General features: G+C 37.8%; 52 protein-coding genes (1 of these 52 cut by a window edge). 37 read left to right on the top strand and 15 right to left on the bottom strand.

From position 1 onward, the window contains the following. The 4 genes in view from waaF to MSG34_RS21110 are tightly spaced (at most 30 nt apart) and all read right to left on the bottom strand, a layout consistent with a single transcriptional unit that may run on beyond the window. Positions 1–627: the 5' portion of a lipopolysaccharide heptosyltransferase II gene (waaF, locus tag MSG34_RS21095; RefSeq protein ID WP_248339270.1), read on the bottom strand. The gene continues 453 nt to the left of window position 1, outside the view; 627 of the gene's 1,080 nt are visible here — the first part of the coding sequence; it begins with the start codon at positions 625–627; its stop codon lies beyond the left edge, outside the window. Positions 628–657: 30 nt separating this feature from the next. Then, positions 658–1,380, bottom strand: a complete 723-nt coding sequence (locus MSG34_RS21100; protein WP_248339272.1) for a glycosyltransferase family 2 protein — start codon at positions 1,378–1,380, stop codon at positions 658–660. After that, entirely contained in the window at positions 1,377–2,954 is a 1,578-nt protein-coding gene (locus MSG34_RS21105; protein WP_248339273.1) for a capsular biosynthesis protein, read from the bottom strand. Before MSG34_RS21105 ends, MSG34_RS21100 begins: the two co-directional genes overlap by 4 nt. Positions 2,955–2,956: 2 nt before the next feature. Further along, positions 2,957–3,328, bottom strand: coding sequence for an HAD hydrolase family protein (locus MSG34_RS21110; protein ID WP_171367960.1), 372 nt, complete (start codon positions 3,326–3,328; stop codon positions 2,957–2,959). Positions 3,329–3,405: 77 nt separating this feature from the next. Between MSG34_RS21110 and MSG34_RS21115 the strand changes: the two genes are divergently transcribed. From MSG34_RS21115 to MSG34_RS21125, 3 genes are read left to right on the top strand one after another with little or no spacing between them, the layout of a single operon-like run. Then, on the top strand, positions 3,406–4,536 hold the full coding sequence (locus MSG34_RS21115) for a glycosyltransferase (RefSeq protein WP_248339274.1): 1,131 nt from the start codon (positions 3,406–3,408) through the stop codon (positions 4,534–4,536). Continuing rightward, the gene (locus tag MSG34_RS21120; RefSeq protein WP_248339276.1) at positions 4,529–5,536 is read left to right on the top strand and encodes a WavE lipopolysaccharide synthesis family protein; all 1,008 of its coding nucleotides are present in this window, start codon (positions 4,529–4,531) and stop codon (positions 5,534–5,536) included. Before MSG34_RS21115 ends, MSG34_RS21120 begins: the two co-directional genes overlap by 8 nt. Beyond that, on the top strand, positions 5,533–6,474 hold the full coding sequence (locus MSG34_RS21125) for a glycosyltransferase (RefSeq protein ID WP_248339277.1): 942 nt from the start codon (positions 5,533–5,535) through the stop codon (positions 6,472–6,474). Before MSG34_RS21120 ends, MSG34_RS21125 begins: the two co-directional genes overlap by 4 nt. Positions 6,475–6,484: 10 nt before the next feature. Here the strand turns inward: MSG34_RS21125 and MSG34_RS21130 are convergent, their stop codons facing one another. The 4 genes from MSG34_RS21130 to rfaD form a co-directional block, all read right to left on the bottom strand. Continuing rightward, positions 6,485–7,570, bottom strand: a complete 1,086-nt coding sequence (locus MSG34_RS21130; protein ID WP_248339278.1) for a glycosyltransferase family 4 protein — start codon at positions 7,568–7,570, stop codon at positions 6,485–6,487. 1 nt (position 7,571) lies between these two features. Next, positions 7,572–8,747, bottom strand: coding sequence for an O-antigen ligase family protein (locus MSG34_RS21135; RefSeq protein ID WP_248339279.1), 1,176 nt, complete (start codon positions 8,745–8,747; stop codon positions 7,572–7,574). A gap of 19 nt (positions 8,748–8,766) precedes the next feature. Continuing rightward, a complete protein-coding gene (gene lpxM, locus MSG34_RS21140) occupies positions 8,767–9,723 on the bottom strand; it encodes a lauroyl-Kdo(2)-lipid IV(A) myristoyltransferase (RefSeq protein ID WP_248339280.1) in 957 nt (318 codons plus the stop codon). A 140-nt stretch (positions 9,724–9,863) separates the two neighbouring features. Beyond that, complete coding sequence (gene rfaD / locus MSG34_RS21145) at positions 9,864–10,805, bottom strand: ADP-glyceromanno-heptose 6-epimerase (protein ID WP_248339281.1); 942 nt, start codon at positions 10,803–10,805, stop codon at positions 9,864–9,866. 152 nt (positions 10,806–10,957) lie between these two features. Between rfaD and MSG34_RS21150 the strand changes: the two genes are divergently transcribed. Then, positions 10,958–12,121, top strand: coding sequence for a nucleotide sugar dehydrogenase (locus MSG34_RS21150; protein ID WP_248339283.1), 1,164 nt, complete (start codon positions 10,958–10,960; stop codon positions 12,119–12,121). 109 nt (positions 12,122–12,230) lie between these two features. After that, the gene (locus MSG34_RS21155; protein WP_017061441.1) at positions 12,231–12,869 is read left to right on the top strand and encodes a TetR/AcrR family transcriptional regulator; all 639 of its coding nucleotides are present in this window, start codon (positions 12,231–12,233) and stop codon (positions 12,867–12,869) included. A 406-nt stretch (positions 12,870–13,275) separates the two neighbouring features. Here the strand turns inward: MSG34_RS21155 and MSG34_RS21160 are convergent, their stop codons facing one another. The 5 genes from MSG34_RS21160 to MSG34_RS21180 all read right to left on the bottom strand — a co-directional run bounded on the left by MSG34_RS21160 (position 13,276) and on the right by MSG34_RS21180 (position 17,940). Continuing rightward, positions 13,276–14,427 carry a peptidoglycan DD-metalloendopeptidase family protein gene (locus MSG34_RS21160; RefSeq protein ID WP_248339284.1) on the bottom strand — a complete coding sequence of 384 codons (1,152 nt, stop codon included), beginning with the start codon at positions 14,425–14,427 and terminating at the stop codon, positions 13,276–13,278. 241 nt (positions 14,428–14,668) lie between these two features. Further along, the gene (gene cysE, locus MSG34_RS21165; RefSeq protein ID WP_009847961.1) at positions 14,669–15,490 is read right to left on the bottom strand and encodes a serine O-acetyltransferase; all 822 of its coding nucleotides are present in this window, start codon (positions 15,488–15,490) and stop codon (positions 14,669–14,671) included. A gap of 181 nt (positions 15,491–15,671) precedes the next feature. After that, positions 15,672–16,736 (bottom strand): NAD(P)H-dependent glycerol-3-phosphate dehydrogenase, encoded by a 1,065-nt coding sequence (gene gpsA / locus MSG34_RS21170; RefSeq protein ID WP_248339285.1) that lies wholly within the window; start codon positions 16,734–16,736, stop codon positions 15,672–15,674. Positions 16,737–16,914: 178 nt separating this feature from the next. Beyond that, positions 16,915–17,382: a protein-export chaperone SecB gene (secB, locus tag MSG34_RS21175; RefSeq protein ID WP_009847959.1), complete on the bottom strand. Its 468-nt coding sequence runs from the start codon at positions 17,380–17,382 to the stop codon at positions 16,915–16,917. A 123-nt stretch (positions 17,383–17,505) separates the two neighbouring features. After that, positions 17,506–17,940 carry a rhodanese-like domain-containing protein gene (locus tag MSG34_RS21180; protein WP_248339287.1) on the bottom strand — a complete coding sequence of 145 codons (435 nt, stop codon included), beginning with the start codon at positions 17,938–17,940 and terminating at the stop codon, positions 17,506–17,508. Between the two features lie 308 nt (positions 17,941–18,248). On the opposite strand from MSG34_RS21180, the gene cysD reads away from it, so the two are divergent. The 21 genes from cysD to MSG34_RS21285 all read left to right on the top strand — a co-directional run bounded on the left by cysD (position 18,249) and on the right by MSG34_RS21285 (position 41,998). Further along, complete coding sequence (gene cysD, locus MSG34_RS21185) at positions 18,249–19,163, top strand: sulfate adenylyltransferase subunit CysD (RefSeq protein ID WP_050644518.1); 915 nt, start codon at positions 18,249–18,251, stop codon at positions 19,161–19,163. A 53-nt stretch (positions 19,164–19,216) separates the two neighbouring features. Then, positions 19,217–20,932, top strand: a complete 1,716-nt coding sequence (locus MSG34_RS21190; protein WP_248339288.1) for an SLC13 family permease — start codon at positions 19,217–19,219, stop codon at positions 20,930–20,932. Between the two features lie 19 nt (positions 20,933–20,951). Further along, positions 20,952–21,581 (top strand): adenylyl-sulfate kinase, encoded by a 630-nt coding sequence (gene cysC / locus MSG34_RS21195; protein ID WP_248339289.1) that lies wholly within the window; start codon positions 20,952–20,954, stop codon positions 21,579–21,581. Positions 21,582–21,584: 3 nt separating this feature from the next. Then, positions 21,585–22,547 (top strand): DHH family phosphoesterase, encoded by a 963-nt coding sequence (locus MSG34_RS21200; protein ID WP_248339290.1) that lies wholly within the window; start codon positions 21,585–21,587, stop codon positions 22,545–22,547. Between the two features lie 53 nt (positions 22,548–22,600). Continuing rightward, positions 22,601–24,013, top strand: a complete 1,413-nt coding sequence (gene cysN, locus MSG34_RS21205) for a sulfate adenylyltransferase subunit CysN (RefSeq protein ID WP_248339291.1) — start codon at positions 22,601–22,603, stop codon at positions 24,011–24,013. 205 nt (positions 24,014–24,218) lie between these two features. Then, positions 24,219–24,956, top strand: coding sequence for an ABC transporter permease (locus MSG34_RS21210; RefSeq protein ID WP_248339292.1), 738 nt, complete (start codon positions 24,219–24,221; stop codon positions 24,954–24,956). Further along, positions 24,953–25,588 carry an ABC transporter ATP-binding protein gene (locus tag MSG34_RS21215; protein WP_248339293.1) on the top strand — a complete coding sequence of 212 codons (636 nt, stop codon included), beginning with the start codon at positions 24,953–24,955 and terminating at the stop codon, positions 25,586–25,588. Before MSG34_RS21210 ends, MSG34_RS21215 begins: the two co-directional genes overlap by 4 nt. Before the next feature lie 2 nt (positions 25,589–25,590). Further along, positions 25,591–27,999, top strand: coding sequence for a glycosyltransferase family 2 protein (locus MSG34_RS21220; RefSeq protein ID WP_248339294.1), 2,409 nt, complete (start codon positions 25,591–25,593; stop codon positions 27,997–27,999). Next, positions 27,996–28,985 (top strand): glycosyltransferase, encoded by a 990-nt coding sequence (locus MSG34_RS21225; protein ID WP_248339296.1) that lies wholly within the window; start codon positions 27,996–27,998, stop codon positions 28,983–28,985. The genes MSG34_RS21220 and MSG34_RS21225 overlap by 4 nt, the downstream gene beginning before the upstream one ends. After that, positions 28,975–29,781, top strand: coding sequence for a glycosyltransferase (locus tag MSG34_RS21230; RefSeq protein WP_248339297.1), 807 nt, complete (start codon positions 28,975–28,977; stop codon positions 29,779–29,781). Before MSG34_RS21225 ends, MSG34_RS21230 begins: the two co-directional genes overlap by 11 nt. Positions 29,782–29,789: 8 nt before the next feature. Then, positions 29,790–30,737: a hypothetical protein gene (locus tag MSG34_RS21235; RefSeq protein ID WP_248339298.1), complete on the top strand. Its 948-nt coding sequence runs from the start codon at positions 29,790–29,792 to the stop codon at positions 30,735–30,737. Between the two features lie 17 nt (positions 30,738–30,754). Continuing rightward, the gene (locus MSG34_RS21240) at positions 30,755–31,726 is read left to right on the top strand and encodes a sulfotransferase family 2 domain-containing protein (RefSeq protein ID WP_248339299.1); all 972 of its coding nucleotides are present in this window, start codon (positions 30,755–30,757) and stop codon (positions 31,724–31,726) included. A 4-nt stretch (positions 31,727–31,730) separates the two neighbouring features. After that, positions 31,731–33,674, top strand: coding sequence for an acyltransferase family protein (locus MSG34_RS21245; protein ID WP_248339300.1), 1,944 nt, complete (start codon positions 31,731–31,733; stop codon positions 33,672–33,674). Between the two features lie 23 nt (positions 33,675–33,697). Continuing rightward, on the top strand, positions 33,698–34,849 hold the full coding sequence (locus MSG34_RS21250; RefSeq protein ID WP_248339302.1) for a hypothetical protein: 1,152 nt from the start codon (positions 33,698–33,700) through the stop codon (positions 34,847–34,849). Positions 34,850–34,876: 27 nt separating this feature from the next. After that, the gene (gmd, locus tag MSG34_RS21255; RefSeq protein ID WP_248339303.1) at positions 34,877–35,989 is read left to right on the top strand and encodes a GDP-mannose 4,6-dehydratase; all 1,113 of its coding nucleotides are present in this window, start codon (positions 34,877–34,879) and stop codon (positions 35,987–35,989) included. A gap of 5 nt (positions 35,990–35,994) precedes the next feature. Next, a complete protein-coding gene (locus MSG34_RS21260) occupies positions 35,995–36,966 on the top strand; it encodes a GDP-L-fucose synthase (protein WP_248339304.1) in 972 nt (323 codons plus the stop codon). Positions 36,967–37,041: 75 nt separating this feature from the next. Continuing rightward, entirely contained in the window at positions 37,042–37,503 is a 462-nt protein-coding gene (locus MSG34_RS21265) for a GDP-mannose mannosyl hydrolase (protein WP_248339305.1), read from the top strand. Between the two features lie 51 nt (positions 37,504–37,554). Beyond that, a complete protein-coding gene (locus MSG34_RS21270) occupies positions 37,555–38,964 on the top strand; it encodes a mannose-1-phosphate guanylyltransferase/mannose-6-phosphate isomerase (protein WP_248339306.1) in 1,410 nt (469 codons plus the stop codon). 2 nt (positions 38,965–38,966) lie between these two features. Further along, the gene (locus MSG34_RS21275; protein ID WP_248339307.1) at positions 38,967–40,394 is read left to right on the top strand and encodes a phosphomannomutase; all 1,428 of its coding nucleotides are present in this window, start codon (positions 38,967–38,969) and stop codon (positions 40,392–40,394) included. Positions 40,395–40,472: 78 nt separating this feature from the next. Continuing rightward, the gene (gene manA, locus MSG34_RS21280) at positions 40,473–41,657 is read left to right on the top strand and encodes a mannose-6-phosphate isomerase, class I (protein WP_248339308.1); all 1,185 of its coding nucleotides are present in this window, start codon (positions 40,473–40,475) and stop codon (positions 41,655–41,657) included. Positions 41,658–41,764: 107 nt separating this feature from the next. Then, positions 41,765–41,998: a hypothetical protein gene (locus MSG34_RS21285; protein ID WP_248339309.1), complete on the top strand. Its 234-nt coding sequence runs from the start codon at positions 41,765–41,767 to the stop codon at positions 41,996–41,998. A gap of 3 nt (positions 41,999–42,001) precedes the next feature. Here MSG34_RS21285 and MSG34_RS21290 read toward each other — a convergent pair whose 3' ends face one another. Then, positions 42,002–43,867, bottom strand: coding sequence for a nucleoside-diphosphate sugar epimerase/dehydratase (locus MSG34_RS21290; protein ID WP_248339310.1), 1,866 nt, complete (start codon positions 43,865–43,867; stop codon positions 42,002–42,004). Between the two features lie 167 nt (positions 43,868–44,034). On the opposite strand from MSG34_RS21290, the gene MSG34_RS21295 reads away from it, so the two are divergent. The 11 genes from MSG34_RS21295 (at position 44,035) to MSG34_RS21345 (ending at position 55,448) form a co-directional block, all read left to right on the top strand. Then, entirely contained in the window at positions 44,035–44,979 is a 945-nt protein-coding gene (locus MSG34_RS21295; protein ID WP_248339311.1) for an SDR family oxidoreductase, read from the top strand. A gap of 159 nt (positions 44,980–45,138) precedes the next feature. Further along, positions 45,139–45,684 (top strand): sugar transferase, encoded by a 546-nt coding sequence (locus tag MSG34_RS21300; protein ID WP_248339342.1) that lies wholly within the window; start codon positions 45,139–45,141, stop codon positions 45,682–45,684. Positions 45,685–45,901: 217 nt separating this feature from the next. Further along, entirely contained in the window at positions 45,902–46,993 is a 1,092-nt protein-coding gene (locus tag MSG34_RS21305) for a Wzz/FepE/Etk N-terminal domain-containing protein (protein WP_248339312.1), read from the top strand. Positions 46,994–47,031: 38 nt separating this feature from the next. Then, a complete protein-coding gene (locus tag MSG34_RS21310) occupies positions 47,032–48,537 on the top strand; it encodes an oligosaccharide flippase family protein (protein WP_248339314.1) in 1,506 nt (501 codons plus the stop codon). Beyond that, on the top strand, positions 48,537–49,451 hold the full coding sequence (locus MSG34_RS21315) for a glycosyltransferase family 2 protein (protein ID WP_248339317.1): 915 nt from the start codon (positions 48,537–48,539) through the stop codon (positions 49,449–49,451). The genes MSG34_RS21310 and MSG34_RS21315 overlap by 1 nt, the downstream gene beginning before the upstream one ends. A gap of 2 nt (positions 49,452–49,453) precedes the next feature. After that, on the top strand, positions 49,454–50,443 hold the full coding sequence (locus tag MSG34_RS21320; RefSeq protein WP_248339319.1) for a nitroreductase family protein: 990 nt from the start codon (positions 49,454–49,456) through the stop codon (positions 50,441–50,443). Next, the gene (locus MSG34_RS21325; protein ID WP_248339321.1) at positions 50,430–51,557 is read left to right on the top strand and encodes a polysaccharide pyruvyl transferase family protein; all 1,128 of its coding nucleotides are present in this window, start codon (positions 50,430–50,432) and stop codon (positions 51,555–51,557) included. Before MSG34_RS21320 ends, MSG34_RS21325 begins: the two co-directional genes overlap by 14 nt. 73 nt (positions 51,558–51,630) lie before the next feature. Further along, positions 51,631–52,806, top strand: a complete 1,176-nt coding sequence (locus tag MSG34_RS21330) for a hypothetical protein (RefSeq protein ID WP_248339324.1) — start codon at positions 51,631–51,633, stop codon at positions 52,804–52,806. Beyond that, the gene (locus tag MSG34_RS21335; protein ID WP_248339327.1) at positions 52,796–53,767 is read left to right on the top strand and encodes a glycosyltransferase; all 972 of its coding nucleotides are present in this window, start codon (positions 52,796–52,798) and stop codon (positions 53,765–53,767) included. Before MSG34_RS21330 ends, MSG34_RS21335 begins: the two co-directional genes overlap by 11 nt. Positions 53,768–53,831: 64 nt before the next feature. Next, on the top strand, positions 53,832–54,695 hold the full coding sequence (locus tag MSG34_RS21340) for a glycosyltransferase family 2 protein (protein ID WP_248339328.1): 864 nt from the start codon (positions 53,832–53,834) through the stop codon (positions 54,693–54,695). A 3-nt stretch (positions 54,696–54,698) separates the two neighbouring features. Next, positions 54,699–55,448, top strand: coding sequence for a glycosyltransferase family 2 protein (locus tag MSG34_RS21345; RefSeq protein ID WP_248339329.1), 750 nt, complete (start codon positions 54,699–54,701; stop codon positions 55,446–55,448). 4 nt (positions 55,449–55,452) lie between these two features. On the opposite strand, the gene wecA is transcribed toward MSG34_RS21345, so the two are convergent. Next, positions 55,453–56,517, bottom strand: a complete 1,065-nt coding sequence (gene wecA, locus MSG34_RS21350; protein WP_248339330.1) for a UDP-N-acetylglucosamine--undecaprenyl-phosphate N-acetylglucosaminephosphotransferase — start codon at positions 56,515–56,517, stop codon at positions 55,453–55,455. Positions 56,518–57,671: the final 1,154 nt, after the last annotated feature.

Genomic DNA, 57,671 nt, shown 5'->3' on the forward strand with positions numbered 1-57,671 from the left:
AGCGGATGCAACTTCTGCATAATGCGCTGTTGGCCATTGTTTTGCTGGACCAAACTCAGCTCCAGGGCATAGACCTACAGTTGTGCGTTTAGTTTTTAAGTTAAACTTTTCGACAGCCAGCTTCTGTGATTTTTTGTCTATATAGAGATTAGGTTTGGGTAGCTTTTCTAATCCGCCAAGTGCTTCCGAGCCCGTCATTTCTTCTTTTGGGTAGGCTAGTGCAGCATAGCGTTCAGTCATGAATTGGAAGGACTTTTTATTTGGTCTAATATCATTCAAAAGACCGAAGCGCATCTCTCCTTTCCACCCTGTTCTGACAGGAATTTTGGCAAACCATGGAATTAAGGCCGATTTTGCTGAGTTGGGTAGTACGTAGGCCTCGTCGTATTTCCCTTGCAAAGATTTCCCTAGGGAACGGCGCTCTTTGAATTTGAAATCGCCATGACCAAAAGGTAAAGCGAGAGCTTTGTTTATTTCGGGCATACGCTCAAGTATCGGCCGACACCATGCTGGAGCCATTACATCTATGATAGCATCAGTTTTTTGTTTTTTGAGAGTGCTATAAAGGCATTGAGACATGACCATGTCTCCAACCCAAGATGGGCCAATGACTAAAATTCGTTTCATCGATGTGCTACTTCTATTCTTTGATTGATACTATTTTTGTTCTAAAAACTTGTAGTATTCATCGGGAACACCACAAAAGATAACCTCGTTTCGGTCAATTAAGTGGTAATGGATATTCTTGTTTCTCTGAATCAAATAATTATAAAGAGGGGCTACATAGAGCTCTCCCTTATCCCATTCCTCTGAAGGTAAAGATAGATAGTGAAGGTAACTATCTCGATAGTTTTTTAGAGAAGAAAATTGGTATAACCCTGTGCAGCACAAGTCAGAAATACGTCTTTTTTCTGCAGTTTCGATGACCTTGGTAGTTTTACTGGAAACTGGACGAGCATAAGACCAATTATCCCCTTCACCTGAAAAAACCTCTAGATAGCCATCCCATTGATCCATCGAAGCCGGATAGTTAAAGCCGGGTCTAAAAGTATCAATATTAAAAATTGTGATAGGTTCACGATCATCACAGTGCTGACTACCTAAATATACTGTCTCTGCTTGACCTCTCGTTTCCTCGTTCAAAATTTTAATTTCATAAGACACTATACCCAGAGAGGTTGCCTGCTGAGCGACAAACTGAGGAGTGCCCTGAACGTCACGAACAATAAATAGGAAATTCTCGGAAGAGAAGTAGTCCTTAAAACTGTTGATTGCATGAGCGAATAATGTACAACCATGTGCTTCAAGCATGTATTTAGGCTGCTTAAAACCAGCTTTAAAGAAACGAGAACTCAGCCCCGCCATTGGAATTATGATCATTTCTTGTTCTCTAGCATTAGGTAATAGAGTCTGTAGGCGTTAGCCATCAGAGCATCTTGTCGTTCTGGATCATCACTATGTAATGGAAGCATAGATAAAAACAGTTGAATTTGCATTGCATACAATGCTGATTCTGACAAAGCGTAGTGTTTAGTTAATGCATCAATAAACATCTGTTGGATACTGGTTAAATGTTCGGTATCAGCAAGAGAAAAGTTTATTCGATAATCATGAGTATCAACTTGATAATAGCCAGCGATGATCCAATCGTATAATCCGATAACAGAATGACATATTTTTGCTATGTCATATTGGATGTGTCCGTAGATGCTTTGGATATTACTCGAGGTAATTCCTCTCGGGTCGATTACTTTGATTCGATCTTTTCGGAAGTCGTAAAGTATATTGCTAAAACAAAAATCGCCATGCATTAAGCTTGGTTGTTGGCCTTTGGGTATATCATCCAGAGTGGCTTCATAAAGTGCTTTTAAACTCAAAGAGGCTTTGCCGTTAAAACGCCACGGAAGTTCCCAATCGTAGCTTCTATTTTGACAAAACTCTTGCAGTCGTTGTTCTGTTTTACCAGAAAATAGACTGTCTAATGAGTCCGTTGCCGCGTCAAGGGGAGCTTTTTCCTTTTGACATGCTGATAGAAAAGAAAGCATCTGATCTAAGATCTGCTTCCAAGTCATCTCCGGGAGGTGAGCGAATACAAATAGTTCATTAAGAGCGATGTTGTATAAATATTCAAGACGATAAGCCGTTCGTTTATCGACTTTTTTTTCTCCCAGGTACTGTGGTGCAAAATGTTTTAGCGAGCCCGGAAGTGTCTTGAACCAGTTAGACTCAGCTGCAATCTTTTTATCTTTTGCGCTACTTTTTTCAATCCAATCAGCAGTAATCGTGAGTTCGTTAAACGCTCGCTGTGTTGTGTAGAGGGCTTTAGAACGGTAATAGGTATTGATATGACCGAAATCTAACCAATCATCACACTGGCAGGTTTGGATACCATTGATATCATGATAAAGGCTTAGTGCTTGTAAAAAGTTCCAATGTGTTTGGCTCAGGCAGCGAATCAAGGTCCTTGGTGAGGCAAAGTTGAAGTAACCACTAACGACTTGGCTATGTACACCAATGTTAACGCCTTCAGTATCAAGCCATTCAGGTTTTCCTTCATCAACGGTTGCCCAATTGTATGTGCTGTCCGTTTTTGATATTGACACAACATCTTGTGTACTCGGTGGAGTTATTAGAGTATCACCATATAGAATGCTTAGATCAGTATCAAAAGAATGCTCAATGAGAGCTAAAGCTGCCATCAAAGACTCACCCAATGATAGGTTGTCAGGAAGTGGCAATAGGGTGACGTTGTGTTCTTCTAACCACAAACGGTCAAATTCCTGTACCGGGTAAGATTTAGGTACAGATAAATAGATACTCTTTCCTTGCGGAACCTTTGCAACTTGATGTTGAAATAATCGTCGATTACCCAGAGGTAGAAAAGCGGGTGGAATCGAACCAAACTCGGCTCTTAGATCTTGACCAACATAGGCTGCAGACATAATTAAGAACAAGATTAGCGCTCCTCATCAAGCAGATTATAGATCTCATCTAATGACATTTTTCGAAACTCAGATGGACGAATTGCCTTGTCATCGATGTAGAACCCCTCGTGACCACACCATGGCTTCCCAACCAAGATTTCATCATAAGGTACATCATGTTTATCTAGCCATTCGGTAATTATAGGTAAAGTATGAATATTTATCTTACCTACATTACCCTCGTAAGTGCGCATATTTCTTGCTGTTGAAATCGTAATACTAAAGCCTTTAGCTCTATATTCCCGTAGGCGTGAGATAACCTCTAAATCTGGAGATACATTTCTATAATCAGAGGTGTCGGCAGTTGTTATGGTGCCGTCTAGGTCAACAATTAGTCTTTTCATCATAGGCAAAGTACATGTTAGAGGAGAAGATATGTTAGCATTTAGACGTATGTATTTATAGTAAATGAGACCTATAAATGAACACGAAGAAGATAGCGTTTGTGTTAAGTGGTAATTACCACACAAGTTTATACCTTGTAACCCGTGATGTAGTTAAGGAACTACGTCAAGATGGTTGGCAAGTTGATTATGTTTTTATTGAACGTCCTGAGGAAGACTTAAAGGACAACGATCAGTACGTTGACATCCATGGTCTTAGTAACCAAAGTCAACGCAGTTTGTCTGGTTTTAAGTTTAGGCTCCTAAAATACATTTTTGGGAGACATATCTATCAATTCTTGTGCAGCGGATACTTTAGTCGACAGCTGGATTCACATTTGCAAGATTATGATGCTGCAATAGTTCATGGCTCAATATTTATTAGCTTTAGCTCTATGTCTTTACCACATTATGGTGTTTTACATAGCTGTAAGTACGATAACTTCTTAGGAAGAAGGAAAGGACTATCGAAAGTTTTTCATCAGCTAGTTTACAGGTCTGTGTACAGTGACAAACGATTGTTAGCTGTATCTAACTCTGTAAAATCCGATATGTTAGACAAGATGAGAGCGACACCAATTAGCCTTGAAACTATTTATAATGGATTTGATTTTTCTGATTTAGCGAGGCGTGCTGAAATAGGTGTTACAGAGCGAGTACCTGATAAGTTTATCATGGCTGCGGGGCGTCCAGATCGAACAAAGCGTTTTGATGTATTAATTCGAGCTTATGCAAAAACGAAGAGAACTCATAAATTGGTGATCTTTGGTGAAGGGCGCAAACTTAAGGAGCTTAAGCAACTAGCGGAGCAGTTAGGTGTCGTTGACGATATCGTTTTTTGGGGGTTCTGTAAAAACTTGTTGCCTTATTATAAAAAGGCCAGTGCCTATATTTTAAGCTCTGATATTGAAGGTCTACCGACTGTCGTCATTGAAAGTTTGGCGTTAAACACCCCTGTAGTGGCAACGGATGTTGGTGGTGTTGGTGAGTTACTTTCTGGTCGATTATCTGAATGGATCGTTCCTAAAGGAGATGCTGACAGTCTTGCTAAAAAAATCGATTTAGTGCTGGAGCATCCTCCGAAAGTAGGGCCAGACGACATTCCATTTTTATCAAATCAAGTGGTTAGCAGACGCTACTCTAAACTGATCGAGAAACTTTGTGATTGACTTTAAAGATATAACTGTTGTGGTTCAGGGGCCCGTACAAAATTTTAATGATCGTCCGCAAGAACCTAATATTACGATTAAATGCTTAAATTCGGTCCGGGAGCACCTGCCTGGCGCGCAAATTATTCTGTCTACTTGGCCTGAACAAGACCTCACGGGGTTAGACTTTGATGAGCTTGTCATCTCCCCAGACCCAGGTAGTAACAGTCGTAACTATACATTAAAAGGTGAGCCTCAGAAGTATAACAATAACCGTCAAATTGTATCTTCTGTTGAAGGATTGAAAAGAGTCAAGACTAAGTATGCTCTAAAACTTCGTAGTGATAACTATCTAACCTCTAATCACTTTGTAGAGTTGCAGCAAAAGTACTTAAAGCGTTCTGATGTCGACGCATTTCTTGAAGAACGTGTTGTGGTTTGTGACGTTTTTTCTAGGAAGTATGCCAAAGGTTATCCAGTTGCTTACCACATAAGTGATTTCTTTTACTTTGGGTTAACCAAAGATGTTCTTTCTTTGTGGAACTTTCCGTTATTCAAAGACTTTGAACCTTCAAGAAGCCAGTCGATCAGTCCCGGTTATCCCAATTTTATCATAGATTGTACGCAGGCACTGTTTCTTGCTGCTCTCAAACAATTTGATTCATCCATTCGACTTGAGCATTTATTGGATCGTAGTCATAGAGCAATTGAGCGTTCCAATCAAATTATTGCAAATAACCTGGTTGTTGCGCCCGCTAGTGAATTGGGGCTCGGATTGTGTTTGAAGTTTTTAGGCACAGCAAGAGTGTCGAGAACCTCTGGAAAGGTTGCACACATTCAGTTCTTTGAGTGGGAATTGTTGTATAAGCGTTATTGCGATCGCGACTATAAAATTACTAAGTGCTATAGGAAAAAATTTAGGGTCTTCTTACTACGCTGCATACATGTATTCCCAACTAGGTTTGAAACAGCTAGCAAGTTAAAAAAGAGAAAGAAAAAATATAGTAAGGCTTCCCAATGAAAAAAATACTAGATGATGTAGTTGTCGCGCTGTTTACTTATAACCAAGATAAATATACAAAAGAGTCTATCCTGTCGATATTTAACCAAACAGTATGGCCTAAAAAGTTAATGATCTTTGATGATGGTTCAAGTGATTGCACCGAGGAAGTTATTAAGGAAGCTTTAAAAGGCAAGCCAATTGGGTTGGATGTAGAGGTAGAAATAAGCCTTAATAACTCTGGACTGGCAACTCAAATAAATAAACTTCGAGGGAAATTTAGTCAAACACTTATCATCACTCAGCATTGCGACGATATATCAGTTTCTACACGCATCGAAGAGCAATACAGGCTATGGAAGTCTGAACAAAAACCAACGCTGATTTTAAGTCAATTTGACTGTATTGATGAAGATTCCAATGTTGTATCGGGAAGAGATACTTCAGAAAAGTTTAACTTTGATGTGGACACACTGATTAAGCGAAAAATCATGCCATCAGGATGCTCAATGGCTATAGATAGCTCTTTATTCAATGATTTCCCTCCGATTGATGCAAGGGTCATTAATGAAGATAGGATTTTTTTGTTTAGAAGCCTTCTGAAAGGAAAGGCTATAAAGATAATGAGTTCTCTAATTTTATATCGCCATGAAGTGGGCAATAGCACACTTAAAATGGAGACAAAGAGCACTTTTATATCATCTTGGCGAACTATATTACTTAGGGAGTCTTATGACTTGCCTATGATTATAAAAGATTGTGGACATGCTGGCGCCCATGAATATATCCCTAAGCTTATCACTCGACAGAAGTATATTGGTTTACTACTCAATTTATTCAATGCTAAGTACGATACTAAAATGGAAGCTTGGCTTGCGTTCTTTTCTGCTAAGCTTCCGTATCGACTAGTCTCTGGCTATAGACATAAGGTTAGGGGGTATTTTAAGAGCATTAAGTGAGGTTAGAGGCCTAAAATAGTGATTTGAAAAAACTAATGTGTTGCTCTGCTGTTGCTTGAGTGGAGAATTCGTCACGAATTCTTCCCTTAGCTTTTTCCCCCATCTCAATTCGTTTGGTTTTGTCTTGACTTAGAAAACGAATTTTTTCGGCGATCGCAGTGCTGTCTTTAACTGGTACAACAAATCCTGATTCGCCATCTAAAAGGAGTTCTTTACCACCCCCAGTCGTTGTAACTATTGATGGGACGCCCATTGCCATTGCTTCAATGATAGTTTTCGGTAACCCCTCTCCACTGATCGATGGTTGGATTTGGATGTCGCTTGCTGCTAGCAGCTCTGGAACATCCTTTCGGTAACCTAAAAAGTGAATACGCTCTGCTATACCGCTTTTTTCTGACAGTAATAGATTTTCGGGTGTATCCATATCTCTCCCAACGAGAGCAAGATGCAGATTAGGGATATCAACGAGTTGGCGCATACTGTCTAGAAGTATGTGTACACCTTTACTTGGTCGTGCGTTAGCGATACAAATTACAATAATTGAATCTTTGGGAACACCTAATTGTGTAAGGTCTGCAGGCTTAGCTTGGTACCAACTCATGTCATGACCTTTATAAATGGTTTTGATATTGTCTTTAATTTTCCAAACTTGTTTCTTTACGTCATCAGCTACAGCTTGGGCTACACAACTAATACCATTAACTCGTGGGTGTAGGTGAGTTAGGTAAGCTGATGGATCATGACGGTAGAGACCACCAACTGTCCCTCGGTATGTCACTAATCGAGTCTTTTTGAACCCAATACAAGCGAATGCCGCATTTGGTATTGTTTTAGAATTCATCGCATAGACAATGTCATATGTTTTATTTTTTAGCTCTGTACGAAGCACTTGTATTGCCGATAAACAAATTTTTTTCTTTGGATAGCAGTCTATGATTTTGATACCACAATCTATGAATCGGCTAACATAGTCAGCATCACCTTGAGTTACAATCGTAATATTATGTCCAAGACGAGACATTTCTATGAACATTTCTGCTTCGGGTCTAACGCTATTCCATGCATCTTTGTAGGAGCTAAAAATTAAAATATTCATATTAGTTCGTCTTTATTTCTGGTTTGAAAGAGAGTTGATCATTGCATAGCGGAATTATCAGCATCATATACATTAAAGTAGTCTCTGCATACCAAAGTGGTGAATCAGTTAAGCAAGCTATAAAATAGAAAGCGACTAAAGAAAAGATTAGACTGCTTTTTTCATTTCTTTTGGTTACAGCATAATATAGCGGTACTAAAAACAACATCAATGTAAAAATTAATCCAATAATTCCCATTTTCGCAAAGTTTTCAAAAAATTGGTTATGATACTGATCTGGGTGGAATTTAGCTAAACTTGGTTCGACTAACCCTTCATCAACTAAATTTAAAAATACTTTTTTGTGTTCAGAGCCGACACCAACCCAGAGGTTGCGTTTACCAATTTCTGTTGCTGCTTCCCACATTTGAAACCTAAGACCGATCGATGTTCCGTAATCACCTCTTTGAATCGCAGCGTATTCTCTCTCCGTTCTCTCATACCTTTCGGTCACTTGGTCTTGAAATATAAAAGATATCGAAAAGAAGACAATGAGCATTGCCCCTAAAATCCGCCAACGTTTTTTTTGTGTTCTGAGGTAAAAAAAGAGCAAAATCGAGAGTGCACATAATAGAGCTAACCAAATTCCCCTTGTCTCTGAAATTAGTATACTGCTAATTGATAGTAGTGTAGTCGCGATAGGTAGTAATTTCTTTGTCTCTATAAATTGATAAAGAGCAAGGACAGCTATAGTGCCACAGAGAGTCGAGTATGGTATTGCATTGAGAAGAAGGTCCCCTCGATGTGTACCTAAGTACAGCAAGTGATAGCTTATAAAAGCTGTAAGGACAATCGAGCCTATAAATGACATCCACATTAAGGAGCGCTGATTGAGCAACTTTAGAGGAAAAATAATCATAAGCAGTGATACGGATAATGCAGCTCGAAGCATGCTTGGGCTTGCGCTCTGCAATAAGTATTTTAGAGATATGAAAGCAGTGAATAGTAGAAAGATCCAAAATGTATAATTAGATAAGTTCTGTTTTATGCTGTGCTTTGATACAACAGCTAGACTTGCAAAGATAGAGATAAGGGCCACAACGACCATATTCTTTTCACCGCCAGGTAAGATTGCGATGAAGATGAATAAATAAAAATAAGGGAGTAGTATTAAACTATTAATAATATTGTTTTTCATTAATAAAGCTCGTTCGAATCTATACTGCATAGGGATTTTTATCTGTGTCTGGGCGAGTTTTTAATAAACGTAATATCCACATATATTGCTCTGGCTTTTTGCTCACGTAATCTTCAATGCATTGATTCATCATGCGTGCGTCCTGTTCTTCGCTGCCTGTGGGGAATGGTAGAGCAGGGTAGAAGTCCAGGGTGTATTGGCCAGTGTTACTGTCGTATTGAGCAAACAAAGGAACTATTTTAGCCTTGCTCAATTTTGATAGACGCCCAAGACCCGAAATTGTTGCTTTTTGAGTTGCGAAGAAGTCTACAAAGACACTGTGTTCACGGCCAAGATCTTCATCAGGGAGGTAGTAACCAAGGTACCCATCACGTACTGACTTGATGAAAGGTTTGATACCACCACTGCGATCATAAACACGACCGCCGTATTGCACGCGCTGTCGGTGCATTAGCCAGTCACTGAGTTTGTTTTTTTGTGCTTTCGCCATCGCAGACACAGGTAAATTGCGTGAAGCTAATAATACCGCTGGGATATCGATGGCCCATGTGTGTGGTACCAGCAAGATCACATTCTCGCCACTGTCTGTAATATCGGTTAGATTGCTCAGGCCGTTTATCGAGGTGTTATTTTCTAACCAATCTTTGCTTTTTAGTGTTAGAGATGCAAACCCCATCAAAAACGAGATAGATGTAACGTATGACTGATAGAGAGTTTCTTCGCGCTGTTCTACAGATTGCTCCGGGAAACACATCTCAAGGTTTACGCGAGCTCGGCGGTTAGCCTTATTCTTGATTTTTACAGCTTGCTTAGCCATAAACTTAGCGAGTGCTAAACGAATGCTATTAGGTAAGAAGCAGACTAAAGACGATAACAGAACAGCAATCCAAGTGCCCCAGTATTTAGGTGCTAGAAATCCCCATTCAAACTCAGGATTGTAAGCTTTTGGATCAAAATCATTACGTTGTGTGGTCATTCGTTCACTACATTATTTAAATCAGAGAGTTAACTTTATATCGGTCACTCAGGGAATGATTATGTTTATTAGATTATCTATTAATGCACCGCAAAAAGAGGATGCACTAATAGTCTTAATCTGAAATATAAAGCTTACAGCTATGCGTTTACGAGCTTCATGTACTCAGCGACGCCATCTGCTACTGTTTTAAACTCGATATCGCAACCAGTATTGCGAAGCTTGGTTAAGTCAGCTTGAGTAAACTCTTGATAAGCACCTTTTAAATGCTCAGGGAAAGGAATCGTTTCGATTTCGCCTTTACCATGGTGCTTGATTACTGCCTGAGCAACCTCTTCAAAAGATTCTGCATTACCAGTGCCTAAGTTAAAGATGCCAGAAACACCGTTTTCTAAGAACCAGAGGTTTACCGCTGCCACATCGCCAACATAAACAAAATCGCGCTTAAAGGTCTCGCTGCCTTCAAACAGTTTTGGATTTTCACCAGCGTTCATTTGGTTGTTTAGGTGGAAGGCAACAGAGGCCATGCTACCTTTGTGTTGTTCACGAGGGCCATAAACGTTGAAGTATCGGAAACCAACGATTTGTGGAAGCGTTTCGTTGTGCGCTGCTGCATCCGCGGTTAGGCGACGAACGTAGTTATCAAATTGTTGTTTTGAATAGCCGTAGACATTCAAGGCACCTTCGTATTCTCGTTCCTCAATGAAAGTATCAGTTTCACCGTACGTTGCAGCGGAAGAGGCGTATAGGAAGGGAATTTCACGCTCAACACAGTAATGAAGTAGCTCTTTTGAGTACTCATAGTTGTTAAGCATCATGTACTTGCCATCCCACTCAGTGGTAGCAGAGCATGCCCCTTCATGGAACATAGCTTCAATATGACCGAAATCATCACCAGCCATAACCTGAGTTAGAAAGTCATCACGATCCATGTAATCAGTGATGTCTAGGTCTACAAGGTTCTTAAATTTCTTACCATCTTTTAAGTTGTCGACGACTAGAATATCGTTGTGGCCCGCTTCATTAAGCGCCTTAACAATATTGCTGCCGATCATGCCAGCACCACCAGTTACGATAATCATAATTTTCTAACTCTTTTGAATACAAATCTGTCACGAGTATAGCAAGGAATGGATGAGGCGGGCTAGTGGAATAATTCTCCAAGCAGAGTATGATATGACCAGTAAATTTGTGAATTAAATTGAGTAAATGGCTCAAAGTTATAGGTATTAATATGAAAATTGCAGTGGCCGGTACTGGGTATGTGGGTCTATCAAACGCAATGCTGTTAGCACAACATCATGAAGTGGTCGCGGTAGATATCATCGATGAAAAAGTGACAATGCTGAATAGTAAGCAGTCGCCGATTGTAGATAATGAGATTGAGCACTTTCTATCAAATAAGGTGCTGAATTTCAGGGCGACAACAGATAAAGCGGCTTACAAAGATGCTGAGTTTGTCATCATTGCTACTCCAACTGATTATGATCCAAAAAATAATTATTTTGATACCAGCTCTGTGGAATCGGTCATTAAAGACGTCATGGATATTAACCCCAAGGCTATCATGGTGATTAAATCAACAGTACCTGTTGGTTATACTGAGCGCGTTAAGCAAGAGCTGAACTGCGAAAACGTTATGTTCTCACCTGAGTTTTTGCGCGAAGGCAAAGCCCTGTACGATAACTTACACCCATCACGAATCATTGTTGGTGAGCGTTCTGAGCGAGCTAAAGTGTTTGCAAATCTGCTGGTTGAAGGTGCTGAAAAAGAAAATATAGATGTGCTATTTACTAATTCAACAGAAGCAGAAGCAGTAAAGCTATTCTCAAATACTTATCTAGCAATGCGTGTTTCTTATTTCAATGAGCTCGACTCTTACGCCGAAGCGCACGGTTTGGATTCTCGCCAGATTATCGAAGGTGTGGGCTTAGACCCTCGTATTGGCAATCACTACAATAACCCTTCATTTGGTTACGGTGGTTACTGCTTACCAAAAGATACCAAACAACTGTTGGCTAATTACCAAGATGTACCTAACAACATTGTGGGTGCCATTGTCGATGCTAACCGCACTCGTAAGGACTTCATTGCGGATTCAATTATTAAGCGCTCGCCAAAAATTGTCGGTATTTATCGATTGATCATGAAGGCTGGTTCAGACAACTTTCGTGCGTCGTCGATTCAAGGGATTATGAAGCGTTTGAAAGCAAAGGGTATTGAAGTGGTCGTGTTCGAACCTGTGTTGGAAGAAGAGCATTTCTTTAACTCGAAGGTTTATTCTGATCTCGAAGAGTTCAAAGCTGTATCGGATGTGATTGTATCCAACAGAATGGTCGATGAACTATCAGACGTTGCAGATAAGGTATACACACGAGATCTGTTTGGCAGTGATTGATAGAAGGTTAGTTTTAGCGCTTGCTAATTCGACCAGATGTTAACAGCTCGATCTATTCGTTTAGTGGGGATATACTGAGCCACTAAACGGATAGGGATACTAATTACTAATGAAAACACGTGACAAGATTGTTTACGCTGCACTAGAGCTTTTTAATGAGCACGGCGAGCGCAGTATTACGACCAATCATATTGCTGAACATATTGAGATTAGCCCTGGCAACCTCTACTACCACTTCCGCAACAAACAAGAAATTGTCCGTGATATCTTTACTCTCTATTCGACAGAATTACTTGAAAGATTCACACCTATTCAAGGACAGCAAGAAAGCCTCACGCTACTAAAGAGCTACTTAGATTCTATCTTCACGCTGATGTGGAAGTACCGATTCTTCTATGCGAACCTACCTGAAATATTGTCACGTGATGAAAAACTCCACCTTGATTACATGGCTGTACAAGAAAAGCTGCAAACTAATCTTGTCGACATTATGAGAGCCTTTGTTGAGTTGAACTTGCTCAAAGCAACGGATACGGAAATGAAGTCTATGGTCACTTCTCTTCACTTGATCGCATCGGGTTGGTTAGCTTATCAATCGGCGATGTCTCCAAAAGCCCAAATTACCGAGCAAGTGGTACATCAAGGAATGTTGCAGATGATTGCGACCGTTAAACCAATTGCGACTGCGCAAGGTTTTGAGCAGCTGACATTGTTGGAAGACGGTGTAAGGGCGTTGAACTCTAAGTAGAAAGAGACGAATAAGCGAGATACGAAGAGCTGTGGTTACTCATTAATACGATTACTGCACTCGCTTTTTAAAGCTCTTGGTTAACATGTTATTCGTATCGATTTCTTCATCATGCATTGTAAATAGCGACGTCATTCCCTACAGTGAGGTACGAGCGTGATAGGGAATCTTTCTTTACCCTCGAGGTTAACAATGTAGTAGCGAGATTCCAGATATTTCGTTCCTCAATTCTGGAATGACGAGGCTTTGTACGTAACTAGTCCAAGGTTTCTTAACTATTTGGGGTTACTCAAGACTATTAGTACTTTTTCTCGTACCAACTTTAACCCTTCTGTATCTGGAACATTCGCTCACGCATCTGCTTTATGCTCTTCGCATCTCGGTTACTCGAATCCCGTATCTGCTCTTACCTAACTAACCAACTCTTCGGATTCTGAGCTTGGCTGTTTCTGCGAATCTCAAAGTACAGTGATGGGCGCGTTTGGCCGCCAGTGTCACCAGCAAGCGCGATGGCTTCACCCGCTTTAACCTTGTCACCTTCTTTCTTTAAAAGCGCTTGGTTAAAGCCATAGAGTGTCATATCACCTTTACCATGGTCGAGAAGAACCACTAAACCATAGCCACGCAGATACTCTGCAAACACAACCGTGCCTGAGTAAACCGACTTTACCTGCTGCCCGTACTTGGCATTGATCACCATGCCTTTCCAGTTAACTTGACCCGTTTGGCTTGAGCCATAGCTATGCAAAACTTTGTCTTTGATTGGCCAAGGTAGTTTGCCTTTACGTTTGGCTAAGCCATCCATAGGGACAGCATTACGTCGCTCTCGAGCCGCTTTTTCTGCTTTCGCTATTTCAGCTTTGAGGCGAGTTTCATTTCGCTGAAGCTCTGCTAAGTAATTCTTGTCACCCGAGATGTTCTTCTTGATGCTACCAACGGTTTTCTTACGTTGTGTTTGGGTTTTGGCTAGCGTATCGCGCTTGGTAGTTTGTTGTTTTAGCAGTGTTGCTATCTGTTCTTGCTCAAGTTGACGTTGTTTATGGCTCTCTTCTAGCTCAAGTTGAGTTTGTTCAATCGTTTTGATTGTTGCGGAGCGAGCTTTGGCAAGGTGTTGGTAATAGTGACTGATACGATCTTCTTCGACACCCGTGTTGAGGATGTGAGAAGACGCTTTGGCTCGACTTGTCATGTAGTAAGTCTGAATCAGTTGCTCTAACTTATCGGTATGGACTTTTTTCTGAGCAGTAAGCGCTTTAATCTTGGTGTCTAAGTTAGCAATATTTGCATTGGCAGTATTGAGTTGCTTTTTACTGTCTAGAATCGCTTTTTCAAGCGAAGCGATGGATAGCTCTTGTTTCTTGAGGCTTGCTTGTAGGCTATCGAGTTTTTTCTGTTGTGAGGACAGGTTTTTTTGTTGGCGAGATATTTCACTCGATACGCCTTTCAGTTCCCCCTGAGAGGCGGCAAATGACGATGTAGATAACAGAGCAGCGCAAAGGCTGGTAGATATCAGAAGAGTCCGGCTAATGGCTCGAATTTGTTTCATCATTATCGTCATTTAGTTGTATTCATCTGCTCTTAATTTTTCGAATTTCGCTGAATCGAATCCCGCATCTGCTTTTAAGCTTTTCGTATCTCGGTTACTCGAATCTCGAATCTCGCATCTGCTTTTAAGCTTTTCGTATCTCGGTTACTCGAATCCCGCATCTGCTTTTAAGCTTTTCGTATCTCGGTTACTCGAATCCCGCATCTGCTTTTAAGCTCTTCGCATCTCGGTTACTCGAATCACGCATCTGTTCTTAAATCCCATCACCATGGATGAAGTTCTGAGAGCGACCATTGAACCCTTGGTCCATGTCTAAAGAGGGCTTGTCTGTTTTCGGTTTTCCGACAATTTTTGCAGGAACCCCAGCGACTGTTGTATGAGGTGGTACGGCTTGCAGAACCACAGAGCAAGAACCAATCTTCGCGCCTTCACCCACTTCAATGTTGCCGAGTATTTTAGCACCGGCACCAATCATTACGCCTTCACGGATTTTAGGGTGACGATCGCCACCTTCTTTACCTGTGCCACCAAGGGTTACATCTTGAAGAATCGACACATCATTTTCGACTACGGCAGTTTCACCAATCACAATGCCTGTCGCGTGGTCGAGCATGATCGCTTTACCGATACGAGCTGCAGGGTGAATATCCACTTGGCAAGCAACCGAAATTTGGTTTTGTAGGTAAGTGGCAAGCGCAATACGACCTTGCTTCCACAACCAGTTAGCCACTCGGTAACCCTGAAGGGCGTGGTAGCCTTTCAGATAAAGCAGGGGCATCGAGTACATCTCGACCGCAGGATCTCGATTTACCGTCGCGCAAATATCACAAGCGGCAGCATCAATAATCGATTGGTCCTGCTTAAATGCTTGTTCTACCACTTCACGCACTGCCATCGCTGGCATTGAAGCTGTTTTTAGCTTGTTTGCTAGGATGTAGCTAAGGGCTGCGCCTAAACTTTCATGGTTGATGATCGTGGCATGATAAAAACTCGCAAGCATAGGTTCTTGCTCCGACTGCTGTCGAGCTTCCTTCACAATGCATTGCCAAACTTTTTGTTGTTCACAGTGTTTCATTTTACCATCCATTCCTTAAACCAGATAAGTGTAGTGAGATGAGAGATGCGAATAGCTTAGAAAAGCCAATTAGAGCAAACGAGATTCTAGAACTGAGGAACAAGCGAGTTGGAGATCTTTCTTTGGGTAGTTCGCATCTCGTATCCGCTTTTATTCTCTTCGTATCTCGTTAGTGCTCTTACTATCTTTCTGACTTCTTGTCTCGTGCAAGTAGATCTTGTGCTGCTAAGTGTGCATCTTTCCCTTGATACAGCACTTGATAAATTTGTTCAACGATTGGCATCTCAACGCCCATGCGTTCTGATAATAACCAAACTTCTTTGGTGTTGCGATAACCTTCAACGACTTGGCCAATTTCTTCTTGTGCGGTATCCACATCTTTGCCTGCGCCAAGCGCCAAACCAAAGCGGCGGTTGCGTGATTGGTTATCAGTACAGGTTAGTACTAGGTCGCCTAATCCAGCCATACCCATGAAGGTTTCTGGTTGTGCACCAAGAGCTGCACCTAATCGGCTCATCTCGGCTAAGCCGCGAGTGATAAGTGCGGTACGTGCATTGGCACCAAAGCCAATACCATCCGACATGCCTGCGCCAATTGCGATAACATTCTTCACTGCGCCGCCAAGTTGCATACCAATGAAATCTGAGTTTGCATACACGCGGAATGTTTTACCGCAGTGGATTTTTTCTTGGATCTCTTCTAGAAAAACTTCATCAGGTGAAGCTACAGAGATAGCTGTTGGCATACCCATCGCTAACTCTTTGGCGAAGGTTGGTCCTGATAGAACCGCCAACGAGTAACCATCACCCAGCACATCGTGCGCGACATCTTTAAGCAGGCGGCCTGTTTCTGGCTCTAAGCCTTTTGTCGCCCAACAGATGCGAGAGTCTGAGGCTAAGTAAGGTTTAACGCTGTTAAGCACAACGCCAAATACGTGGCTTGGGACGACAAGCAAAAGGTCTCGGCTTGAAGTCACGGCTTTTTCTAAGTCAGATTCAATGATCAGACTTTCTGGGAATTCTATATTTGGTAGAAACTCATTGTTCGCACGCTCTGATTCAAGGCGATTCATATGAACAGGGTCATGCCCCCAAAGAACAACATTGGCACCGTTACGCGCTAGAGATATCGCTAAAGATGTCCCATAAGAACCTGCGCCAATCACTGTCATGGCGATCTCTTTGCCGTAAGCGCTGTCTTTACCGTAAGCGTCTGCCGTATTAGTCGGGCGAGTTGTTTCTGTCATGCTTCCACCTAAAAATAATGAGGGAAATCGAAGAGTTCTGAAAAAGCTTTCCACTAAAATAAGCAGAGCTTTCAATCTTAGTACAGTGTAAAGAAAAAATGCACATCGCAGAAGTTGCGATGTGCATTTAAAAGCTAACTAGCGCTTGAATCGTCAGAGTTAAGTTCTACTGTGAGACTTAAGCCTGTTCGCCTTCAGCTTGTTGAGCTTGGTTTTGTAGGTAGTTCATGAACAAAGCATCAAAGTTTACTGGAGCTAGGTTCAGTTGTGGGAACGTACCTTTAACCACTAGGCTAGAAATCGTTTCACGAGCGTATGGGAACAGGATGTTCGGGCAGAATGCACCTAGGCAATGAGCCAGTTGGCCAGCTTCCATTTCGCTTGCTGAGAAGATGCCGCCTTGTTGAACTTCACAAAGGAATGCCGTGTCTTCTGCGTTCTTAACGGTAACCGTTAGACGTAGGATTACTTCGTAAACGCCTTCGCCAAGTTCACGGCTTTGAGTGTCTAGGTCCAGTTTTACATCTGGGTTCCACTCTTTTTGAAACATGTCTGGAGAGTTTGGCGCTTCGAAAGATACGTCTTTTAGGAAGATACGTTGGATTGCGAAGTTTTGTTGTGCGTCTTGTTGTGCTGCTTCAGCCATTTTCTTGTCCTTAAAAATTTATAAGTTAGGTTTTGTTCGTCATATCGCCGAACAAAACCTTAAAGTCATATTCGTGTAATTAGGTCAGTTTACTGCTTGTCGTTAACGGTTTATTACCTTTAACTACTTCTTGCCTTTAACCAAAGGTAAGTTAGCTTCGCTCCAAGCCACTAAGCCACTTTTCAGTACGCTTACGTTTTCGAAACCGGCTTTAACCAGTAGATTAGCGCTTTCTTGAGCGGTTTGACCTGTCTTGCATACTACGATGATTGGGTCTGCTTTGTGGCTTTCAAGGCTACCAAAGCTATTTGCTTTGATGTCTGACGGCAAAATGTGAACTGCGTCCGTAATATGGCCCTTTTTGAACTCATCCTTAGTACGAATATCAACCACAACACCGTTTTCACGGTTAATCATGTGTGTGGTTTGCGCTGCCGTGATCTCTTTGTAGGCTGCGTTTGATGTCTTGATAACGTTCGTAATGATGGCAACAACCAAGCCGATCCATACGATGGCTAAAATCATATTTTCTTGAACAAATGGAACTAACTCTTGCATGTCTTGAACTCTTATTCGTTATGGGGCGAAAAACTATAGGTCAGGAGTATAGCGAGGTTTGGGGTTTTCTGTATAGGCTTTAGCTCTCAGTCTTTATTACGGAATTTATCGTTGATTTGCCTCTTGAGTTACGAAATGAGAGAATAGTTTGATTTGTTGATGGTTACTGACCCATAGTGCGTAGTGTAGTTTCGCTTAATACTAATGGGCGGTAGCGTGCCTGATTAAGGCGCAACCTGTTGGTTTGATGGCCTTATATGATTAGACGTTAAGTGCTAGTTATTGATAATTAGATATAGAGTATGACAATGAAGATTACCCCTGAAAAAATGACTCACTTAAAGCAATTGGAAGCTGAATCTATCCATATTATGCGAGAAGTGGCTGCTGAGTTTGATAATCCTGTGATGTTGTATTCTGTGGGCAAAGACTCTTCTGTGATGCTTCACCTAGCACAAAAAGCGTTTGCCCCAGGTACACCTCCGTTCCCACTTATGCACGTTGATACCACGTGGAAATTCAAAGAAATGATTGAATTTCGCGATTACATGGCAGAGAAAGTTGGAATGAAGTTAATTGTTCATCAAAACCCTGAAGGTGTGGCTATGAACATTAATCCATTTGTGCATGGTAGCTCTAAACATACTGATATTATGAAAACTCAAGGTCTAAAGCAGGCTCTAGATATGCACGGTTTTGATGCAGCCTTTGGTGGTGCGCGACGCGATGAAGAAAAGTCTCGAGCAAAAGAGCGTGTGTATTCTTTCCGTGATGAACATCATCGTTGGGACCCTAAAAACCAGCGACCAGAGCTGTGGAATATTTACAATGGTAAAGTTAACCAAGGTGAAAGCATCCGCGTATTCCCATTGTCTAACTGGACAGAGTTAGATATCTGGCAGTATATATACCTAGAAAATATTGAAATCCCGGGGTTATACCTATCTAAGCCTCGCCCTGTGGTTGAGCGTGATGGTATGTTGATTATGGTTGATGATGAACGTATGGAACTTAAAGAAGGTGAAGTGGCAGAGGAAAAAATGGTACGTTTTCGTACCCTTGGCTGTTACCCACTGACAGGTGCCGTTGAATCTGAAGCAACTACTCTACCTGAAATAATCCAAGAGATGTTACTAACAACGACTTCAGAACGTCAAGGCCGTGCCATTGATCATGATAGCTCTGGTTCCATGGAGAAGAAAAAACGTGAAGGCTACTTCTAATAGGGTTAGGGCTGCTGTATAGCTATTTTGAATATTACTTGAGTCACTAGAGTATGATTGTCACCGCATGTGTCCTTGTTGGGTTGATTGCAACATTAATTAGTAATCGTTTTCGAGCCAGCTACGTGTTTGTTTTTGCTGTTGCTGTGCTCTATATCTTTGGGCAAGTTTCTCAACAAGTAGTTTTCTCAGCCGCCACAAATAGTTCTGTCGTCACATTGCTGCTTTTGCTGCTTTCTTCTCTTGTGCTAGAAAGAACAGCTTTGCTTAATTGGGCGGCTAAAACTTTATCTCATAGTGATTATTGGCAATCTTTGCTGCGGTTGGGGGGGCTTGGGGCGTTAAGTTCTAGCGTACTAAACAATACTGCAGTAGTAGCCACCTTAATGGGAAGTGTGCTAAAAAACCCGTTTCACGCTCCTAAAAAACTCCTTATACCCTTGTCATATTTCTCCATTCTTGGAGGAACCTTAACCTTAATAGGAACTGCAACTAACCTTGTGGTCAGCGGCTTACTCGAAGGGCAAGGCTACCCTGGATTGACAATATTCGCTTTCTTCCCTGTAGGTGTATGTTTGTTACTCGGTTGTGGCTTGATGGTGATGATAGTCTCCCGCTTTCTGCCTGATGAACCTGTGAAGATGGAGTCATTTGGAAGCTATTTTTTGGATGCGGAAGTCGAGGAAGGCAGTAAACTCGTGGGTAAATGTGTATTGGACAACGGGTTACGTTCTTTAGATGGTCTTTTTTTGACCGAGATAATTCGTGATAAACAGCTTATATCTCCCGTATCTCCGAGTGAAAATATATTAGTGGGAGATAAACTTGTATTTAGCGGTGACGTATCTGAGGTTAAGCAGCTTACTTCTTTTGATGGATTAAAGCTTTACGTTGAAGAAGAATTTGAGCTTGACAAGAATCTAGTAGAAGTATTGGTGAGTCCTGAATCTATCTTGATAGGAAAAACTTTAAAACAAGTTGAATTTAGGTCTCGCTTTGATGCCGCTGTAGTCGCAATAGCACGACAAGGTAAGCGCATCTCTGGCAAGCTCGGGGAATGTATTATTCAGAGTGGTGATAAATTCATTCTTGCTGTCGGAGATGATTTTAAAAAACGACCTAATTTATCGCGAAACTTCTTTTTGTTAAGCGATAAGTCAGTAAAAAGCCCTTTATCCAAACCCCAAAATCTATTGGGAATTTTAGGTTTTATCTTTTCCATAGTAATAGCAGCGTGTACTCGTTTAGATCTGATCGAAACCTTGTCTGGTTTCTTGTTGTTATCTTTGGCTTGCAAAATTATAGATGGTACTCAATTGAGGCGGCGTTTCCCATTTGAGTTATTAACGATTCTCGTATCGGCTTTATGTATTGCTAGTGCATTTTCTAGTAGCGGTCTAGCTTTAGCACTGACTCAATCCTTTGAATCGGTTGCAGGGCATTTATCGCCATCTTGGATGTTGGTCGGCGTGTTGGTTTTGACTATTCTGTTAACTGAGATCATGACGAATACTGCAGCAGCTGCCATTATGCTACCAATATCATTAGCATTGGCTACGACTTTTAATATTGATTATTTACCTCTAGCTATGGCTGTAGCCTATGGAGCGAGTGCCTCCTTTATAAGCCCTTTTGGCTACCAAACAAATCTAATGGTGATGAATGCGGGGGCGTATTCCTTTTTAGATTTTGTCAAAGTCGGTTGGATGGTTACCATTTTATATGTAGTAATCGCCGCGATAACTATTCCGATGGTCTTCCCATTTTAGTTTTATATAAGTTGTAATTATGAAATCTCCTTACGTAACTAAAGACAACGATTCCGTTAGCGATGATGTTGTCTGGCATAACTCTACGGTCACCCATGAGCAGCGCGCTAAACAAAAACAGCAAACACCAGTTGCTCTGTGGTTTACGGGACTAAGTGGCTCAGGGAAATCAACGGTTGCTAATGCAGTCGAAAGTAAATTATTAAGTTTAGGTAAGCATAGTTACTTGCTTGACGGTGATAACGTACGTCATGGCCTCAACAAAGACCTGAGCTTTAGTGATACAGACCGTGTCGAAAATATTCGCCGTATTGGAGAGGTAGCGAAGCTATTTGTCGACTCGGGAACTATAGTATTGACAGCCTTTATTTCTCCTTTTATTGCTGATCGAGAACAAGCTCGATCGTTGTTATCGACAGGAGAATTCTTAGAGGTCTTTATTGATACACCATTATCGGTATGTGAGCAGCGTGATCCTAAAGGGCTCTATAAGAAAGCCCGTTCAGGTGAGATTAATAACTTTACAGGTATTGATTCTATATATGAAGCGCCAGTAAACGCTGATATCCATGTTGAAACAGAGGATAAATCTGTAGAAGCTTGTGCTGAAGAGATTATCAATCAACTATCGAAGCTAGGGTATATTTAAATTATGCATTACGATGTATTCAATGGCGATGCTGACGGGATAATTTCCTTGCTTCAATTGCGGAAGGCAAATCCGAAATGCTCAAAGCTTGTTACAGGTGTAAAGCGAGATATTAAGCTTTTACAAAATGTAGCGAAAGAAAGTGATGTCAGTGGTTGTACTATTTTAGACATATCGATGGAGAAGAACATTGATGCACTCTACAACCTAATTGAAAGAGACATCCCTCTTTTTTATTGTGATCATCATCGTACGGGTGAAGTCCCCCAAGCAGATAACTTTACCGCTCTCATTAATCTGGATGCAAATACCTGCACAAGTCTGTTAATTAATCAGCATTTAGCTGGCCGATATGCTGATTGGGCCATAGTTGGAGCATACGGTGACAACATGCTCGTCAATGCTGAGAGGTTGTCTGATATTGTCGGATTGAATCAGGATGAACGAATATTTTTAAAAGAGCTGGGTACGTTAATCAATTATAACGGCTATGGATCGTCAATTGACGATTTACATATCGATCCGGCTGAGCTATTCGAACAACTGATGAATTACCCTTCCCCTTTCGAACTAAAGAGAGATCTAAGTTCTCCTTATTACGATCTCAAAAGCGGGTATGAGGCTGATAACCAACACGTTGAGTCGATAGTGCCCGCTAATACCTCTAATGTGGCGACGATCTATCAACTGCCTTGTGAGCCTTGGGCGAGACGTATTAGTGGTGTTTTTGGTAATGCATTGGCTAACCAAGCACCTAACAAAGCGCATGCGGTTCTAACGCTGAATGAGAGTCAACGAGACTTCACTGTTAGTGTGCGCGCCCCTTTGAATAATCGAACAGGTGCCGATGAGGTTTGTAGTCAATTTTCGACCGGAGGGGGACGAAAAGCCGCTGCGGGCATTAATGCTCTACCTGTCGACGAGAAAGACAAATTCATTGAAATTTTAAATCGTTTTTACAAATAAGTTTGGTCGGTTTGAAGAATAGAAACTCAAGCCTAGACAAGTAAGGAAATACCATGTCACATAGCTCAGAACTCATCGCTCAAGATATTGAAGCATACTTAAAAGTTCATGAAAACAAAGATTTATTGCGTTTTTTAACCTGCGGAAACGTAGATGATGGTAAGTCGACATTGATCGGTCGTTTACTCTTTGACAGCAAGTTGATTTACGAAGACCAAATGGCTGCGATTGAAAAAGATTCTCAGAAATTCAATACCACAGATGAATCATTTGATTTGGCTTTGTTAGTAGACGGTTTGCAGTCTGAACGTGAGCAAGGTATTACGATTGATGTAGCTTACCGATATTTCTCTACTGATAAGCGCAAGTTCATTATTGCTGACACTCCGGGGCATGAGCAATACACACGCAATATGGTTACTGGTGCATCAACGTGCGATCTAGCAATTGTGATGGTCGATGCACGTTACGGGATTCAAACACAGACCCGACGTCACAGTTACATCTGTTCGTTATTAGGTATTAAGCACATCATTGTAGCTATCAATAAAATGGATTTGATGGAATACAGCCAGGAGGTTTATCAACAGATTAAAGCGGGTTACCGTGAAATGGCGAAAAACTTCAATATTGATGATATTCGCTTTGTGCCTATCTCTGCACTTAAGGGGGATAACGTAGTAACCCCAAGTGAAAAAATGGATTGGTACCCGGGCGCGACATTAATGAAGCTGCTAGAAACGGTTAAGGTCAATAAAGACAAGAACTTGGAACACATGCGTTTCCCTGTACAGTATGTGAACCGACCAAATCTAAATTTTCGTGGTTTCTGCGGCACGTTAGCTTCAGGTCAAGTTCAGGTAGGTGATGACGTTACAGCACTGCCATCAGGTAAATCATCTAAAGTGAAATCGGTATTTACGCACGATGGTAAATTAGAAACAGCACAGCCAGGCCAAGCGATTACCATCACACTTGAAGATGAGATTGATATCTCTCGTGGCGATATGATTGTTCATACAGGCCATGAGCCTAAAGTGACCAATCAGTGTAAAGCCCACCTAGTTTGGATGGGTGAAGAGCCAATGCTGACGCACAAAGAGTACCTATTTAAGTTCGCAACAAAGAGTTGTTCAGGCAAAGTGGCTAGCATTGCACATAAAGTGGATGTGAACACGCTAGAGAAACATGCTGAAGAGGCAGAAAGCTTAGAGCTTAACGAGATTGCGCTGACTAACATTAAGCTTACTGACAATGTTGCGATGGATGAGTACCAGCAATTGCCGCAAACAGGCGCATTTATTGTTATTGACCGTATTAACAACGTGACTGTTGGTGCGGGGATGGTTAGTGCTATTTCGGATAAAGAAAATAATGCTACTGGTCGTATTTATACCGAAGCGGAAAAAGCACTAAATGCACTTATTCGCCAACAGTTCCCTGATTGGGAGTGTAAAGAGATCTAAACTCTTTACCAAAGCTATTCAATTAACAGCCGCATATTTGTTTTTATGAGGTTATATTTAAAATATATTTCGGAAGCAAAGCTAGCTGAGATATAAATTGGAAATCGCATTTTGAGTGTTGATAAGAATCTGGTAAACACTCATATATCGCGCCTAAGTTATGAACAACTTATCATTTAAACAGTCCTTTGAACTAATAGATACAATGGCTAAAATGAAGATGAAGGCTCAAGCTAATAGGTTTCTATTAAGTTATATGTGGTGGGTTCTTGAACCTCTCTTATTCGTTGGTTTATTTTATGTGATTTTTGGCTATATATTACAACGAGGTGGGGAAGGTTACTTTCAGTTTCTTATAGTAGGAAAAATGACGTTCATGTGGTTTTCTAAGGGAATAACCATGGGGGCGAATAGTTTAGTCCAAAACAAAGGAATTATAGGGCAATCGAGTGTTCCTAAGTGGGTTTTTCCTATTGTCAATGTTCAAGAAGCCACATACCGTACAGCTATTTCATTTGTCATAATGATACTTTGTGTTATTTATAACTTCGAAGGTAACTATATAACATGGCTTCAAATTATACCAATTTCAGTTATGTTATATTGGTTTATCGTAGTTTTATCCATGCTTTTGTCTGTATTTGTGGCAGTTGCAGAAGATGTAACTCAAATGATTTCATTATTAATGATGGGGATGTTATTTAGCTCTGGGATATTCTGGGATATCAACTCGATACAGAAATCAGGAGTATCTGATTTGATCTTTAACGTAAATCCACTTGCATTAAATATTGACTTGTATCGTTCAGTTCTTATTGGTGGAGATATTATTGACTACTCTAGATTTTTACCGTCATTAATAATTAACCTATCATTGACTGTAGTTGTTTATCTGGTGTTCAAAAAAGGTAATAATAAAATAACTAGGTTTTTATTTTCATGAATGATGATATAGTTTTAAACGCTCAGAATATATGTTTAAGTTATACTACTAGAACCAAATTGTTTAAGACTTTCACACATAAAGCGTTAGATAACATATCGCTATCGCTTCATGAAGGTGAAGTTTTAGGTATTTCTGGGCGTAATGGAGCGGGTAAATCCACGTTATTAAAAGTACTAGCGGGTGTTTTAATTCCAAATAGTGGACAAGTGATTATTAAGGATGACTATACATGTTCTTTATTATCTTTAGGATTGGGATTTAATGGATTCTTGTCGGGAAGAGACAATGCAATTTTAAGTTCAATGTTAAATGGCTATACCAAAAAACAAGCTATTGGAATGATAGAAGATATAAAAGAATTTTCTGAGTTAGGTAAGTTTTTCGATCAACCAGTGCGCACCTATTCTAATGGAATGAAATCCAGATTAGGGTTTGCTACTGGTGTATTAAGTCAAGTCGATATTCTAATGATTGATGAAATATTAAGTGTCGGTGATAAGAGGTTCAAAGAAAAAGCTCAGAGCGTAATGCTTGAAAATTTGAAAGGAGACAAGAGTGTGTTATTTGTGTCACATAATGAGGGCCAGATGAAATCCCTTTGCTCGAGAATTATTAGGTTGGGCAATTAGCCATGATTAAAGATATGGAACAAAGTCCTTTTATAGTATGGACTTTTCGACGAAGTGGAGGTACGAATTTAGCTCACAAGCTTATTACCTTGTCTAAATTCGATACTGTTGAACATGAACCATTTAATGTTGATCGAGTATTCAAAGATATTACCAAAGCATGGATTGATACAAAGGATAAAGTACAGCTCGAGAGAGATTTGAGAAAAATCCTATCTAAGAAAATAAATTTCAAACATTGTCTGGAAATTATCCCACAAGATTTAAATCAGATGTTAGCTATTCTTAGCTTAGAGTACGGATATAAGCACCTATTTCTTTATAGAGAAAATGCAACATCTCGAATGCTCAGTCTGCAGTTCTCGAAGGATACTGGTATATGGGGCCAAAAGCACACGAAGGGTAAATCTACCGATGTTTCGAACAAAAAAATACCAATAGAGAAATTAATACAACATGAGTGTTCATCTAGGAGAATGCTAGAAGGAATATATGATACTTTGCAAAAAAAATCACCAAATAATGTTGTATCAATTAGCTTTGAGTCGGTATTTAAATCAAACGAATTTCAAGCAAAAATTTTAATAATTGAACTTTTTTCTGCTTTAAACAACATGAATATTAAACTTAGTGATGATATTTTAGATGAGTTATTGAAAAAGGGAAATCAAGGTACATCTAATCTATATAGTAGTTATAGAAATTATCATAGCTTTATTGAGGCAGCTAGTAAGTTAAGTGATTTTAATCTAGCGATCAAACAGCGATATCGAACTATAGAAGATGAATCATATTTTATTAAAATGGAATACTTTCCATCAATTTACGCGTTTAAAAATCATATTTATATTGATTTGTGTAATACTGAAGATATTGAACCTATTGATATAAAGTCAGCTAATGAAAACATTAAATTTATTAGCCATAATGAAAGCGGCACAGTATTTAGTACATCTCCAATAGACAGCAATATAAGGTTAAAGTTACCCGTAATGAAGGAAGATTTATTAGTATCAGTAGTTATCCCTGTATATAACGTTAGTCAGTATATAAACAGATGCTTAGACAGTATCGTTGAACAGTCATATCAAAACCTACAGATAATTATTGTAGATGACAGAGGGCAGGATGATTCTATTGATAAGGTTAAAAAGTATTTAGATAATAGAATTACAATTGTTGAGCATGAAAAAAATAAAGGTTTAGCAGGGGCAAGGAATACAGGTATAAATCATGCTACGGGTGATTTTATTCTATTTTTGGATTCGGATGATTATGTAGAAAAAGATTTAATCGAAAAATGTATCCATGAGCAAGCTAGAGATGATGTAGATGCCGTTGTATTTAGTTCACAGCACATTGATGATGAAGAAGTACTATTTCCAGTTGATTGGATGGAAAAATACTCCGGTGAGAGTCGTTCAAATGTTACTATCGACAATGAGGAAGCGCACAATATCGTTGCATGGGATGTCGCGGCTTGGAGTAAGTTGATTCGATTAGATTTCATTAAAAAAAATGGTATCTACTTCCAAGAAGAACAGCGTTATTTTGAAGACCATTACTTCTCTGCGAAAATGTATTCGCTAAAAGCAAGCTTTTCTTATATAGATGAAAAACTGCATTATTACTATAGACGTTCTGACGTGGAAAATAAATCTATTACTCAGATAACCAGTCCTTTAGTTAGTTTATATCGTTCAAGAATGATGAGAGAAGTATCATTGTTACTTGATGATATTAACAGTGAATATAAAAACATTTTCTATCCAGTTTATTTCTCTTTATATAAACAAGTTTTCTTTGAATCATTTGAATTGGTAGAGTATAGAAAGGAGGTTTATAATAACTTGAATATTGCTTTTCAGTGTATTAATGAATTGGATATGATAAAAGAAGCGGAGTTATGGGAAGTAGATCTGGCCTTTTTAATATCCAACAATGATTACAATGATTACGTTAATAAATTTAATCCTATATGGAAGTTTTCAGAAGAACACTTGAAACAAGTTATGCCGGAAGAGTTACATTATAAATTGTCGGATTATGAACCCTTGGGGATGCCGGTATTGAAACCAGGGCCAAACTTTATATTAAGTGGTGTGATTATGCTGATGTTGTGTATTTTTAATCTAAAGTTTTTGTCTAAGAAGAACTTTGCAATTAAACTTCGTGATTTTCATATTATTAGAAGACTAGGTGTTGTAAATACTAATGGCAAGCTAAGAAATCAAGTTATCTTTGATTACATCATGAATGGAGAAAAAAATGGAGAGGTTATAAATAGTAAGTTTGAAGCAAAAAAATATCTAGAGATGAATCCAAGTTTGTCAAAAATGAATATGGGGTTATATTCTCATTTCTTATTTTATGGTCGTCCTCAAAAAAGAAATTGTGAAGGTTTGGAATGAAAGCTTCCATCCTGATGCCTTGTTATAACGCTGAAAAGTATATAGCTAGAGCTATAACTAGTCTATTAAATCAAACTTATGCAGAATTTGAGATAGTAATAGTAGACGATGGGTCTACTGATTCAACTAAAGAGGTAATTTTATCTTTTAAAGACTCTAGAATTAAAATGATTGAATTGTGTAAAAATCAAGGTATAACTAATGCTTTGAATGTTGGACTGTCCGAGTGTAAAGGGCAATTTATCGCTAGGATGGATGCTGATGACTTTTCGTTTCCGAATAGAATAGAGCGGCAACTTGATTTTTTCGAAAAGAATGAAAATGTAATTGCTGTTGGTTCTTCGATTGTAAATTTTGATGAGTTTGGGAATGAAGTGCTAGTTAAATATCCTAGTACGCACGATGAAATTAAAGCAAACTTATACATGTATGAGAGATCTATATGTCATCCATCTGTAATGATTCGTTCAGAAATTGTAAAAAAAATAAAATATAGTAACAAGTATCCCTATTGTGAGGATATGAAATTATGGTTTGATTTGATTAAGTTGGGACAAGTCGCAAATATTGATGAAGCATTGATTAAATATTATCGACATTCATTGCAAGTATCAAATAATTTTAACTTAGAACAAATGGAAGCTACTAAGAACCTTCTTACTGAAATGTTTGAAGATTACAAGATCAGTGAAATTGAAGTTTTTATTAAATATATCCAGTGTAATGTCCGTATGCGCTCTAAGGATAGGATTGAATTACTGAATATTATCCCTATCCTGTGTAAAAGTCTAGATGTTAGTGAATATTCCATTAAATCATCGCTCTATCTTAAAGATTTGAAGTATTTAAATAGGTTTAATGGTTCCTACCTTGCAATGATTAAATCATTATTTAGATTTTTATTTTTTTCTAAATATGATATTTTAAATAGAATAAAGTTGATTGCAAACCTTGTTAATTTTTCCAGGAAGTATAATGAAGTTTGATTTTAGCTTACTAATGTCTACATATGCTAATGATAACTATAGTTACCTTAAAATAGCACTGAGTAGTATTGCGAGTCAAACATTACTTCCTACCGAGACTGTATTGGTCATCGACGGGATGATCCCTGATGAAAACTATATTTTGTTAGAAAAATACAAACACATATTAAATATAAAATTTATTCAACTCAAAAAAAATGTAGGCCTTGGTAAAGCTCTGAATGTAGGATTGGCTAATTGTAGTTATAAGTGGGTCGCAAGGTTTGATACCGATGATATCAATATCAGTAACCGATTCGAAACACAAATGTTTTATTTAAAAAAAACAAGTGCTGATATAGTAGGAACACTTGCAGATGTTATTGATGAGCAGGGTAGGACTACTGGAAAGTTGAACGTTCCAGAGAATGACTCTGATATTAAACGTCTGATTTGGAGTTGCCCTATAATTCACCCATCTGTTATGTTTAATAAGCAAAAAATAATAGATATAGGCTCATATCATGACACGACTCATAGGCAAGAGGATTATGACCTTTGGATACGATCTGCATTTAATGGATTGATATTTTATAATATACAGAAATCGTTAGTGATGTATAGAAAGACACCTGAATATCAAGGTAAGAACTCTTTATCGGTAGGCTATAATCGTTTTAAAATCGGGTTTTCGGCTTGGTGGTGTTTCGATAGAAGAGTTAGCTCGATTGTCGCGTTATCTTACCCCCTTTTTCGTCCATTATTACCTTCGAAAATTAACAGGTTAATTGAAAGTAATTTCAACCCAAGGAAGTAAATATTTGTATGAATAAGAAAAAACTTACTTTCGCTAAAGAAGATGCAGAGAGGTTTAGAGATGCTGCTCTCGCTATTGAGAATATCGATATCGAAAATGCTCTTTATTTTATGACGTTGGCATTTAAGCTCAAACCTGAGGCCCGATTTATTAAGAAGAAACTTGAAGAGTACCTCTATGTAGTTAATTCGCCAGATGTTGGATTTGATGTCGTTCATTTGCACTTAGGTGTGCATAAAACAGCAACTACATATCTGCAAGGTCAACTTTCTTCAGCTTTATCATTAAAAACCAATGTCCAGTATTTGGATTTGGATAGGTTTAGAGAACTTCGACATGAGGTTGGTTTTTGCCAGCTTCTTAATATATATAGTCGAAATCGACCTTTAATTATTTCTGACGAGAACCTTATTGGTCATTGCAATACCCCTATGACAGGGGAAATATATGGCAATGCTAAACATTATCTCGAATCCTATATTAGAGATTTAAATGCGAACAGATTAATTGTATATATATCGATTAGGAATATGGCTGACTTTATCGCTTCTTCTTATTGTGAATATTTAAAGCATAATGATTTTATATGTTTTGACTCGTATAGTCACAAGATAGTTATTGAAAATGAAAGTTGGTTTAATGTATTATGCCCAATGATAGTTTCTAATAATAATGTGACATTTAAAATATTTAACTTCGACAACTTTGCACTTAATAAAATGGATCTTATTAGTGATATCTCCTTTGGTGAAATAAGTGTTATTGACAATTCGATTTTGCAGTCTAGGCAACGATTTTCTAATGAAGAATTAAATAATTTTTCTGGAATATCAGTTAATAAAAATAACAATGATAAGTTTTCACCATATTCAGAAGATATTTTAAGTTTGTCGAAAATTAATTTGAAGAATGATATTTTAAAATTGTCTTTGTTAGATAATGTGATAATTTTGTAATTTTAGGGAGGGGTTCCGTGGATTCAAACATGAGAAACATTTTATATTCAAAAAAACATAATGTGACTTTTATTTCAAATGCAAAGGTCGCATGTACTACAATCAAAAATTCCATGTTAGATGGGGTGGAAAAAGATATACACAAAATAGCGAGGGAAACATTCAGCTCACCAGTTGATATAGGTAGTTCTTTTTTTTGTTTAACTAGAAATCCGTATAGTCGTGCGCTATCTTGCTATAAAGATAAGATTGGTAGCAACAGGACGAGTGTAGATGGCGTTTGGGTGCCTTTTTCTAAAAAATATGGATTCGATATAGAAGCCATCCCTACCTTTTTAGAGTTTCTGAACGCACTAGCACTAGATGACTCCCCTGAATTAATGGATATACATTATAGACCTCAAGTATACAACCTTCATTATTATGATATTACTCCTGACTTTATAGGAAGATTAGAAAATATGGATGAGGTGTCTCAATACCTAGAAAAAAATGGTATTAGTTTTATAACAAAGCAACCAAATTTCACCAACTCTCAGGGGAAATACAAGCAAGCCATAAGTAAAGAGGAAGAGTTGTTAATAAACCAGATATATAAGAAAGATTTCGAAGCTTTTGGTTATGAAATGGCTCTATATAGCTCTCACGTTCCAGAATCAATAACTCAAGATAAATATATTAGTGAAAGCTATGAGGTCTATTTTCGTACCTCTAACCTAGGATTAACAGCAGAGGAGTTAAAAAAAATTGCTACATTATTTGAAAGTGATGGTGATATAAAAAATGCGTTGAAATATATGAAGGTAGCTCGGAAAATGCGGCCTAACGGAAATTTCATAATTAGCAAGGTGGCACAATATGAACAAATGTTAAGCGAAGAAAGTAAATTTAATTTTAAAAGTGAAAGAAATAATCCAGATGAAAAATACAAAACATTTAGGGTTTCTAATAAATTATTTAAATTATCAATATCTATTTTAAAGAACTAGTTTTATGAAACCAAATAAAATTAGAAACTATCGAATCGAATTAGATGGCTTACGGGCTTTGGCTGTTTTATCTGTAATATTTTATCATGCTGAACTTAGTGTTTTGGATTATAAAATATTCCAAGGCGGTTATTTTGGGGTTGATGTTTTTTTTGTATTGTCTGGTTATCTTATTACTAGTATTATAAAAAATGATATTGATAATGATAATTTCTCTTATCTTTTTTTTCTATGGAGAAGAATTTGCAGAATCATTCCTAATCTTTATTTTGTAATTGTTGTAACTAGTATATGTGCATATTTTTTCCTTTTACCATCGAACCTTTCTTTATTTTCAGAATCTCTAAATAGCTCGATTTACTTTTGGTCAAACTATTATTTTTCGTTGGAAAACTCCTATACTGCACCAGATAGTTCGTTGAGGTTACTCTTACACACATGGAGCCTGTCTGTAGAGTGGCAATTCTATATTATTTTTCCTCTCATATTGTTTTCTATAGTTATTTACTCGAAACTAAATGTTCGTGCTATGTTATTGATAATAACAATCTCGTCATTTTTTTTATCAACTTACGTCTCTGTGTTTTATCCAGACTGGTCATTTTATATGCTTCCCTCCAGAGCTTGGGAATTACTTTGTGGCGCTATTCTTGTATATCTAAAAGTTGAAAATTTTCACATAACACGACAAAGAGCCGACTTTCTTTCTATATTAGGTCTTCTTTCTGTAGTTTATTGCTTACTGTTTGTCGATAATACAGCAATCCATCCTTCATTTATAACACTGTTCCCTGTTGTTGGTACTTGTGTTTTTATTTTGTTTTCTGGTGATTCTCATTACGTAAAACAGCTTTTTTCTTCTCGTTGGTTGTCGTTTATAGGCGTTTGTTCATTTTCACTTTATTTATGGCATCAGCCAGTTTTTGCATTTTTTAAAATCATCCATGAACGTGAGTTTAATGTCTTTACATTTTTAGTGGCTATTTTTGTTACATGTACGCTTGCATTTTTATCATATTATGTTATCGAAAGAAGGTTTAGGAAGTTATATTTTACTTGGCCTCGAGCACTAGTAATTGTTTTTATCGCTTTCGGACTGTCATTTTTTTCTTATTTTGTGAAAATTACCGGGGGCATCCCGGATAGACTTGGAGATGTATCGTCATCTTTTGTTAACCTTAATGATAATGTTGCTCATAAAGTTGGTGGAAAAAAATGCCACGGCCGTCTATACGAAGACGCTTGTCAACTAACTGGAAGCGATAGACAAATCCTTCTAATTGGAGATAGTCATGCAGGTATGCTTGGCAAGCATTTATATTATCTTGCTAAAGATAATAACTGGGGATTTAAAAGTATTACATCTTCTAGTTGTATAGGTATAGAATCCTATCCCTTAAGAAGAGGGAGGATCTCGAATCAAGATATTTGTGACCACAATTCTCCAAAAATCCAAGAACTATTAACTGGCGATAAGAATGTTAAATATGATATTGTTTATTCTATACGTCAAGACTTTATGTTTAAAACGGCTAATGTGAAAGCGAAGAATGCTATACATTCTACATTGTCAGGTTGGGCAGATAACGGACATCGAATTTTTCTTATATATCCAGTGCCAAAACACAAACACCATGTTCCCGACGAAATAAAGAGACGTATGTACAAAGAGCCATTTGTCGACAACTTGTCCATAATTAATAATATTAAAATGTTTACTTCATTAAAGGAGCATTTTGATGAAATGAAATTCGCATATGCTAATTTCGATAAGATCGAGGGGGGTAATATCACAAGAATATATCCAGTTGATGTTCTATGCGATAATACAAGATGCTACGCAAATTTAGGCGGGCTTATTCTGTACTTTGATGACGACCATCTTTCTACTCATGGGGCGAAACTTCTAGTTAAGGAGATTGAAAATGCTATTTTTGATAAACATTGACACTTGTATAAAAGTTGGTTCTTATGTTTAGTAAGCTCACCACAAAGCTAGTGATTGTCTCATATTACTTTCGCGATAAAGCTTTGTTACTTGAACGGGATAATTTGAAAATTTCCCTTTTTTTTATGCGTATAGCTAAGCTGTTTAATAGAAATGGTGAGTTTATTGAGCGTAAGTTGTCCGAATATAGTTCGGAAAGATCTTATCATGAACGTCCTGTCTCTGTTCTGCATTTAAGGCACGCAGGGGTCGGTGATATTTTAAAACAAATATCAAAATTCTATTGGGTGTGTGAGTATTACAGCCTTAAGCCAATGTTGTATTTTATAGATAAAAAGGGACGCAATGAAATCTTGATTTCTGAGGTGCTTAGGGAGTTAGGGTTTGATAATAGCCACATAGTGGGTGGACAGTTAGATGGTACATTTCATCCCTTTAAGGATATTGTTAAACTACCTTTAAGTGACGGTAGTATCGCACCTTGTTATTTTCACTATACTTTGGATTGTTATTTTGATCAGGATATTGAAGATATTTTGAATCGAATAAATCCTAACGGTATCCCTAATCCTAGATTGTTGAAAATAATTTCTAATAGTAATTTGACCCAATCAATAAGACAAAACAAGAGCACTGAAACACCTTCTAAGAAAAGGATATGTGTTCACGTACGAAGAGGCGACGTAGCGCAAGTAAAGCTATCTTCAATTAGGAATCTCCTTGCAAAGGAAGTAGATACACAACAATGGGTACATGTTAAAGGGTTGTATCGTACACAGAAAGCTTTGATTGATGATGTCCCTAAAGGTAATAGTTGTAGGTTTAAAGAACTAAAGTTATTTGAAGAGCGACTATGCAACTTGACTTCACGTTTTAGTCAATTTGAAGTTGTTTTTACTTCTGATGGTATGACGAAACTAACAAAGTCTTTGTTAGCTAAGAAGGAAATATTTTGTCGCGATGTTTCTTTTTGGGAACTAGAACGTTCTCTAGAAAAAGAGCTTTTCCCGATTATAAAGTTGAGTTCATTTTGTTTAATTGGTGAAAATCAAGGTAACCTTTGGGATTCGGTGAAGCTTGCATTATCATCTGATATAATTGTTACTAGTTCTCCGGGCTTGTTTTTGGAATTGTCACGCTACATTGATCCTACTATCAAGTTTGAAATTATTTAATATCTCCCATTTTTTACGAGGTTTACTTTGAATAGAAAAAAGGCGCTGATCACTGGTATCACGGGACAAGATGGCTCTTATTTAGCTGAATTTCTAGTCGAAAAGGACTATGAAGTTCACGGTATTATTCGTAGGGCGTCTTCTTTTAATACTGAGCGTATCGATAGCGTTATTGCAAATTCGGATAACATTCACCTTCACTATGGTGATTTGACCGATTCTTCAAACCTTATCCGTCTTGTAAAAGAAATTCAGCCTGATGAAATCTATAACTTAGGCGCAATGTCTCATGTGGCGGTTTCATTTGAGTCTCCAGAATACGTTGCAGATGTTGATGGTATGGGGACTATGCGCTTACTTGAAGCTATTCGCATTAATGGCCTAGAGAAAAAAGCACGCTTTTACCAAGCTTCTACTTCTGAATTGTATGGTGAAGTAAAAGAAATTCCTCAGCGTGAAAGTACACCTTTTCACCCTCGTTCCCCTTATGCCGTTGCAAAAATGTACGCATATTGGATTACGGTTAATTACCGAGAATCTTATGGCATGTATGCGTGTAATGGTATTTTGTTTAATCACGAATCTCCACGTCGTGGTGAGACATTTGTAACTCGTAAAATTACACGCACGATTGCTAATATTTCTCAAGGTTTAGAATCTTGCTTGCACCTTGGTAATATGGATGCGTTACGTGATTGGGGCCATGCAAAAGATTACGTACGTATGCAGTGGATGATGCTTCAACAAGATATTGCGAATGATTTCGTTATCGCTACTGGTAAGCAAATTTCGGTGCGTGAGTTCGTTCGTATGTCTGCACTTGAAGCAGGGATTACACTGGAGTTTACAGGAGTCGGTGTTGACGAAGTTGCTACGGTTACTGATGTTGATATAGATAAAGCGCCAAGCGTAAAAGCTGGTGATATCATTGTTCGTGTTAATCCTAAATTTTTCCGTCCTGCGGAAGTAGAGACCCTTCTTGGCGATCCTACGAAAGCGAAAGAAAAGTTAGGTTGGGTTCCTGAAATTACTGTTGAAGAAATGTGCCAGGAAATGGTGCAATCAGACATCTCTAAGGCGAAACAGTATGCATTATTAAAAGAGCATGGTTTTGATGTGGCTATTTCTTTAGAGAGTTAATTGATATGTCGAATGTAGTTAAACGTATTTTTGTTTCTGGTCATAATGGAATGGTTGGCTCTGCAATCGTACGTCAGTTATCTCACTTACCCAATGTTGAGCTTATTACACGTGAGCGTAATGAGCTTGATTTATTGGATACTCAAGCTATAAGTCAGTTTTTTGCTGAAAATAACATAGATCAAGTGTATTTAGCGGCAGCGAAAGTGGGGGGGATTGCTGCAAATAATACTTACCCTGCTGAATTTATTTATCAGAATCTTACGATTCAAAATAATATTATTCATGCTGCGCATAGCCATGATATTCAAGATTTACTCTTTTTAGGATCTTCTTGTATTTATCCTAAGTTTGCAGAGCAACCTATGGTCGAAAGTGCTTTGCTAACTGGTATACTTGAGGAAACGAACGAACCTTATGCCATTGCTAAGATAGCTGGCATTAAAATGTGTGAATCCTATAATCGTCAATATGGGCGTAATTACCGCTCAGTAATGCCGACGAATCTTTATGGTGAAAATGACAATTTCCACCCTGAAAATTCACATGTTATTCCGGCTTTGATCCGTCGTTTTCATGAAGCTAAATTAGCTGAGAAAACACAAGTTATTGCTTGGGGAACGGGTAAACCAATGCGTGAATTTCTTCATGTTGATGATATGGCTGCTGCTAGCATTCATGTTATGAATTTAGATGACGATATTTATCATGAAAATACTCAACCAATGTTAAGTCATATTAATGTAGGTACTGGTATTGATTGTACTATTCGTGAATTGGTTGAGACGGTTGCTAAGGTCGTTGGTTATCAAGGTGACATTGTTTTTGATACCTCAAAGCCAGATGGTACGCCACGTAAATTAATGGATGTATCTCGTTTAGAAAAGCTTGGATGGGTTGCTTCAATATCACTTGAAGATGGATTGAAAGAGACTTATCAGTGGTTTTTAGCGAATCAGAATACATTTAGAAAATAATATTTTCACAGTTGCGTATATTATCTGTGATAAAAAGAGCTTTAATTTAAAGCTCTTTTTCTTAAGGGCTGAAATATGTTTCTTGATCAAAAAAAATTTTCAACAGTTATTGAAAGCACTCCTCTTGTGTCTATTGACTTAGTTGTTGTGAATGCTAAGCATGAAGTTTTATTAGGTAAAAGATTGAATAAGCCTGCGCAGGATTATTGGTTTGTTCCTGGTGGTCGAATTCAAAAAAATGAAACATTAGAGGTTGCTTTTCGACGTTTAACATTAAATGAGTTAGGGGTTGAATTTTCAATTGACCAAGCTCAATTAATTGGGCCTTTTACACACCTTTATAATGATTATGTTTTTGGTACAGATGTGAATACACATTATGTTGCAATTGCTTATAAATTGATCGTTAACGCTGAGCAGTTAAAGTTACCAATAAATGATCAGCATAATCAGTATCAATGGCTCTCTTCAGAGTCTTTAATAAATAGTAATGAAGTGCACCTTCATACCAAATGGTATTTCCAACCAAACGAATAAATACTGATTTTATCTATTCCCATTCTTTCAAATAAAGTAAGTAGTCAAACTATGCTATTACCTGTAATCATGGCTGGAGGCTCAGGTAGCCGTCTATGGCCCTTATCTCGCACTCTTTATCCAAAGCAATTTCTGTCTTTAACCAGTTCAAGTACGATGCTTCAAGAAACGGTTAATCGACTTGATGGTGTTGAGCATGAAGCTCCTTTTTTTATTTGTAATGAAGAGCATCGATTTATTGTTGCAGAGCAATTACGCCAAAAAGAGTTAGCACATAGTGGTATTGTTTTAGAGCCGGTTGGTCGTAATACGGCCCCCGCTATCGCACTTGCTGCCCTACATGCTATGAACAAAAATGAAGACCCTCTTTTATTGGTTTTAGCTGCTGACCACGTTATTCAAAATCAGTCTGCATTTATTGATGCTGTCAAGCAAGCAATGCCTCAAGCAGAAAGTGGAAAGTTAGTTACGTTTGGTATTGTGCCAACAGTACCTGAGACTGGATACGGTTATATTAAAAAAGGGGACGAGTTGATTACAAGCGGTGCGTTTGAAGTAGCACAATTTGTTGAAAAGCCAAATTTAGAAACGGCACAGTCTTATTTATTATCAGGTGATTACTTATGGAATAGTGGGATGTTTTTATTTAAAGCATCACGTTATCTTGAAGAGTTAAACCTGCATCGTCCTGATATATTCACGGCTTGTCAAAAAGCGATATCAGGCTCTCGTGGTGATTTAGATTTTATTCGTTTAGATGAAGCCAGTTTTGCTGCGTGTCCTGATGATTCAGTGGATTATGCTGTAATGGAAAAAACACAAGATGCGGTAGTTGTTCCAATGGACGCTGATTGGAGTGATGTAGGTTCTTTTAATGCGCTTTGGGAAGTAAACGATAAAGATGATGATGGTAATGCAACTCGTGGGGATGTATTAACAGAGCAGACGTCAAATAGTTTTATCTATTCTCAAAATAAGTTAGTGTCTACAGTAGGCGTTGATAATTTAGTTATTATTGAAACCAAGGATGCGGTCTTAGTTGCAGATAAAGGCAAAGTACAAGATGTGAAAGCAATAGTGAATAAATTAAAATCACAAAATCGTTCAGAATGTTTACAACATCGTGAAGTCTATCGCCCTTGGGGATCTCATGATGAAATCGCCGACGGTGAACGCTTTCAAGTTAAACACCTAACTGTTAAACCTGGTGAGAGAACGGCAACACAGCTTCATTATCACAGAGCTGAGCATTGGGTTGTAGTGTCTGGTACTGCTAAAGTGACCAATGGAGATAAAACTTACTTACTTGGCGAAAATGAATCGACCTTTATTCCAATTGGTTCTTCTCATTGCATTGAAAATCCAGGTAAAGTTTTTTTAGAGTTGATCGAAGTTCGTTCTGGCTCATACTTACAAGAAGATGATGTGGTTCGTTTAGAAGGCTATGGTGTAGGTTATTAATAATGTTGAACAGTAAATATGTAATTCAAGAGTCAGGTATTCAATTTGGTACAAGTGGCGCTCGTGGCTTAGTTGAACAATTTACACCTAATGTGTGTGCTGCTTTTACTCATGCTTTTATTACAGGTATACAATCTAACTTTAATTTTAAACAAGTTGCAATCGCAATTGATAACCGTCCTAGTAGTCCTGCAATGGCGCAAGCGTGTGCAAAAGCAGTGCAACAACTAGGCCTTGATGTTGTTTATTATGGTGTAGTGCCTACACCAGCGTTAGCTTATGTTTCAATGCAAGACACTGTTCCTTGTATTATGGTGACAGGTAGTCATATTCCATTTGACCGCAATGGCCTTAAATTTTATCGACCAGATGGTGAAATCACAAAAGCTGACGAGCAAGCTATTTTAAATGCAACGGCTGAGTTTGAATCAATTTCAGATTTGCCAGAGTTAGAGGTGAATACCGCTGCAGGCTTGAAATACATTGAGCGCTACACATCATTATTTGATAGCCAAATGTTGACAGGGAAGCGCATTGGTATTTATGAGCACTCAAGTGCTGGCCGTGATTTATACGCGCCACTGTTTGAAGCATTAGGTGCCGAAGTAATAGCTCTTGAGCGTAGTGATGAGTTTGTTCCTATTGATACAGAAGCGGTTGCTGAGTCAGATAAAGAAAAAGCACGCCAATGGTCTGCAGAGTATGGTTTTGACTGTATTTTTTCAACTGATGGTGATGGTGACCGTCCGCTTGTTGCTGATGAAGAGGGTGAATGGCTTCGAGGTGATATCTTAGGTTTATTATGCGCCGAAGCGATGAATATTGAAGCACTAGCTATTCCAGTAAGCTGTAATTCAATCATTACAAAATCCCCATCATTTAAAAATGTATTAAAGACAAAGATTGGCTCTCCATATGTGATTGCAGGGTTTAAATCGCTAATTGTTAATTTTTCTTCTATTGCAGGCTTTGAAGCTAATGGGGGTTTTTTGCTTGGTAGTGATGTCAGCATTAATGGCAAAAGCTTAAAAGCTTTACCAACAAGGGATGCTGTTCTTCCTGCGTTAATGCTGTTATCTGCGGCTAAAGAGACTTCAATAGTTCGGCTACAAGAGAGATTAGAGAAACGTTTCACACATAGCGATCGAATCCCGCATTTTGCTACTGAAAAAAGTTATCTGATTTTAGAGCTAGGTATGAGTTCACCAAATATTTTACTTTATGAACTAGGTTTTAGCGATGTAAAAGTTCAAAATGTCGATGTTACAGATGGGTTACGTTTGACACTGGAAGATAATAAAATTCTTCACTTACGCCCATCAGGAAATGCCCCCGAGTTGCGTTGCTATGCTGAAGCTGATTCATTAGATGCAGCATGTTTACTAGTTAATCAAACATTAGGTAAGCTAGAACAAATATCATTTGCTTGATAGACTTATAAAAGGAACTGAAATCAGCAGTTCTTTTCTTAATTTCGGTTTAGCATAAGTAGAGTTACTGGGCGCACTATGATTTATCCATTACAAAACCCAATAAAGAATTTCCAATGGGGCAGCATAACAGCAATGTCGGAATTGTTTGCTATTCCAAACCCAAAGAAAGAGCCACAAGCTGAATTGTGGATGGGAGCACACACTAACGGAAGTTCTCTAATTGAGAAAGATGGAGAGTGGCTCCCATTAAAAGACATAATAGAAAACTCACCTATAGAATGGCTAGGTGAGCACGCGCAGCAGTTTTTAAATCAGTTGCCATTTCTGGTTAAGATACTAGCTGCAGAACAACCACTTTCGATCCAAGTACACCCAAGCAAGCAAGCCTCTGAAATCGGTTTCTCTAAAGAGAATAAAGCAAATATTCCATTAGATGCGCCAAATAGAAATTATCGAGATGCTAACCATAAACCCGAGCTCGTTTATGCTATAACGCCTTATTTAGCCATGAATGGCTTTCGAGATGTATATGAAATAGCAGGTTTTTTTTCAGTAATAAATTTGCCTTCAATCAAACATATTATTGATTTATTCCTACATTCACCAAGTACATTGTCACTAAAACGAGTTTTTACAAGCATTTTTCAACTGACGGGAAATATCAAAAATCAAACAATCGAAGATTTGTTAAGTTTCCAGCCAAATGAAAGTGATACGGATATTGTTGCTGTCCATCAATTAATCACAGAGCTAGCTGCTATATATTCTGATGATATTGGTTTATTTTCGCCATTGTTTTTGAATGTCATAGAGCTACAACCTGGTGAAGCCATGTTCTTATATGCTGAAACACCTCATGCTTATCTTCGAGGTGTGGGGGTAGAGATTATGGCCAATTCTGATAATGTTCTTAGGGCCGGGCTGACCCTAAAGCACATAGATGTGCCTGAACTTATCTCTAATACAAAATTCAATCCAATTTGTAAGCAAGATCTTTTAATGCGTCCTGTATTTCAAGATGGACGGGATATTTATCCAATTCCAGTAGATGATTTTAAGTTTGAGATAATAAAAGAAAACATAAAACAAGAAAATAAAGTATCTTCACCAGAGATTTTGCTTTGTTTAGATGGACAGGTGTCTGTGGGATATGAAAAAAGAATATGGGTTTTAAATATTGGTGAGTCTTTAATTATTTCAGCATCCACCTTATCTTATAGCATTAATAGTCAGGGCATATTAGCTCGAATATTTTGCTAAATTATTGATTGGGATGATAATGATTTAAAGTTATCTTTTCCCTATGACTAGACATCGAACTCGTTTTCTTCCAACAACCAAGTCGATGTAAAAAGAGGTAATACCTGTTGTCATTAATCATTGTTGAGCAACTAGAGCCGGTAAAGATGAAGAAGCTTAAATTACCGATACCTTACTTAATCAAACATAAGCAGGATGTGATTACGTATAAGTTTAAAGGGGTTCGCTTCGATTTCGGTAGCGCAGAAAATGGTATTGAAACAACAAACTATCGTTATAAGCATAACTACCTTAGCCGTCCAATGGTTGAATTTAGTAAAGTTAAGACAGTAAAAGTATAATATTCAACTATTTGGTTTATACCCAGTGGGTGCATCAAGTAAGATGCGCTTAATGCACTCAACATCAAAATTGTGGCAACATATATCTAGTTGGTTTAGTAACTCCTTCATCTGCTCCCAGTTTAACTTACCTTCTTGTGCTTTCATGATTTTTTTATGACTAGTCCCTTCGACATGCTCACCAATTAGTAATTCTTCATAGAGTTTTTCACCAGGTCTTAGGCCTGTGAATTTTATCGTGATATCACCTTCTTGGGAGTCGCCCTCGGTTTTATCCTGCATACCCATAAGGTGAATCATTCGCTTTGCCAAATCTAGAATTTTGACTGGCTCTCCCATATCAAGGACAAATACTTGGCCATTGTGGCCCAATGCTCCCGCTTGTATAACTAATTGTGCGGCCTCAGGGATTAACATAAAGTAGCGAATAATGTCTGGATGGGTAACCGTTACAGGCCCACCTTGGCTAATTTGTTTTTTAAATAGTGGAACCACAGATCCTGAAGACCCAAGAACATTACCAAAGCGCACTATGGTAAAAGTGGTGCCGTTTTGTTTGTCTACGAGTGCTTGAAGGACAAGTTCAGCCATGCGCTTGCTTGCCCCCATCACATTGGTTGGACGTACAGCCTTATCCGTGGATATAAGAGTGAAATCTTTCACCCCTGTTTTGATAGCGGCTTGTGCACATGCCAAGGTACCGAAGACATTATTACGAATGCCCTCAACTACATTGTCTTCAACTAAAGGAACATGTTTGTATGCTGCTGCATGATAGACAGTATCTACATGATAAGCCTTCATCAGTTTTTCTAGTCGGTTCTGTCTTTGAACCGAGCCTAGAGCCGCGATGATTAGAGTTGGGGAGTTGTTTCTCTTTATGGTGTTAGAGAGCTCTTGTTCAATTTTGTATAGGTTGTATTCATTGAGCTCAAATAGAACTAGTGTCTTTGGCTTTTGCATTAAAATTTGTCGACATAATTCCGAACCAATTGAACCGCCAGCACCTGTGACCATAACACTCTTGGCTGTGATGTTTTGTGAGAGTAAGGTTTTATCTGGATCGACTTGTGCCCTACCGAGTAGGTCAGCAATGTCTAAATCTTTAATTTCTGTCGCCGTAGCTTTACCCGCAGCAATATCTTCTACGGATGGTACTGACTGAACTGCAATAGGCCAATTAGATAGCTTTTCTACAAGCCTTAATCTCTTGCCTTTATTAATATTATTAATGGCTAGCAATAGTTTTACTGGTTGATAAAGAGATTGAAGATGTTCAAACTCGCTTGGATGATGAACCTTTAGTCCAAAAAAAATATTACCTTTTTTACTTGGATCATCATCAAGGAGGATGACAGGGTTGTATTCATCACCGTGTATCAAAGCGTATACCAACTCGCGGCCAGTCGCACCGGCTCCGTAGATAAATACATTTGGTTTTTTACGCTTGATCATTTGATCGTAAACAGAACGAATAATAATTCTTGGCCCGCCAAGTGTAAGAATTGCTAAACCAGCGTATATGAAAGGAACGCTTCTAGGGATAAATGTGTGAAAAAAGAATCCGCACATAACTAAGGTTAGAGATGAGATAAACACGGCAAGAAATATATTCCCTACAGCAGGGAACATCATGTAGCGCAGTACTGCTCGGTACATCCCGAGTTTAGTGAAGGTAAATATCGTAACTGAAATTGTCAGCATTAATGTTGCCCACTCGTCTAAACCGAGCTCGTAAGTATAAGTACCTAGCCTTAGAGCAATTGCCAAATAGATTGATACAGCTATTGCAAACATGTCATAACCAATACTGATTAAGCGCTTATTTTTTCGTTTTGTATTGAGGATAAGACTTATTGGTTTAATCATTATTTTCCTTGACACCTATCTAAGTTCGATATGTTGACTACTTTTATCTACACAATATTTTAATGCTCTTGGGGGGAAGAAAGCTAGTTGTAAATGATGGTTGTGTAACATCAAAGTTTTACTGTTACACTTGCGGGCTATTTGTTCGACGTTAAGGCTTTTGTAGCATGAAAGTATTGATTACTGGTAGCAGTGGCTTTGTTGGCTCTCGACTGGTTGAATTAGCAGAAGAGCGTGATTGGGATGTTGTCCGTGTGGTACGAAAAGTGAGTCAAATACAGCCTAATAGCATTCTTGTTCCTTCTATTGATTCAACTACTGATTGGTCCGGCGCTTTTGACGGGATAGATTGCCTAGTGCATTGTGCGGCCCGTGTTCATCAAATGAATGAAACTGAACAAGAAGCTAAGGAAGCGTATCATGAGGTTAATACTCTAGGTACGCTGAATTTAGCTCGTCAAGCTGCGATGAATGGTGTTACTCGTTTTGTCTTTATCAGTTCGATTAAGGTCAACGGAGAGCAAACTGAGGCTGGAGAACCGTTTAAACCCAACTTAACTAGGGTTCCCATCGATCCTTATGGCTTGAGTAAATATGAGGCGGAGGTTGGGTTAAGACAAATCGCAGAAGAAACAGGTTTAGAAGTCGTAATCATCCGCCCCCCTCTGGTTTATGGACCAGGAGTAAAAGCTAACTTCCTCTCTATGATACGCTGTGTTGATAACGGAATTCCGTTGCCGTTAGGTGCAATATATAATAAACGTAGCTTTGTATATGTTGATAATTTGGTAGATCTCATGTTGATTTGCAGCACGCACTCCCAAGCAGCAGGTGAGACATTTTTAGTCTCTGATGGCACAGATGTTTCAACCACGCAGTTACTGGTTGCTTTGGCTGCCGCGATGAGCAGAAAGTCTCGATTGTTAACGATTCCTATGTCACTGATTGACTTTTCAACCAAGCTTGTTGGTAAGCCACAGATCTCCCTGCGTCTATGTGGTAGTCTACAAGTTGATATTTCTCATACTCATGAAATTTTAGGCTGGGTACCTTCTGTTACTTTCGAAGGTGGTATCGAAAGAACGGTGCAAGCTTATTTAGATACTAAGTAGCTCGTCTCTCGTTACTGGGGTAATTGTCAAGTACGCTCTTATTTTTCTGGATGCAGTGAGGTTCTTCTCATTTTTGCGCAGTGGTTTAAGTCGTCATTTTGAATGGAGAGGAACGAACGTGATTCAGAATCTCTGATATCTCTATTGAAAGGTTTTAAGTTGATTCGTGTAATAGATTTTTTTGCTGCTCTCTTTGGTCTACTTCTCCTGTGGCCTGTTTTTATAGTGGTTTACTTGTTTGGTTATTTTGACACAGGTGCCCCGATATTTAGGCAAGTCCGCGTAGGAAGAAACCAAAAGCCGTTTACTTTAGTAAAATTTCGTAGCATGCCGTTAAATACGAAATCTGTAGCAACTCACCTCGTTAGAGTTAGCTCTGTAACTAAATTCGGGGCTTTTATACGTACAACTAAACTTGATGAATTGCCTCAATTATGGAATGTACTAAAGGGTGATATGAGTTTAGTTGGCCCCCGTCCTTGTTTATTTAGTCAAAAAGAGTTGATTGATGAGAGGGTGTTTAAGGGGGTGTTTGATGCCCGACCTGGAATTACTGGATTAGCCCAAATAAATAACGTTGATATGTCAACGCCTAAAACACTTGCTAGACTGGATGAAAAAATGCTGGAAAATCTTAGTTTAAAAAACTATTTCTACTTCATTTTTAGAACATTATCTGGCTCCGGGCGAGGGGACAACCTTTAACTTATCTACAATAACCAATTTTGAGTTGTCTTAAAGTCGACATAGCCCCGATTTGGTTGTGGTATTACCCCCATAATCTGCTCGAAGATTAAAGAGATATAGTTTATCATACCCATCTATTGGAAATGACATGCTTGGTTTCACAAACCTTGTCGTCGATCAAAGGTCACAAGCGTTAGATTGATATCTGGTGCTGATGAGTCTGGAATAATTAAAAATGAAAGAAAGTAACACCCCAAAAGAAATTGACCCTATTGCACTAATTAATGCTCTGATATCTGGGAGGTGGTTGATACTACTTACGAGCTTAATTTTTGCTACAGGAGCAGCTCTATACTCAACCCAAATGGATGAGAGTTACTCAATTAAGGCAAATGTTAAACCAAATAACAATATTACATTAATTGATTGGATTTATTTTGTTCAGCAATATCAGCCAATATTTGATCGTTCTAATGTTAAGGGTGAGCCAGAAAATAATGAATTGATTAAATTCTCTCGTCCTTACCATTTATATGTTCGATTTTTAAATGCTTATAACGATAGAAAAAATAAGATGGATTTTTTTGAGGAGAATTACTTAATTTTCGATGAGGAAAATGATAAGTCTAATGAAGTCTCCGAAAAAAGTAGGGACTTAATTGCAAGCCATTCGATAACTGAACTTAAAGCTAACCCTATTACAAAGCATCTTATGGGGCCTCAAGAGCTAACATTTAAAAACTCTTCTTCTGTAGTCGGTTCTAAGGTTCTCAAAGCCTACATCTCATTTGTTAATACTCGCGTTATTGAAGAGTTGCAAGCAGACTTTGCAACTTTGTTATCAACAAGAGGACTTCAACTTGTTAAAGAAAGAGAGCTTATGCTTGCTGAAGCACATAAACTACTCGAAATTGAAAAACAAAGAACGCAATTCGCATTAGCTTTATCAAGAAATGCTCGAGTGATGGAACCTATGACTCTTGGTAAGGGAGATGCAGTATTTGGAGAGTTGCTTGGAGTCAATCTCCTTTCTGAAAAGGCTAAAATATTAAATAAATTCAAAGATTATCAATTGTTTGAGCCAGAAATAGCAAAATTAGATTTATTAATCAATGAAGTCGATAAATATAAGCGCTTTGATGGCGGAGAATTTGACTTATACGATAACGAAAAAAATCATCTAACGATATCAAGTAATAAAACAGCGATGAGTTTGCTGATTGTATTGGGTGTTTTAGTAGGGTTTATATTGTCTGTTTTGTTTGTTGTATTTCGCTTTATCTTAAGAAGCAATGTTAACCCCCTATATGAAAGTTCAAGTGTCTAAATGTTTTAATCTTATAAGTGGCAAGGCGCTAATGACTCATGCGAACTAAAAATAGCATAATTAACATAACTGCTACATATGCAAACTTCTCTGTTGGTACGACTGCAAAATTAATATATAGATATTACTTCATTACAATTTTAGGTGTTGAATATTTAGGACTTAACGCTCTATATACTAATTTGATATTTTTACTATCTGCTGGAGAGATGGGAGTAGCACAAGCCATATCATTTAGCTTGTATAAGCCCTTATCTAAAGGTGATGATAATAAAATTGTCGAGATTGTTGCTTATTTAAGAAAAGTCTACTTTATTATTGGTTTGGGAGTTCTATTTTTAGGCTTTTGCCTTTTGCCTGTATTACCATTTATATCAAATGAAGTTGACCATCTTTCAGGTGCTTATACTATATTTTTATTATTTGTTGTTAATGCTTCTTCAACCTATTTCTTCACACACAAAAGAATTTTTATTACCGCTTGCCAAAAAGGTTATAAAATTGCTCCTTACTTGATATTGTTCCAATTGATTGATTTGTCGTTAAAAATTTTATTATTGTATGTTTTTGAAAGTTTTGAACTGATATTAATTAGTCAATTAGTCATTAAATGTGTTGAATGTTATATGGTCAATAGATTTATTAGTGATGAATACCCTATTGTGAATACAGAATTGGGCACTCTAACCTCATTAAAAACGAAAAGACAAATAAAAAGCAATATCGTTTCCTTAATCTTTCACAAAACAGGGGATGTGATTTTAAATGGCACCGATAATATCATTGTTTCCAAATACCTGTCATTTGCAATGCTTGGTTTGTTTTCAAATTATATTCTCGTAATGCAAACATTGGTTTCTCTTTTGAGTCAGACTTTTAGTGCAGTGATATCAAGTGTCGGAAATTTAATAGCAACGAAAGAGCAATCTCATGTTTTGCAAGTACTGAAAGCATTGGAGTTAGCTGGATTTGTTATATTTTCATTCTGCTCTATATACTTGTATTTATACACTGATTACTTTATAAGCCTTTGGCTTGGTCGAGAGTATGTTGTAGAGACTAATTTAGCATTATTACAAGCTATAAGTTTGTATTTATTTGGTATGAGGATTCCTATTAATACCGTTAAGTCTGCTGCTGGATTGTATGTACAAGATAAATACGCCCCTATTATTCAAAGTGTCATAAATTTAGTGATTTCTGTTTATTTAGTACAAGACTATGGTGTTGATGGTGTTATTATTGGAACTATTGTCTCTGGCATTCTTGTTCCACTTTGGGTTAGACCTATGATTGTCTACCGGAACTTGCTAACCGACAAATCACTGATAAACTATTATTTGAGTATGGTCGGGTATACGGTTGTTTTTCTGTTAACGCTTTTATTCTCTTCATATGTTTTTTTTGAAATAAATTATATTGATAATAAGTTAATTAAAGGGGTGGTATTGTCTCCGATAATTGTTTTTATGCTGGTCACCCCTAACATTTTTCGAAAAGAATTTAAATTCATATACAGAAGAATTGCTAAAAGGTACTTATAATGAACACTCCATTAGTTTCGGTTATATCTCCTTGTTATAATGGGGAGAAGTATATCGGTAGGTTTTTGGAATCTATATTATATCAAGACTATGATAATATAGAGTTAATAGTGGTTGATGATGGCTCAACTGATAATACCCTGAATGAAATGTACAGTTACGAGCCATTTTTTATTAAAAAAGGTTATAAATATACTATATTAAGCCAAAGGAATCAGGGGCAAGCCTCAGCTATTAACCTCGCTCTTCCACTAGTTACTGGAGAGTATATTACTTGGCCTGACTCTGATGATATTCTTACCAAGTGTTCAATTTCAAGCAAAGTGAAATATTTAACGGAGCATGATACGTTAAATATCGTTCGAAGTGACGTTGAATACATTAATGAGAATTCATCGCATCTCTATTATATATCCGATAAGTACAATTTAAGGGCTAAAAATATTTTTGAGGACTTGATTTTTGAAAATGAAGTGTATTTATGCCCAGGCGGTTATATGATTAGAACTAGTTGTTTTGATAAAGTAATTCGTAATCGCAGAATCATTAATTCTAAAGTTGGTCAAAATTGGCAAATTCTATTGCCTATTTGTAGAGATAATGACTGTGGTTATTTGGATAAGGTCACCTATCGATATGTAGTTAGAGAAGGTTCTCACTCTAGGAGTAGCGTGAGTTACTTTCAAAAACGTGTGAAATTTGAAGGTCATCAATCATTATTGTTAGAAATAATTAGAGCGTTAGGTGCGGTAAATTATGCTGATGCTATTCAACAGAAGTATGTAAAAAAATTTATCTACCTCGCTGTTGACTATGGCAATTTTCGCGAGGCCTTTACCATTCTTCGGAATAATTTCAGCTTCTATAATGTTATGTACATTGTTAAGGCTGCTTTAAACAGATATCGGAAATAGTTATGATTAGCTCCATAAAGCGCATATTGGGACCTTATAGAGAAAAACTTCGTGCTTGGCAGTGTGCAGTTTTTGATTTAAAAAGATTTGACAAGTTCTATTCTAGTAAATACGACTTGGATCTAAATCACGATAACCTATCTGCTTGGATACTACAAGATAAGCATAGGGTTGAAAAGGCTCTGACATTACCAGAACCTAGATTGAACTTTGGTGAAGTTGCCATTACAAGGTTAATTGGGAATTTAAATTTGCTCCTTATGAGGCATGGTACAAATGAAGAATTCTTCTTTGGCATAGGAGCACTTAGAGCTTATAAAGAGTTTCACGAAAATAGTGGAGTTATGGTTCCTAGCTTCTTCAACGTTGGTGGTTTAGAACGTTACTTCTCGAGTAATGACAGTTCTCGAGTCGGTACGATAAATAGCTCTGATTTAAGGAAAGCGCACAAGAACCATTATACAAACGTTTTTAAAGAGTTCTGTTTAGAAAGGTATAGTTGCCGAAACTATAAACCAGATTTAATCAGTACGGAGGAATTTGAAAAAGTGATGGAATTAGCGATTAAAGCACCATCAGTTTGTAACAGACAACATTGGAAAGTTCGTGTTTTTACTGGGGAAGAAAAGAATACCGTTCTCAAGTTTCAAAACGGTAATCTAGGTTTTACTGAAAACATACCACATGTTGCTTTAATCGTAAGTGACTTATCAGCCTTCTATAAGGCAAATGAAAGAAATCAGCCTTTTGTTGATGGTGGCATATTCGCGATGAACTTTATTTATGCATTACGTGCTTATGACATTAGTTCTTGTGCATTAAACTGGTGTAATGACGTTTCTGTCGACAAGATGTTTTATGCGCTGGACTATGTTGATGATTCTGAAACAGTTGTGTTAGCAATTGCGTTTGGTTACGAGTCAGAAAAAGCTCGTTTGGCTAAGTCACCTAGAAAAAATGTTAAGGAGTTCTATTGCTATGAGGAAGCATAAGGTTGGTATACTCAATTTTCAGTATTCGACACATAATTACGGAGCTGTGCTGCAAGCAGCCGCTTTAGAGCATGTGATCAAAGATGATCTTAATATTTCTGCTGAGCATATTGACTATAGGTCACTCCCACTCAACGAAACTTCACAACTTAGACAGTTAGTTGTAAAATTTCTAAGGCATTTAGGTGTAAGAAACCCTAAAAAAAGGCCAGATATTGAAAACGAAGCAGTTTTTGAAAGGTTCAGAAAGGATTTTATAAATCGAAGTCCACAGTCGATTACTGAGAAGAATCGTTTTATTGAACGATGTTCAGAGTACTCTCACGTAGTTGTTGGCAGTGACCAGGTATGGAGAACTAACTATACCAAGCAAAATGCTGATGTATTTTTCTTGCCTTTTAAAGGGCCCCAAAAGGTGTCTTACGCTGCAAGTTTCGGTGTCGATCTATGGGAAGAAAGTAAGTACTTCCAAAATGCAGATTTTATAAAGTGGATTAACGATTTTGACAATGTTTCTGTACGAGAATCTGCAGGTGTAGATATTTGCAAAAAGCACCTAAGTTTTAAAGGTGCTGTACACGTACTCGATCCTACTTTATTGGCTGGAAGGGCTTTTTTTGAATCCATACTTGACTACTATATGATGTTCTCTCCTGAAGGTGAAAGCCAATCGTCTAAAGTTGCTTACTACAAGCTTGATGTCGATCGTTCATTTAGTGACGCTGCATCCCATTTAGCTTCGAAACTTAATACAGACGCTGAAAATTTTTATTACAAATATAACGATCACGGATATGAATATTTTTCAGTACCGGAGTGGCTCAATAAGATTAAGATAAGCAAAGTTATCTTAACCGACTCATACCACTGTATCTGCTTGGCTATATTATTCAATAAAGAATTCGTGTGTGTATCTAACGCTTCACGAGGTGTCAGTCGCCTAGAAAGCTTATTGGGAGAATTGGGTCTAGAAAGTAGACTCGTCTCCTCTCCTAGCCAAATCTCAGAAGCATTGATTACTCCTATCGACTATACCAGCGTTGAACGAAAGCTTGATGAACTTAGGGTAGACTCTAAAAAATTCCTTAAGGTTGCTCTTAATGCGCAGAGTTAATTATATATTTTGTGTCTTAGTATTATTTCTATTCTTGTATACATTTAGAGTGCCTATTTTAGGAAGTTCAGCAGTGATCGCTATAGCTATCTCTCTGATTTATATTTTATTGGTAAATAAAATTAATGTTCTTTTAAAAATAGTGTTCCATAAGAATACTATTTTTTACGTCAGTTTGGTTTCTTTGCCTTTTTTATATTATCTACTTATCACTGTTTACTTTGGTGAAATGGACTTTACTTATTTAACTCAGTATAAGCGATTGATCTTCTACTTTGGGGGGGCTGCGATAGTCTCTGTTTTTATTGCAAGTTTGATTGATTTCGATAATTATCAACTGGTTAATTTATTTAGAGCAGTTGTAGTAATTCAACTTGTAATTATGTTAGCTGCATTTTTCTTTCCTGCTTTTAGGGAAGTTATTGCATTGACCAAGCCTGACCACCTGGTGGCTGTCGCGAGCAGTTATGGCGGTGGTGGCGTTCGAGGGTTATCTCTTTCTGGACCGCAGTTCTTTGGGTTATCAGTTATATTGTCATTTATACTATTCTTATTGGTTTTAGAAGAGTACAACACTAAAAATAGAAGCTATATTTATGTGTTATACGCAATGATGTTGTTGTTTTTCATGTCGGCAGGACGGGTTGTTTTGGTGGCAGGGTTTGTGTTTTTTGTCTATTTAATATTTCAAAACAGTAGAAAATCTTATTATTTAATCTTGCGTCTATTGGTTCTTTTTATTATCGTAATTACAATCATGATTACGATGTATTTTTATATATTTCCCGAACCTATAAAACTTCGAATTGATAATTTCACCAGATTTTCTTTTGAATTCATTTACAATTACATTGATAATGGAAAGCTGGAGACGTCATCAACAAACCACTTATTTACGATGTACTTTCCTATCTCTTTAGAAACGTTTTTGTTCGGTGACGGTAGATACTCAGATCCAATTACTCGGTATTATATGGATACGGATAGTGGTTATATGCGACAGGTATTGGCTTCCGGATTTATGAGCTTTTTCGTGTTTTTCTTTTCTACCATTTATATGCTCTATTATTGTGTTAGAGATATAAGTATGAGGAATTCAGATGGTTTTATTGGAATAATGTTGTCATCAGTTTTACTCCTTGCTATTTTTCATTACAAAGGCGAAGTCTTTGGTTACTTTCTAAATTTACATATGATTCTTTGGGTTTTTTATTTCGTATATAGGTGTAAAAAAGAAAATGAGTATTAGTGTTGTTATCCCGGCATATAACTCTGGGGAATATATTGTTGAGGCTTTGGAGTCTGTAATACAACACAACAAGTGTGATCTTGAAGTTATCATCGTAGATGACGGCTCTTCAGACGATACAAGTACGCTGGTTAATGCCTATGCGAAAAAAGATAAGAGGGTGAGGTATGTATATCAAGAAAATCAAGGGCAATCGGTAGCTAGAAATATAGGTAAAGCTCTCGCTTCTAAGGATTATCTCCTTTTTATGGATAGTGATGACACTCATGTAATTGGATCTTTAGATCGTCTTTATGAAACCGTAGTAACCGACCACTTGGATGGTTTGTTTTTTGAAGCGAAAAATGTAGATGAAATGGATGGCAATTTCGAGATAAAGTTTGATTACTCTCGTCCAACTAAAAAACTAGACAGGATAAGATCTGGTAGAGACTTATTTGTAAGCTTTATCTCAGAAAATACGTTAACTGTTTCGCCGTGCTTGTATTTAGTTAGAAATCAAATTGTTAAAACTATTGATTTTTTCCCTGGCATACACCATGAAGATAACTTATTTACTTTTGAGCTTCTTATGTCAAAGAAACTAAAGAGGTGTAAAGTGATTAATGATGTTTTATATAATCGCCGAATACGTTATGGTTCTATTATGACTGGTAAGAAAACAACAAAGCATGTAGATGGCTATAAACAAGTTTTTCTGAAAGTTAATGAAATCCTTGAGACCCATCATAAAGGGCAATTTAATGAGGAACTTCTTGTATGTATACATAAATTTAAGGCTCGTATGCTTTCTAGAATACCAATTGCTTTAATGGAGTCAGGAAATCTATATACACGAAAAGGTATGAAAATGAGAGTATTTCTTTTGAAAAATACCATATACAGCGCCAATTATTTGTCATACAAGCAGTTGTTGTCACTGTTTATACCAGATATTAACCTCGTAAGAAATATTTATTAGGGTGATTTTCATAAGCGGCATGCGATTTTTATTTAATGTTTTAATTCGATAGGTTATTCTAATTTTGAAGAAAATTTCTATAATTATACCAACGTATAACTCTAGTGAGTATATAAAATGCCTTCTTGATAGTATTCCGATTAGTAACAACGAAGTTATTATAGTGGATGATTACTCCCAAGATTTGATGGAGTTAAGAAGAATTGCAACGTCTCATCCGAATGTTCGAGTTTTGTCAAATGATAGGAAAAAAGGAGCTGGTTCATGTAGAAATATAGGTATTCACCATGCTCAAGGTGATTTTTTAGTATTTGCCGATTCAGACGATTATTTTTCAAGTAACATCGTTAAAGTTTTTAGTAATATAGAGAGTTTCATCCCTAAGAGTTGTGACGTGGCTTATTTTAAACCATCTTCAGTATCATTGAATAATGATGTGTCTAATAGGCATAAAACTTATGAGGCTTTAGTTGACTTACACATTAAGAATGATCTCGACTACGTTAGATACTGGTTTCATGTTCCCTGGTCAAAAATTATTCGTCGTGATTTTGTTGTAAAAAATAAGCTAAAATTTTCAGAAACACTAGTATCAAATGATGTAATATTTTCACTGTCTGTTGGGATTAAGGCTCGGAATATTATATGTCACTCCTTAGCTATCTATACAGTTGTCGAAAGAAGTGGATCTTTGACTCAAGTAGTAGGGTTTGATGTGTTAAGTACAAGGCTTAGTATACTAAGAGAATATAATTCGATTCTTAATGCAAATGGTTTGGCGAGGTTTTCTATTCCTGAGTTTGTATATTTGATTAAGATGTTTAGATTAAACCCTAAAAAAACACTTAAATTAATGTTAGAGTCAAAAAATTTGCTCCCTAACTTTACCTATTTTAAATCTAGACTATTAATTAAATCGAGGATGTGATTTATGCTTGTTTCAATTATCACAGCAACATTCAACTCTAGCCATTTAATAAAAAAAACATATGAATGTCTTAATAAACAGTCTTATTCTAATTGGGAGTGGCTAGTAACCGATGACTGCTCAAGTGATAATACTTTTGAGCTAATAAAAAACATATCTAAAGTAGACCATAGAGTTAAAGTGTTTAGTAATTTAGTTAACTCTGGAGCTGCTGTTAGTAGAAATAAGTCATTAGCTAATGCTCGCGGAGATTTTATTGCTTTTATTGATAGTGATGATATTTGGGCGCCAACTAAATTAGAACAGCAAATTGATTTTATGGAAAGTAATCATTTGGACTTCACATTTACTGCTTATGAATTAATTGACAGCCAAGGTTACAAATTAGGTGTATCCGTAGACGCAAATCAAAAGGGGTCCTTTACCTATGAAGATATGCTTAAAAAAAAGGCTACGCTTGGTTGCTCTACCGTAATGCTTCGCGCAAGCAGATTCTCCGATATATCAATGCCATTACTTCGCACAGGGCAGGATTACGCTACTTGGTTAAAGTTGCTTAAGACAGGTACAAACGCATATATTTTCAACAAGGTATTAACGCAGTATCGAATTTTACCCAACTCAATTTCTCGAAATAAAATTAGGAAGTCAATGAGGCAATGGCAGATCTATAGAAATATCGAAAAACTTTCATTAATTAAGAGTGCTTATTGTTTTTCTTTTTATGCATATAGAGCTGTGTTTAGGAAGTAATAGCTTATTGTCTATCGTATATTTTTCTTATCTTTGAAGTTATTCTCCATATATTACTTAAAAGTAATAAATAAATTAAGAAGCAAATAAGAAAGCTATACAACATTATGTACTCGGGGATTCCTATCATCTCTGCGTATATTCCTATCCCTGCACAAATCGCAGCAATTGTGCTAATTGTGATTAAAGTTTGAATAGAGGTTAACCCAAGACGTTGAAATATATGATGTAAATGCTCTCTATCTGGTTTAAATGGGGAGCTCCCGCGCCTTATACGTCGAATCATTATTGCAGCCATATCCATAAGAGGGATGGCTATTAGCCATAGTGCAGTTACAGGTCGTAATGGAGGAGCACTGCCATTTTGACTTGAAAGAAGCAACAACCAAATAACGGTAAAACCGATGAGCATACTGCCTGCGTCGCCCATAAACACTTTTCTTGTTCGTCCAAATACCCCTAGATTTAACAGAATATATGGGACGATAACCACCACAAGAACAAGGCAAATATAAGCTAAGTTATGCTGCCCATCATAGTTGAGCATGATGCCAAGCCCACTAAAAGTCACAATGGATAACCCACCTAAAAGCCCATCGATGCCATCAACCATATTAAATGCATTAATAGCTCCGACGACTGCTAGAATAGTTACAAAATACCCAAGCCACCCTAGTGTTACAACTTCGCCTGTGCCCAAGATATCACCAATTGTATTGAGCTCAATCCCCCCGATCACCATCATTGCTACAGATAACCCCGCTTGAATAGCAAAGCGAAGTTTGAAACTTAAATCAAACTTATCGTCTAAGGCTCCTACTCCCACGAGAATAAAAATACATGCGACATAAAGTGGTGTTTGGGGCAGGATATTAGGATTATTCAGAAGAAAGTAAAAAATCGCAATACAAATTGATATACCACCGACTAACGGAACTGAATCATTATGAAGCTTACGTGCGTTAGGTTTGTCGACTAAGCCGATTTTCTTAGCAAATTTACGCATGATAAAAATCGTGGCGAGCGAGAAAAAGAAAAGGGATGAAAGGTCTAGAAAGGGAATGAGCACAATTAAGCCTAATAATATACGTTTATGCTGATTTTAGTCGATTTAAGTTCGATATAAAAGAGTTACGCAATATTGCTGTGAAATTGCTCTCTTAAGTGTACGTACTTTCGGCTCTATATGGTGATGATGTTTAGAAATGGTACCCCATATATGAATTGGTATCCATTCAGGCTGTTCAAATGTTGATCAGCTTGGTTCTAGCCCTCAGGGCAACTTTAAAGATAGTTAATTGTTTAGTTCATACTTGTCTATTATAGAATCTTTTCGAACACCATCAATTCCTGCGACTAATTAGAATCAAAATTCACTACAAGTTATCATACCATCGTTCGTTATTGAGTACTGACTGTGAATTCGATTGACGTACCACGGACTAAACTCTGATACATCATGTTCGTTCTTGTGCATAAATGGTATTTTGCCATAATAATGATGTGAATTTTCGAAGGTTAGGAGTGATAATAACTGGGGTAGTAAAAGGCTCAAAGTCATTAGATTACTCATGACTGGTGTCGCGCTAACTTTTCAAATATTAGAGTAAGTTTAATAAGGTCCAAGTGTCTAAAACTTTGGAGGAGGGCATAAGTTGCAAGCCCCTCTAATTGTTGATGCTGATACGGGAGTGTCAATCGTCCCAAAGTTTTTTTTAATAAATATATCTATTCTCAGATGTTTGCGGGCGTGGAACATGCCAAACTTAGCCAACGCGTTCCAGCTACAGTGAGCATCATCTTCTATAGCAGAACGATACACGCAATAAAGGCGTCTTCAACGCCACGTTGACAGGACTCAATTAGAGCACTAATTCAAGATTTAGCACCCATATTTGTGAACCGCGATACGAGGCAGGGTGAGGTCTTCGCACTGTACAGCTTAGCCCAGCTCACCGAAAGTTCATTGCTAGGTATAGTCACCCATAGATATAATAAATTGTGATTGGTTCTTTTTGACTAGCTTGGAGTCAAACGAGGCAAGGCTATAGCGAGGAGTATCGAGTTCAAACTTTCATCTTCAATTTTTGCTCTTTCCATTGCGGCTATTATTTGACTTACAAGGTTGGTATTTTTTGTAGGTAAGACACTCACCCCTTTCCGAATAGAGTATGACCTCAATTGTGGTTTTATTCAACATTAGGCTTTATTAGTTAAGCCTAA

The sequence above is a fragment of the Vibrio sp. 1CM2L genome, from assembly GCF_023161695.1.
GTDB classification, from domain to species: domain Bacteria; phylum Pseudomonadota; class Gammaproteobacteria; order Enterobacterales; family Vibrionaceae; genus Vibrio; species Vibrio coralliirubri.

Bases quoted from the DNA above. Each gene is read 5' to 3' on its own strand.
- MSG34_RS21275 (WP_248339307.1), top strand. From the start codon at position 38,967: ATGTTGAACAGTAAATATGTAATTCAAGAGTCAGGTATTCAATTTGGT.
- MSG34_RS21130 (WP_248339278.1), bottom strand. From the start codon at position 7,570: ATGAATATTTTAATTTTTAGCTCCTACAAAGATGCATGGAATAGCGTT.
- MSG34_RS21305 (WP_248339312.1), top strand. From the start codon at position 45,902: ATGAAAGAAAGTAACACCCCAAAAGAAATTGACCCTATTGCACTAATT.
- MSG34_RS21115 (WP_248339274.1), top strand. From the start codon at position 3,406: ATGAACACGAAGAAGATAGCGTTTGTGTTAAGTGGTAATTACCACACA.
- MSG34_RS21295 (WP_248339311.1), top strand. From the start codon at position 44,035: ATGAAAGTATTGATTACTGGTAGCAGTGGCTTTGTTGGCTCTCGACTG.
- MSG34_RS21100 (WP_248339272.1), bottom strand. From the start codon at position 1,380: ATGATCATAATTCCAATGGCGGGGCTGAGTTCTCGTTTCTTTAAAGCT.
- MSG34_RS21325 (WP_248339321.1), top strand. From the start codon at position 50,430: ATGAGGAAGCATAAGGTTGGTATACTCAATTTTCAGTATTCGACACAT.
- gpsA (WP_248339285.1), bottom strand. From the start codon at position 16,736: ATGACAGAAACAACTCGCCCGACTAATACGGCAGACGCTTACGGTAAA.
- MSG34_RS21210 (WP_248339292.1), top strand. From the start codon at position 24,219: ATGGCTAAAATGAAGATGAAGGCTCAAGCTAATAGGTTTCTATTAAGT.
- MSG34_RS21265 (WP_248339305.1), top strand. From the start codon at position 37,042: ATGTTTCTTGATCAAAAAAAATTTTCAACAGTTATTGAAAGCACTCCT.
- MSG34_RS21225 (WP_248339296.1), top strand. From the start codon at position 27,996: ATGAAAGCTTCCATCCTGATGCCTTGTTATAACGCTGAAAAGTATATA.
- MSG34_RS21230 (WP_248339297.1), top strand. From the start codon at position 28,975: ATGAAGTTTGATTTTAGCTTACTAATGTCTACATATGCTAATGATAAC.
- cysN (WP_248339291.1), top strand. From the start codon at position 22,601: ATGTCACATAGCTCAGAACTCATCGCTCAAGATATTGAAGCATACTTA.
- MSG34_RS21160 (WP_248339284.1), bottom strand. From the start codon at position 14,427: ATGACGATAATGATGAAACAAATTCGAGCCATTAGCCGGACTCTTCTG.
- MSG34_RS21190 (WP_248339288.1), top strand. From the start codon at position 19,217: ATGATTGTCACCGCATGTGTCCTTGTTGGGTTGATTGCAACATTAATT.
- MSG34_RS21320 (WP_248339319.1), top strand. From the start codon at position 49,454: ATGATTAGCTCCATAAAGCGCATATTGGGACCTTATAGAGAAAAACTT.
- MSG34_RS21310 (WP_248339314.1), top strand. From the start codon at position 47,032: ATGCGAACTAAAAATAGCATAATTAACATAACTGCTACATATGCAAAC.
- MSG34_RS21335 (WP_248339327.1), top strand. From the start codon at position 52,796: ATGAGTATTAGTGTTGTTATCCCGGCATATAACTCTGGGGAATATATT.
- MSG34_RS21150 (WP_248339283.1), top strand. From the start codon at position 10,958: ATGAAAATTGCAGTGGCCGGTACTGGGTATGTGGGTCTATCAAACGCA.
- MSG34_RS21180 (WP_248339287.1), bottom strand. From the start codon at position 17,940: ATGCAAGAGTTAGTTCCATTTGTTCAAGAAAATATGATTTTAGCCATC.
- rfaD (WP_248339281.1), bottom strand. From the start codon at position 10,805: ATGATTATCGTAACTGGTGGTGCTGGCATGATCGGCAGCAATATTGTT.
- MSG34_RS21135 (WP_248339279.1), bottom strand. From the start codon at position 8,747: ATGAAAAACAATATTATTAATAGTTTAATACTACTCCCTTATTTTTAT.
- cysE (WP_009847961.1), bottom strand. From the start codon at position 15,490: ATGAAACACTGTGAACAACAAAAAGTTTGGCAATGCATTGTGAAGGAA.
- cysD (WP_050644518.1), top strand. From the start codon at position 18,249: ATGAAGATTACCCCTGAAAAAATGACTCACTTAAAGCAATTGGAAGCT.
- cysC (WP_248339289.1), top strand. From the start codon at position 20,952: ATGAAATCTCCTTACGTAACTAAAGACAACGATTCCGTTAGCGATGAT.
- MSG34_RS21125 (WP_248339277.1), top strand. From the start codon at position 5,533: ATGAAAAAAATACTAGATGATGTAGTTGTCGCGCTGTTTACTTATAAC.
- MSG34_RS21215 (WP_248339293.1), top strand. From the start codon at position 24,953: ATGAATGATGATATAGTTTTAAACGCTCAGAATATATGTTTAAGTTAT.
- MSG34_RS21245 (WP_248339300.1), top strand. From the start codon at position 31,731: ATGAAACCAAATAAAATTAGAAACTATCGAATCGAATTAGATGGCTTA.
- MSG34_RS21290 (WP_248339310.1), bottom strand. From the start codon at position 43,867: ATGATTAAACCAATAAGTCTTATCCTCAATACAAAACGAAAAAATAAG.
- MSG34_RS21235 (WP_248339298.1), top strand. From the start codon at position 29,790: ATGAATAAGAAAAAACTTACTTTCGCTAAAGAAGATGCAGAGAGGTTT.
- MSG34_RS21270 (WP_248339306.1), top strand. From the start codon at position 37,555: ATGCTATTACCTGTAATCATGGCTGGAGGCTCAGGTAGCCGTCTATGG.
- MSG34_RS21260 (WP_248339304.1), top strand. From the start codon at position 35,995: ATGTCGAATGTAGTTAAACGTATTTTTGTTTCTGGTCATAATGGAATG.
- MSG34_RS21345 (WP_248339329.1), top strand. From the start codon at position 54,699: ATGCTTGTTTCAATTATCACAGCAACATTCAACTCTAGCCATTTAATA.
- MSG34_RS21220 (WP_248339294.1), top strand. From the start codon at position 25,591: ATGATTAAAGATATGGAACAAAGTCCTTTTATAGTATGGACTTTTCGA.
- MSG34_RS21315 (WP_248339317.1), top strand. From the start codon at position 48,537: ATGAACACTCCATTAGTTTCGGTTATATCTCCTTGTTATAATGGGGAG.
- MSG34_RS21250 (WP_248339302.1), top strand. From the start codon at position 33,698: ATGTTTAGTAAGCTCACCACAAAGCTAGTGATTGTCTCATATTACTTT.
- manA (WP_248339308.1), top strand. From the start codon at position 40,473: ATGATTTATCCATTACAAAACCCAATAAAGAATTTCCAATGGGGCAGC.
- MSG34_RS21200 (WP_248339290.1), top strand. From the start codon at position 21,585: ATGCATTACGATGTATTCAATGGCGATGCTGACGGGATAATTTCCTTG.
- lpxM (WP_248339280.1), bottom strand. From the start codon at position 9,723: ATGACCACACAACGTAATGATTTTGATCCAAAAGCTTACAATCCTGAG.
- MSG34_RS21110 (WP_171367960.1), bottom strand. From the start codon at position 3,328: ATGAAAAGACTAATTGTTGACCTAGACGGCACCATAACAACTGCCGAC.
- secB (WP_009847959.1), bottom strand. From the start codon at position 17,382: ATGGCTGAAGCAGCACAACAAGACGCACAACAAAACTTCGCAATCCAA.
- MSG34_RS21155 (WP_017061441.1), top strand. From the start codon at position 12,231: ATGAAAACACGTGACAAGATTGTTTACGCTGCACTAGAGCTTTTTAAT.